We start from the raw sequence: 53,686 nt of genomic DNA on the forward strand, positions 1-53,686 counted from the left end.
CATGGATCTCGAGGACACCGGATGCCGGGCGCGGTTGCTGATCCGCGACCGGGACGGCAAGTGCCCGAAACTGGTCGACGCGATCCTCGCCGATGCGGGCATCACCGTGGTGCTCAGCGGTGTCCGGACGCCGAGAATGAACTCAATCATGGAACGGTGGGTGCAGACCTGCCGCCGTGAACTGCTGGACCGGACTCTCATCTGGAACCAGCGACATCTATTGCACGCCCTGCGCGAGTTCGAGGTGCACTACAACGGCCACCGCCCGCACCAAGGCATCGCGAACGCGCGACCGTCGCGTCCATTGCCGCCGCCGATCGCCGACCCGGACAAGATCCGCCACCTCGACATCCGAAGACACGACCGCCTCGGCGGCATCCTCCACGAGTACCAACACGCCGCATGAACTGCACGGACAAGGTTTTCGGCAAGCGCACCGCCGTCGTGCGTCAACGTTGGCTCACGCCGAAGCGGAAGGTGCCTATGCCAGTCGAATCGTCGTGGATGGCCCGACAATCGTGGGGGTTTGGTTGCGATCGGACCTTCGACACCGTTCTGGTACAAAATGTCCGACTCTAGTGTGTTCGGGTACACGCTTGAACACCCAGCCGTAGCAGCTACGACTCCCTGCGGTGTTCAAGCGAAAAAGTTCTGACACCACCGCCAGCAGCCAAAGAGTTGGCCCGGAACGCAGCGACGTTACCTATCTGCCAATCGACGGTCTGTTCAACATCAGCGCGCAGCTCACACGCGCGTTCAAGACGTCGACGATCGGCCGTCTTCTTAACGCGGTAGCCCGACGTTCGCACCTAACCAGTCCTCGCCGGAGTGACGTCGCACGCAAACGGTGGGTCCGTACGTCGATGACCTCATGCGATGGCAGCCGCTGCCGACCACCGTCGCCGGATGGATCCCGCTGACCCTGAGTACCTGCACTGTCAGCACCGCCACCCTGTACCGGCACTACCTCGAACTGTTCGCTCAACGCCACGGCGACGACGACCTCGCCAACGTCCGCGCCACCCACATCAACGACTTCGCGGCCTGGGCTCAGACCATCGCGCAACGCCGACGGTCCTCGATCGACGGTCGCAGCGCCAAAGAACACGCCATCGCCGCCGTCCGCAAACTCTTCACCGTCGCCATGCAAAACGACATCATCACCGGCAACCCCGCCACCGTCATCGCCAAACCTCGCCGCCACCCCACCCGACGTGCACCCCTGACCAACGAACAACTCAACGACATCTTCGACGTCGCCGCCGACCACGAGACCCTCCTGTTGCGGTTCCTCCTCGAAACCGCGTGCCGCCGGGAAGGCCTGCTCGACCTCACCCCAACATCGGTCCATACAGCACGCCAGACCGTCATCCTCAACGAGAAACACACCAAACACCGCGAACAACCAATCTCTGCCACCGTCACGAACGCACTCGCTGACCCCAACTGCCCGCTGTACGCCTGGACCCGCCGCCGCCTCGACACACTCTGGAACCGCCTCGGCCGCGAACTCGACTGGTTTGCCGCCCTCGCCGTCACCACACACTGGTTCCGGCACACCACCATCACCCGCGTCGAACACCGCACCGGCAGCTACGCCCTCGCCGCCGCGTTCGCCGGCCACCAACTCCCCGGCAGCACCGGAACCTACATCAACATCACCGTCGCCGACGTCTGTTGGGCCTTCCAACAAGCCGGCTACGGCAACCACCCACTCGCCCAACACTCCCACCGGCAGCAATAGCGGCAACCCGCCGGCAGGCACAACTACCGGCGGGACACCAAGCCACACCCAATCGAACGACTCAACCTTGGGTGGACAAGAGGGTCGGCGGGAGGGCGTTGCTCATCGCCGTTCGGACGGCGGAGAACCGGATCCGTTCCTGCTCCAGGCGTACCGATGGGCCGAGGGCGTCCTCTACGAGGTCGCGGTACAGGCTCGCTTCGTGGTCGTCGAGCGCCGGGAGATGCGCGGAGACCGGCGTCGGCTCGCGCACCCACTGGGTTTCGTGCGCCAGCAGGGTGGTGCGGTCCATGAGCATGGAACGGGTCGAAGGAAACAGTTGCCGGAGCCTGCTGAGGATGGCGAAGCCGTGGGTGTCGATGTCACCCCAGTAGATCAGCTGCCGTTCTGTGAGCCAGTGCAGCGGCTCCAGCGTGGAGAGGGCATAGCCGCCGCCGAAGATGACGACCGCGTCGGGCGCGGACGGGAGGGCGAGGTAGGTCACCTCGTTCTCCACGACGTAGACCGTCGAGGCTTGCAGAGGCGTCGCGGTGAGTTCGTCGACCCGGATCGCGATGTCGCTGTATGGTCCGGCAAGGTTGACAGACGGGTCCAGGCGTCGGACCCGGGCGTAGGCGGGCTTCTTGCGGAACCGATATCGCCCGGCGAAGTCGCTCGCTGGGACCTCGGCGACGATGCGGTGTTCGGGCAGTTGCCGGTCCAGCAGGCTCGCCAGGATGCTGCGGTGCTGTTCGATGAACTTGGTGTCGACGCCGGGTACGTCGACCTGGCGCAGGTACACGTCGGCGCCGGTGTTGGCCTCGATCCACAGAACCGTGTCGAGGAGCGCGGCCCAGTGCTGTTCGTGGTGCAGGACCTTCATCGGCTGCGCGGCCAGGTAGTCGACCAGCGCCGGCGCTCGCCGCCGGGTGAGTTCGATGAGTTCGTCGAAGCACTGTGCCTGCCGTGTGACACCGAGGATCTGCCACAGCTGCCGGGGTGTGTCGATCCAGGCCCGGCACGGCAGGGTGTTGGTGCCGACGTGCCGGCCGCCGACCGGCCGGTGTTCGAGGCGGAACAGTCGTGGGTCGGCGGCGCGCCATCGTTCGGCCCAGGCCTGCGCAGCGGCGAATGCGGCGGCGATCTCGCGCGCTGTCGGTGCCCGGATCGGGACGGCGACCGGTTGCCAGTCGGCGCCGGCGGCGGAGGCGGCGAGAAAGTCGCCGCGGTCCCAGCGGCGGCGGAGCACGTCGGTGACGTCGGTCGGCGTGGTCCATGGTTCGCGTGCGGGCGTCCGGCCGGGCATGTCAGTGTGCACCGATCTCGACGGCGCCGCGTTGGTGGACGTGGAGCTGCCGTCGGGCCCGATATTCGTCGATGGTCAGGGTTTGCAGTCGTGAGTAGCTGCCGCCGGGGTTGTCGACGTAGCCGACGGCGGCGACGAACGGCTCGATCACGTGGATCTTCTGGAGCGGGGTGACGATCAGCAGTTGCAGGCCGAGGCTCTGGAACAGCCGGAGCGCGAACCGGGCGGACTCCTCCGAGCCGCGGCCGAACGCCTCGTCGATGACGACGAACCGGAAGGTCCGCGACGGTCCCGGGTCGTGGTCGAGCTTGAACTGGTACGCGAGGGAGGCGGCGAGGATCGTGTAGGCGAGTTTCTCCTTCTGGCCGCCGGACTTGCCGCCGGAGTCGGAGTAGGTCTCGTGTTCGGTGTCGTCGTTGCGCCAGCGTTCAGAGGCCGCGAAGACGAACCAGTTCCGGACGTCGGTCACCCGCCTGGCCCACTGTTTGTCGGCCTCGGTGTGCCCTTCGCGGCCCTTGAACCGTTCGACCAGGCGTTGCACCTGGAGGAACTTCTGCTCGGAGTACTGGTCGGCGTCGTCGCCGGAAAGTGCGCTGTCGGTGCAGGCCCGCATGTCGGCGATGAAGTCGCGCATGTCGGTGCTGGGGTTGCGGTCGCCTTCGAGCCGGATGTATCGGCCGGTGTTGTAGTCGATGCTGACGAGCGACTGGTTGATGATCTCGATCCGCTCTTTGATCATCTCGCTCTGTTTGGTGAGCTGGGAGTGGAAGGTGGCGATGTCGCGGATCGTGTTCGTGTTGAGGTAGAGCTTGAAGTCGGCCTCGAAGCGCGGCAGGTCGTCCTCGACGAGTTGGGCGCGCAGTCGGCGGTACTCCCCCGCCGCGTGGACGGAGTCGTCCATCTCGGTGGTGAGGTGCGGGTAGCTGCGCCCGAAGTTGACCATGTGGGCGACGGCTCGGGATGCTGCCTGGTGCTGACTGCGGGTCGCCGTCTCGACGGCGCGGGTGAGGCGGCTTTGCGCCTCGGCCTGCAGTTGTTCGTACGCCTCGGGCGTCGCCGGTAGCGAGCCGATGTCGGCTGCGAGGCGTGTGAACTGGTGCTGCGCATTTTCGGCTTCGGGTTCGGCGAGCCGCGCCGCTGTCTGTTGTTCGGCGAGCTGGGCGACCTCCAGGAGTCCGCTGACGCGTCCGTGCTCCTTCTGAGCAGTGGCCTGCTGAGTTTCGCGCGTCTTGATTTCGCTTTCGGCGTCCTGCAGCGCCTTCGTAAGTCGCTGGAGCTCACCTGACGACGACTCGATCTGGCGTCGTTCGTTCTCGAGGTCTGCCACCTGCCGAGCTGCTTGTTCCCAGTCGAGATCCGCGAAATCGGTGAGCTCGCCGAGTTTGGCGAGCACGGCGTCACGGTCGGCCGCTGCTTGGAGTTTGCCTTCCAGGGCTTTGCTCCCGGTCGTCGCCGTGCCGTGCTCCGCTGTCAGGGTCGATGCTGTGGCGAGGAGCGCGGCGATCTTCTGCTCGTTGCTCCAGCCGAGGACGTAGGAACTGCGGTCGTCGATGCGGGTCCGGTCGTCCTTCTCGTGCCGTCCCCCGGAGTCCTTGATCTGGCCGGACCTGGTCAAGGCGCGGTCGGCCTGTTGGAACTCGGCCATCGTCTCGACGCACGCGTATCCGGCCCGGCGGCTCAGTTCGGCCGTCAGCCATGGCTGGAACGGACCGTCCCGGACATCGAGCTTGGCGGCGAGGATGTCGTGTCCGCGATGGTCGGGCGGGCGGGTGCCGGCGACGCGGTCCGGAACCCGGTAGTACACCAGCCGGGTCCGCAGATGGTGGTTGTCGATCCAGGCGGCGACCGCCGGATAGTGCGCCTGCGACACGAGCATGGACAGACCGAAGCTGTGCAGGACGCGTTCCGCTGCGCCTTCCCAGTCCGATTCGTCGTCGCGGACCTGGATCAGTTCGCCGGCGAACGGCAGCGTCGATTCGGGGAGGCGGAGTTCGCCGCACATCCATTCGCGGAGTTCGAGCATCCGGCGGGGAATGTTGTTGCGTCGTTGCCGCAGGCTGAGCAGTTCGGCGTTGAGCTCTTCGAGCCGGTCATGGAGTTCTTTGACGCGGTTCATCGCCTCCGCGAACTGGCGTTGGAGGTCGGCCCGGCGTTCCGCGCTGCGATCTGCCTCACGGTCGATCTCCTTGAGGCGGGGGCCGAACTGCTCCGCGGATGCGACCGGCGCGAGGCCGGCCGCGGTCAGTTGGCGGTTGAACCGGTCGGCGCGCTCTTTTCGCCGGTCCTGGGTCCGGCGGGCGTCGACCAGTTCGCGCTCGATCGCGCCGATGCGGTCACCGCCGTGACCCGCTCGTTCCAGCTCCAGTCTTTTCGCCTGTTGCCGCAGGTCTTCGAGCTGTTGGCCGATTGTCGACAGCTGCGTGCCGAGGTCGGTGAGGGTTGTCTGGTGCTGCTCGATCCGGGTTTTCAGCAGGGCGGCGGTACCGTGCGCGCAGAAGTACGGCAGTGCGGCCCGCTGCAGGTTCAGATCCGCGATGCGCACACCCATCCGGTCGTGCTCGTCGCAGAGTTCGATCATCGGTGCCAGGGCGGCGAGCTGCTCCCGCGCGACCTGCACCGCCTGATGGGCGGTGGTGAGGTCGTCGAAGTGGTCGATGAGTTGCTTGATCCAGGTGTCCGCGTCGAAGGGTTCGAGCATGTGGCTGCGGACGAAGGCGTTGAGGTTCTCGACTGCTTTCATGGAGACGGTCTGATGGAACAGGTCCATCGCCTGGTCGGAGCTGATGCCGAGCCGTCGTCGGTAGTCCTTGCCGTACTCGGGGAAGTGGTCATAGACCTTCGCGCCTGTCTGCCGTAGCCGGCGGCGCAGGTGGCTGATCTCGGTGCCGAAGTCCACGAAGTCGGTGTCGACGCCGAGGCGGCCGTCGGCGACGACGAACAGGCGCTCCGGCTGTCCCGGGTTGCCCTCATGCAGCCAGAACACCTGGGCGACGGTCACCTGCGTGTCGAGGTCGGTGTTGCCGAACACTCCGAGGATGACCGAGTAGCAGCTGCCCCGCCGCAGCGCTACCGGTCGCGAGACCCCAGTCAGCTCGTTGCGTTCGGACTTGTGGTGGCCAAGGACGTAGGAGCGGAGGCTGCGTTCGCGGGTTTCTGCGCCGGCGGCCTTGTTGTAGGAGATCTTGTTCGCCGGAAGCAGCAGTGTCGTCACCGCGTCGACCAGGGTGGACTTTCCTGAGCCGATGTCTCCGGTGAGTAGGCCGCTGGCGCCGGCCAGGGTCAGCATCCAGACCCGCTGGTCGAACGTGCCCCAGTTGCGGACCTCCAGCCGGTGCAGCCGGTACCCGGGGCCACCGTGGACCACATCGTCGAGCGTCAGATCCTCCGTCACGCGGTGCCCTTCCCGTCCCGGCCGGCGAACTCCGCCGCGTACTCCCCCAGCCGCGCGTCCAGCTCCGCCAGCCACTGCGCGTCGACGAACGCTTTCAGGATGCGGCGCACCTCGTAGCTGCCGTCGCCGTCGTTGACGCGCCGGAGGAATCCCAGGTCCACGGCCTTGGCGATATGGGCGTCGATCTGGTCGATGAGCCGGGCGTCGGTGCCGGTGTCCGGCAGGAACACCGTCAGCATGTCGATGATCTGCTGCCGGGTCAGCACCATGCGGGTCTCGCTCGAGTTCGCGTCGAACTCAGCGAGCCGCTTACGCAGCAGCGCCAGCAGCACGCTCACGTGCAGCGACAGCTGTCTGCGGGCGACCAGCCGTGGCACCGCAACCTCGTCGACGGCTTCGTCGTCGGGTCTTCCGCGCAGGCAGGCATAGCCCTCCGCCTCGTCGATGAACACGACGAGTCCCATGACCGCGACGTAGTCCCGCACCTGCGACTGCAGCTGCAGCAGATGCCGCCACGGCACCTCATGAGTGTCGCGATAGACGACACCCTTCAAGAGGTGCGTGACCGCAACGGACAGGTCCGGCTGGGACTCGGCTGCGCCGCGACCGTTCATGCGGCTGCCCTCGATGCCGTCACTCGGGCGTAAATGATTCGGGGCATGGTCACCCGTTTCCCCACACCGTCGGGATCCTGCCAGTGGACCTCGGCGGGCTGACGTTCGTCGAATACGACATCGAAGGCGGGATCCGTCAGCGACAGGTAGGTCACCAGCTCGGCGAGCCCTTGCCGGAGCGGCCGACGGGACACCACCTCCACGAGTTCAACCTGCGAACGGTCCCGCAGCATCGCGCGGACCTCCTCCCGGAGGGGCTCCGGGTCGACATGGACCTGCTCGAACAGGACCGAGAAGTCGACGACCTCCGCAGCGGCCTCGACCGACGCGGAGCTGTCCAGCGCGGCCTTCGACCGTGGCCGGTACAGCGGACGCTCCATCGGCAGGGCAACCGTCGGGGCGACGGCATCGATCTCCATCGTCAGGTGAGCGTCGGGATGCCGGCGAAGACTTAGGGCGTGGGTTTCGATGCTGCGCAGCAGGTCCATCACCCGCCGGTTCTCCAGCCACACCTGGTCGTCGAGGAACCGGCGCAGCTGCTCGGACAACAGCCGGACCGTCGCCTGGGTCCGCTCGGCCGCGTCGAGCCAGTCGTAGTGGATCCTGCGCATCCGCGGGTCCGGGCCGCCGATCCCGGGCAGCGCCTGCACCCGGTCCAGCAGGGTCGTGAACTCTGCCTGCCGTGCGTGTGACAGCAGGAAATCGTAGAACGCGTGGAAGCTGCGGCCCTGGTCGGAGTCGGCAATGGTGCTGCGGTCGCCGAGCACCTCGTCGAGGTACGCGCCCTTCGACCCGCTCCACAGCGCGACGCGCTCCCGCAGCTCGCGGTCCAGCGCCCGGAAGTTCGCCTCGACCTCACGGAAGTCCGCCAGCAGGTCGCGGGCGGTGGCGGTGAACTGCTGATACCGGTCGCGCTGTGCCGTGTCGTCCAGCAGCGGCAACTCCCCGTCCCGGATCCGGGCGATCTCACCGTCGATCTCGGCGCGACGCCGGTACAGCTCGGCCAGCCGGACGTCCGGGTCTGTCTCCGCACCGAATGCCATCTGCCGCAGCAGCTCAAAAACGATGTTGAGCCGCGACTCGGTACCCACGAACGACCGGGCCTGCAGCGACCGGACCCACGCCAGTGCCTTCTCCACCGCCGGTGTCGCATCGAAATGCGCCTCGTCGGAGCCGGTCGGGTAGTACTTGCGCAGCCAACCGGCGTCGGCACGGGCCCAGTCGTCCAGATACGCCTTGCCCGGCCGCGGAAACCGCGGCTCCTCCCCGCGCTCGTTGAGGTCGAGCAGCTCATCGTCGAGACGCGCAGCCAACTCGACCGCGGACACCGATCGGGCGTTCTCGTCGACGAAGACCTTCCCGAGAAACGCCAGAATCAGCGGCGCGTGCTCGGCGCGGAGCAGCTTCCACGCGGCGTGATTGCGCTGCAACACGTCAACGTCATCGAAGTCCACCAGCACCTCACGATCAGCTCACCTGAGTGATACACCATGCTACGAGGACCCCACGACATTTCGTACGGTGGACAACCTCTGGCGGCCGCAACCACATATCTTCCGCGCCGGGGGCGATCCCCGTTCACCTGCGTCATTTCGAGCCACGCTGATCGCAGGCAGGGACTCCGACAGCACTCGTCCATCCGGGGTGCGGCTCGGTGATATGGCGGTGTGCTCCATGACGCCATCCTCTGCGGCTGGTATCTCGCCCGATGGCGAGCGAAGCGGGCACCGTCGCCCCTGGTTGCGTGTCCTGTCCTGTCCGGCTGGCGCGTCTTGTGGTCACGGTTGGGCTGGGTGCTCCGACTGGTTGAGCACCAGACGATCGCGACGGTGTCTGGGCCGATCATTTCCCGGCTGCGCCGCGTCAACGTCCGGCGACGACGCCCGTGCTGTTGCGCGTTCGTGGGTTCCGGCTCACTGAGCGGCCCCCGGTCAGGCCTCGCAGTGTCCGCGTCAGGACGGTGGTCGTCGTGGCGAACACAAGGCCCACCGGCATCACGACGGCCCACGCAGGGTCGTGGCCGCGCAGGGCGGCGACCACTGGCGTGACCAGGATCGGTAGGCAGGTCAGCGCCAGGAACACCAGCTGTCCGGCGGCGGTGGCGTAGCCGAGCGGATGGCGGCGCAGCAGCAGCACCCCGCTGACGGCGACGGCGGGCAGGAAGAACGCCAGGTCGAGTACGTGCACCGGGTTCGTCGGTACGTTCCAGTCGGTCGCGCTGCGCGATGAGCCGCCCGCTGCCAGGTCGGGGATGATCTCGCTGAGCCAGATCGCTGCGAACAGGGTGGCAACGCCGATGAGCAGCCACGCCGTCAACGGCATTGCCCGCCCGGCGTAACGTCCCTCGACCGCCGCGACGTTCAACGTCGCCACGCCGCCGATGAGCGCGAACGTCGCCAGTCCGAGGACCGCGGTCCAGAGCAGGAACAGCGGGCCGAACTGCACCGAGAACGCGTAAATGGCGTAGTTGTAGACGGTGAAGGCCAGGCAGCCCAGCCACGTGAGGTAGGCGCGCAGCGACCCGCGGACCGCGGCGGCCCCGAGCACGACGAGCAGCGGCGCGACCAGGGCCAGGTTCACCACGTCCTGCGCCGCCGCCGCGTCGGCCAGGACGGTGGTCTCCCTGCCGTAGATCCGGTGCCCGGCGAGGAGCCCGGCGATGCTGCCCGCCGCGGCGAGACCGGCGGCGGCCGATGCCAGCCGGCTCCAGCGCCGCGCCAGCCGGACCGGCACGTCGCCGGTCCGGTGTGCGGTCCACCTCGGGCGGAACCGGGCCCGCGCGGTGGAGGCAGGTGGCATGCTCACACCGCCCGCCGGCGGGCCCAGCGGACCAGTTCGTCCACGCCCCACACGACGACCGGGAACGGGGCGATGATCGCCAGCTGGGCGGGGCTGACCGCGGCGGTGCCGAAGATGTCCTGCAGCGGCGGGGTGTAGATGACCGCGGCGGTGAAGACCAGCTCGAACGCGATCCCCCACAGCAGGAACCGGTTGGTGAACAGCCCGATCGTGAACAGCGACGCGCGGTCGGTGCGGGCGGCGAACGCGGTGCCGATCTGGCAGGCGACGATGCCGGCGAACGTGATCGTGGTGGCCTGCAGGTAGGCGTGGTGTAGTGGCGTGCCGGCGCCGGTCGGGTCGCCGGGGTGCCAGCCGGCCCGCCACAGCGTGAACAGGTAGCCGCCCATGACCAGTACCGCGGAGACCCCGCCGAGCAGGAGCCAGGCGCGGACCAGCAGGGCCCGGTCGATGACGCCCGCGGCACGGGGGCGCGGTGGGCGGTCCATCAGCCCGGGCTCGGCGGGTTCGCGGCCCAGCGCCAGGGCGGGCAGGGTCTCGGTGCCCAGGTCGATGGCGAGGATCTGCAGCACCGTCAGCGGCAACGGGATCGCCCCGCCGGACAGCGCGAAGATCAGGAATGGCACGACCTCCGGAACGGCGTGGGCGAAGATGTACAGCACGAACTTGCGGACGTTGGCGAAGACCCGGCGGCCGGCGTCGACGGCGACGACGATGGTGGCGAAGTTGTCGTCGGTGAGGACCATGGTGGCGGCTTCGCGCGCGACGTCGGTGCCGGAGCGGCCCATGGCCACGCCGATGTCGGCGTGCCGCAGTGCCGGGGCGTCGTTGACGCCGTCGCCGGTCATCGCCACGGTCTCGCCCTGGGCCCGCAGTGCCTCGCAGATGCGCAGCTTCGCCTCCGGGGACACCCGCGCGAAGACGATCTCGTCGCCGCCGGCGAGGATCGTGTCGAGTTCACTGTCGGTGAGCCGGTCGAGTTCGTCGCCGGCGACGATCCTGCGGCCCTCGTGGCCGAGGCCGACCTGTCGGGCGATCTCCGCGGCGGTGGGCCCGTAGTCGCCGGTGATGACGTGGATGCGGATGCCGGCGCGGTGCGCGGCGGCGACAGCGGCGGCGACGCCCGCGCGGGGCGGGTCGACCATCGCGACCAGTCCTAGCAGGGTGAGCCCGGACTCGGCCTGCTGCCGGTCGGTAGGGACGTGCTGACCGTGGTCCAGGGTGCGGGCGGCGACGGCGAGCACCCGCAGACCGCGGGCGGCGTACCGGTCCAGGGTGTGCTGGAGGTCCAGGCGGATGCCGTCGTCCAGCGGCTGGAGCCGCCCCTGCGGGTCCAGTACCTGGTCGCAGCAGGGCAGGACAGTCTCCAGGGCACCTTTCGTGCGGATGACCAGCGTCCCGGCGTCCTCGTCCACGGTCGACATGCGTTTGAGGTGGGCGTCGAAGTGGAAGACGGCGCGGCGGGCCGCGTCGCGACCGGCCGGCGTGACGGCGACGTGGAGTTCCTCTGCGAGGCGCAGTAATGCCAGCTCGGTCGGGTCACCGGATCCGGCTGTTTGCGCCTCGGTCGGCGGCTGCGCGGTGGTGCACGCCGCCGCAGTAGCAGCGAGCGCCTTGGCGCGGGTGTCGTCGACAGTGGTGGTGGTCGTGGTGTCGTACTCCGCCCCGGGCAGCCACAGCTGGGTGACCCGCATCCGGTTCTCGGTGAGGGTGCCGGTCTTGTCGGTGCAGATCACCGTCGTCGAGCCGAGCGTCTCCACCGCGGAGAGCCGTTTGACCACCGCGCCGCGGCGGGCGAGGTCCCGCACGCCCGCGGCGAGCGCCAGCGTGATGGTCGGCAGCAGACCCTCGGGCACGTTGGCGACGATCAGGCCGATGGAGAAGCTGATCGCCGCGGCCCAGCCCAGCCCGGCCCACACCCCGACGGGCAGGAACAGCACCCCGACGATGACCGCGACGACCGCGATGATCCAGGTCGCGCGGCGCACCTGCTGTTCCAGGGGGCTGCGTTCGGTGGACACCCGCTGGGACAGGGCGGCGATACGGCCGAGTTCGGTGTGCATGCCGGTGCGGGTGACCACGGTGCTCGCTTCACCACCGGTGCAGGTGGTGCCGCAGAACACCAGATCGGGGGCCTCCAACAGCGAGGTGCCCGCATCGGCGGGCCCTGCTGATCGGGTGGCCGGCATTGACTCGCCGGTCAGTGCGGACAGGTCCAGCACGAGCGATCCGTCGATGATCCGTGCGTCGGCGCAAACCCGGTCGCCCTCGGCGATGATCAGGATGTCGCCGGGCACCAGGTCCCGGGCGGCGATCTCGGACCGGACGCCGTCGCGGAGCACGCTGGTGGTCGACGGGAGGAACGCGGCGAGGGCTTCGACCGCGCGTTCGGCCTGCATCTCCTGGACGAACGCGAACCCGGCGTTGAGCAGGATGACGGCGACGACCGCGACGGCGAGGGCCGGGGACCCACCGAACCAGGCCAGGACCGCCGCAAGCGCGAGCAGGATCGCAAGCGGTTGGGTGAACTGGCCGAGCAGTTCCCGCGGCCAGCGCCGGCCGGTACGGCGGGACAACGTGTTCGGCCCGTAGACGACAAGTCGCCGCGCGGCCTCCCGTTCCGACAGACCGGACCGTGACGTGCGCAGGTCGCCGAACAGATCGACGAGCGGCCGGCGTTCATCGACCGACTCACCGGCGTCGGCCGCACGATCCGGGTCGGGCTGATCGACGTCGACCCGTGGTACGGCCTCAACGGCATGAGGGAATACGACCATGCGGTGCTCCTTTTTGCTGCTGCTGAACCGACGCCTGCGGCTTACTGGTGGGACCAGGCGGGGTCCTGCGGCACCACCACGACGGGGCAAGGTGCGTGCTACACGCAGTGCTGGCTGACCGACCCGAGCAGCATCCCGGCGAACGTGCCGTGTCCACGACTACCGAGGACCAGCATCTGCGCGCCGCTGGCCGCTTCCAACAGGACCTGGACCGGGTGACCTCGCGCGACCCGGGCGCGGATCTCGACGGGCGCATCCGACTTCCCGGTAACGTCGGCGACCGTTTCGGCGAGGATGCTGTCGCTCTCATGCGGCAGGGGCGACCCGCCGTATGAGTAGCCGATCAGCACGGGTTCCTGCCAGGCGCTGACCGCCTCGACTGTCGCGGCGGTCCGCCGGGCCTGGGTGATCGCCCAGCGCAGCGCCATCTTGGAATGAATCGAGCCGTCGACACCGACGACGATGCGCCGCTCGGGTGCCCCGGTCTGATCGTTCATGGTGGACCTTCTCGAGGTGTGTGTATCGGTACGCTCGATGTCGTAGCGCGCCCGAGGCGGAAGATCTGATGGATCGGTGCGCTACCCGGATGTACGGCGCGCAGTTACGGCAGCCACGTGGCCCGGCGTCGACCGACTATGACCCTGATGAGGGATGGTGCTGGCGCCCAGCAGCTGCAGGATGATCAGTCGGCTTCGGCTCGTGAACAGCGCAGCGAGGGCGGCGGTGGACAGCCACCGGGGTCCAGAGCGACAACCTCACCCTACGCGCTTTCGACGCCAGGATCCCCGTGGGCGAGCGCCGATCGGATCGGCAAGGGTAGAGCTCTGTCGCCTGAAGGGATCTCAGCCGGCTAATGCCGTGACCTGCGAGGCCTGCGGACGCGCAAGCGCAACATAGTCGCTGTCCCCTTCGCGGACGGCGACAGCCGGGTCAGCGGTCAAACGCGTCAACTCTGGGCGTAGAGAGGAACCGTCGTGGGCATCACCGGCCGTCAGGTTCGGGCAAGTCCAGCCTCTTCGCGGTCGCCCCGCCGCACTGATCGGGCCGGACAGCGGGACTGCCGTCATCGATGACATCGACGTCGCACGAATGACCCTACCCAGGCGTGCCGAGCTACGCCGGGAGGGGCTCGGCGACAGCCTGCGCCCCCGTCGTGGCCATCGGCGGGTGCACGGCGTACCTACACCCCACCTCGAGTGACCGGGAGGTTCTCGGTGCCGTCGACGACCGATTGCGCGAGCTCGGAGAGGCGGCGGTTGCGGGTGCGGGCCGCACGGCGAAGCAGGGCGAAAGCCTGGTCGAGATCCAGCTGCAGACGTTCGGCAAGGATGCCTTTCGCCTGTTCGATCAGGACCCTGCTGTTCAGCGCGTTCTGCAGCTGATCCGTCAGGGTGTCACGGCTGCGAATCGCGCGCTGCTGCAGCAGCCCGATCGTGGCGACGTCAGCGAGGGCCTTGCCCGCACGGAGCTTGTCCTCATCCAACGCCCCGGCTTCGACGCCGAAGAAGTTCAACGCCCCGATAACCTCAGTGCGCAGACGCATCGGCAGGGCATGGACGGAGATGAAGCCGACCTCCGCGGCCGCGGCCGTGAATTGGGGCCAGCGCCCAGCGGAACGCAGGTCGCTCACCGACACCGGCAGTCCCGTGGTGAAGCAGTCGACGCAGGGACCCTGGTCGGTCTGCAACTGGAACAGCTCCAGCAGCCTGGTCCGCTCCGAGGACGCCGCCACGAGCTGTAGGGTCTCCCGTTGATCGGTGAGCAGGATCCCAGCGGCCGAGACGCCCAACAGCTGGACGCACCGCTCGGTCAGCACGTGCAGGAAGTCGATCACGTCGAAGTCGTCGACCAGCGTGTCCGCCATCTCGACGAGCACATCGGCTAACGCGGCCTCAGCCATCTCAAAGCCCCCTGGTCAAACATCATGCCGCGCGCCCTGCCGGTCGCTTGCGTCGTGGGACGGACCTAACAGCGCACATCCGGCACCGCCTCAGTCACCTTCGGATTGACCGTTGCTGCTAGAGCTCTCGGGGTTGAATCGTAGACGCCGGGTGACCACGTCGCGCGAGACGTCCCGTAGACGCCGGTTGTGGACGTATGCGTAGGCCCGCAGGCGGACAAGGGCAAGCGCCGCCGACAGTCCCAGTTGCACGCTGATCATGCCCGTGGCCTGGTGTACTTCCGGGTGCTGAAGGCTGGCCGGTTCGGGGATGCGCGCCGAGGACGGTGACCCAGCATCGAGCAGGAGCGCGCATGCCGTGTCCGCCAGCATCAGCGCGTCAAGCCCCTGCTCATGATCCAGCTCACCGGGTCCGGTGCGGTAGAGATCTAGAACACCGAGCCGGATCGCGCCGACCTGCAGCGGCAGCGCGAAGATCGCCTGCGCACCCGCCGCTACGGCGGCCGGCGCGAAAGCAGGCCACCGCGCCGAGCTCTGGGCGGTACCGAGGTCGGGGACGAGGACCAGGCCGCCGGCGAGCGCGTCGACGCAAGGACCCTCGCCGAGGGTCAGGCTCAGCTCCTCGATCTCCGAGGCGGTCCGGTCGCTGCTGTAGATGGTCTCGCGTGGAGTGGCGGTCAGCGCCACGGCGATGGCAGCACCGTCCGTGACGGTGGCAGAATTTGCCGCGGCGCACACATGTCCGACCGTCACCGGTCCGCTGTCCGCATACGCCGTAGCGAGACCCCACAGACGCAACCTGCGATCGGCGCTCACGACGTTGCCTGATCCGGATATCTGCACACCGAAGATGTGATCATGAGCCGCCTCCGACACCTCAAAGGTTCGTGCGGCCGCGACAGACGTGCAGCGCAAGACAGGGATTGGATCGAACGCAACTGATCCTCGGCGGCAGGTCGAGCAAATAGTACGCCTGCGCACCGCAGTTCCGGACGTGACACCCGCACGACGCACACCGAACCCACTCCCGCGTCACGCGGCTACCAGATCACGCCGGTGCAGGAGAACGCCCCTACAACCGCACCCGCCAGTCCGAGGCCGGCGATCACCGCTGCGCCGGTCCAGTTTGGGCTGCCGGCGGGTGCGACGAGCTGAAACGTTCAGGGCGCCTGCAACCTCGTTGCCGGCGACTTGCGATGTTCATGACCCACTCGCGGAGCCCGGGCCGGTCGCTGTGCGACGCTTGAATCCAATCCAGAGGCAGTGAAACGATGGCACCACAGATCGCTCAGCAGTCCTCCGTCCAGCCGACCCGGCCGGATTCGACGCTCCTCGACCTCGCGCCGGTCGAAGCCGCCGCGATCGCGCAGGCGCAAAACACGCAGATCAGCGAGATCGTCGAACGTCTTCAGTGGCGGTACACGCGGGATCAGATCTCGATCGTGGACCTCAACCGCCGGGTCCGCGGCTTCTATCGTCAGTTCGACGCGGCCCGCGTGCGCAACTTCGTCGGGATCCTTGTCGAACGTCTCGTACGGCGATCGATCCACTCGCCCGCGCTGAATCCCCGGGTGTAGTCGCGGCCCGGGCGCGCGTACCAGATGCGGACCTCGTCCGTACCGCGGCGGTGGCACCGCCGCGGATGGTCGCAAAACCGGCTGACTGAGCCCGCCTGGACAGGCGGGCTTCGTAACCGCGCACCGAACTGCCCCAACAGCGTGGACGGCAGGCTCGACCCGCAGGCGGCGATCACCGCACCGTGGATCCACTGTCGGCGTGGAGGCGCTGCGCGACCAGCAGGTCAACGATGCGAACCGCAGCGGAGGCCGTGTGGCCGGCGGGCGCGTAGGGTGGTGTTGTCGCTCCGGACCCTGGTGGCTTGCCGTCCGCCGCCGTCGATGCTTGGATCGCCCGGGCCGGATTGCCAGCGCATCCCCGCTGCACGCTCCGCCCAGACGCAACATGGACCTTCGTCTGGAGCCGACATGATCGTCATGGTCATCCTCGCAGGTGTTGTATATGCCATCCTTTTCTTCCGCTATCTCACTCAGCACCCGCAGGGCACGGATGTCGGACCGGGCGAGGGCCGGTCGCTGGCCCCAGCTTCGACCCCGGCACTGCCCTGCTGCGCGTGCGGCGATCTTGCCGACTCCAACGCATCGGCGTGGACCGCGCTGGACGACCACCAGCTGACTCGGCTCCTCAAGGAGTCCTCGTCCTGAACCGCCCATCGGATATCGCTGCCCGGGGAGCTTCAGGGCCTAGCCGTCGCTGACATTGTCGTCCTGCTCATGTACCAGCTGCCGAACGATGCCACCACTGCCGCCGGGCCCTTCGGTGACTGGGATCGGCGGCGACTTCACGGCACGTCTGCATCGACGCCAACCGCGCACCGTTCGCGACGCCACGAACCGGCGTATGGTGCGAGAGCTGCTCCAGACCTCGGTGGCTGACCACCCTAGTGGATCGATGCGTCCCACTGTCGCGGTCATCTCTCGCCACCGAGCGTATGGATCGTCGTCGGTCCCGATGCTGTTGGCTCGTCATATCCGGCAACGATCGGAAGTTCTGTGATGGCAGTGCGATATGGGCTTCTCAGCACCCATCCGCCCACTCGCTGCGGGTTGGCCACCTTCAACGCCGCCCTGGCTGCACATCTGACGGCCGCCGGCGGTCGGTCCGGCGGCATCGTCCGGGTCACCGCCAACGACGACGACCAGCGTCCCGCCCCAGGCGTGGTGCACACCTGGCCGGCGGGGGTTGCCACCGGGTGGCTGGACGCCGCGGCAGCGCTCAACGCCTTCGACGTCGCAGTCGTGCAGCATGAGTACGGCATCTATCCCGGACCTGACGGCGGCGACGTCCTGCCGTTGCTGCGCCGCCTCACCGTGCCAAGCATCGTGGTCCTGCACACCGTTCTGAGCACTCCGACGCCAGGACAGCAGGCGCTGTTGGAGGCCATCGCCGCCACTGCGAGCGCGGTCGTCCTCATGACCGACACCGCCCGCAGCCGGCTCCTGCACGGTTACGCTGTCGACCCCGGCAAGGTCGAGGTCATCCCGCACGGTACCGCCGGGCACACCGACGTCCCCGCCCGACGCCCGTCGGGGTCGCACCTGCTCACCTGGGGGCTGCTCGGTCCCGGCAAGGGCGTTGAGTGGGCGCTGCGGGCCGTCGCGCTGCTGCAGGACCTCGACCCACCGCTGCGCTTCACCGTCGCCGGGCAGACCCACCCGAAGGTCCTCACGCGTGACGGCGACGCCTACCGGAACGGTCTGCACCGTCTCGGCGCCCAACTCGGCATCGCGCACGCCGTGGACTACCAGCCGCGCTACCACGACGAGGACGCGCTGCGCACGCTCATCCGGTCGGCGGATGTGGTGGCGCTGCCGTACGACTCGCTCGAGCAGGTCACGTCCGGTGTGCTCACCGAGGCGGTCGCCGCCGGCGTCCCGGTCGTCGCCACCGCCTTCCCCCACGCCGTTGAGCTGCTCAGCGACGGACGCGGGCTGCTCGTGCCGCACCAGAACCCCGCCGCGCTGGCGACCGCCATCCGGCGGATCATCACCGATCCCGTCCTGGCTGCCCGGCTGTCCCGCCCCCGCACGGCAGCCATGCACTGGCCCGCGGTCGCCGCACGATACGAGGCGCTGGCGGCCGGGCTCATCGCCGCGGCAGCCATCGACGACCGCCGTGCGGCGCGGCCCGCCGAGGCCCGGTCGTGAGCGACGCGCTGCTGGCGTCGCGGCATCACCTGACGCTGGCCCCGGACCCGCGGCGAGTCGTCGTCAAACTGTTCATGCCCGGTGAGGACGCCGTACTGGTACGGCAGCGTACCCACGCGCTGGTCGATCGCATCGCAGGCCTCGGTGACGATGAGGCGGACCTACTGCTGAAGCAGACGCTCATACAGTTCAACCTGCGGCACAGCGACCTGGAGGGCACCTTCCGCCAGCACTACGACATGGTCCGGCACCGCGTCTCCCGCGCCGACGACCTGTCGCCAGCGGGGCGGCTGCTCGTCGGCGCCTACTTCTCCCACGAGTACGCCGTGGAGGCCGCCGCGCTGTGCAACCCGTCAGCAATCGAACACCCGGACCAGTCAGCGCTACAGGACGGCCAGCTGCGGATAGCAGTCAGCCTCCGGCAGATCGGCGAGGGGCACCTGTCCTCCCTCGGTTTCGCCACCGCGGTGATTGGGCCCGCCGGCCACCTGGCCGTCTCCGACCGCTCCGGCCCCCTCGTGGTCGGCCAGCGCACCACCGCGGACCACCGGCGCGACCTGCTCGCCGCGGGCATGACCGACGCCGGTGGGGACAACGAGATCTCCGCCAGCGTCCTCGACACGCTGCCGGCCCTCTTCGACGAGGCCGCGCTGGAACGGGCGATCGGGCGCCTGCCGTCCGCCCTGCACTCGCGGACCGCTGCACAACGCACCCTCGAGCAGCTCCGCCGGACCAACGCAGCCAGCTACGCGACCGCCTTTCCCACCGACACCCGGCTGGAGCAGCGGGTGCTCTGGCCGGGCACGCCCACGGAGAGTAACGGCATGGAGGACGCCCGTTTCGTCAGATTCCGCGAACCGGACGCCGAACCCGTCTACCAGGCCACGTACACCGGCTACGACGGCAGGCACATCGCCGCACGCATGCTCAGCAGCATCGATCTTCGCCGCTTCACCATGACGCCCATGCGCGGCCCGGGAGCCCGGAACAAAGGCATCGCGCTCTTCCCACGCCCCGTCGACGGGCGACGTCTCGCGCTGAGCCGCTGCGACGGCGAGACCATCGGCCTCATCACCCTCGACGCGGAAAGCCGATGGACCGCGCCGGTGCCACTGCGCGGGCCGCACCGCGGCTGGGAACTCATCCAGGTCGGCAACTGCGGGTCGCCGATCGAGACCGCCGCCGGCTGGCTCGTGCTCACCCACGGCGTCGGGCCGATGCGGCAGTACGGCATCGGCGCGCTGCTGCTCGACCTGCACCACCCCGAGCACGTCATCGCCGAGCTCATCGGCCCGCTCCTCGCGCCCGACGAGACCGAACGCGACGGCTACGTGCCCAACGTCGTCTACTCCTGCGGCGGCATCGTCCACGACGGCGTCCTGTGGCTGCCCTACGGCGCCAGCGACACTCGCATCGGGTTCGCCACCGTCATCCTCGCCGCTCTCATCGCAGCGATGACACCGACCCGAACGACCGCCGCTGCCTGACTGCCCGGGACAGGCCCGTGCGACGGCGATGACGTCGGGTCGGCGAAGCCGGTCGTGTCGTGCTCCTCGAGGACGCCGTGGATCAGCGTAGAGTTGACGGAGGGACGCGGTCGCGCACCCCCCATGCCCAGCAGCCTCGTGCTGACCCGGCTCTTCCTCCGCCTGGACCTCGCGGTTTCCGTACCTGTGACGTCCGGCGCTTCAACAGAGGTGTCGCCCCTGCCGTGATCTGCGGCTGTCCCCTGAGGGGGCGTGGGACCATGACCATGCTCGCCGCGCCGGCCTCGACCACCGCGTCACCGTCCGCAACCATCGGCGCGCTCAAACGACATTTCCGGGACGCCGCCTGGAGCATGCGGGTACCACGCTCCACCCAGGAACTGCTCCTGAGCATCCCGGCCGCCAGCAGCCACCTCACCCAACTCCTTGGTCGGCCACCGACCTCCGTCGAACTCGCTGATCATCTCCGTGTCAGCGTCGACGTGCTCCTCGCCGCGGTAGCCGCAGCGCAGGTGTACCGGCTGCCGTCGCTCAACGAGCCCGTTGTCGGCCATACCACCGCCGCACGCATGGACCTGATCGGCGCGGTCGACCCGAACAACACCAGCATCGACGACCACCTGGCATTGGCCTCGCTCGTCGCGGCACTGCCGCCGCGGGAGCGGCGCATCGTCACCATGCGGTTCTGCGACGAGATGACCCAGGAGCGTATCGCCGCTGAGATCGGCATCTCGCAGGTCCACGTCTCGAGGCTGTTGCGGCAGGCCTTCGCCCAACTCCGGGTCGGTCTCCTCGCCTCGGCCGACACACCAGCTGTGGAAGGACCACCCTATGCACGTCGTTGACGGACAAACCCTGAGCGCCGACGAGACGGCCCGGATCGATGCGTACTGGCGGGCGGCGAACTACCTTTCGGTCGGACAGATCTATCTGATGGGCAATCCTCTACTGCGCGAGCCCCTCGCCCCGGAGCAGGTCAAGCCGCGGTTGCTCGGGCACTGGGGCACCACCCCGGGCCTGAACCTGCTGTACGCCCACCTGTCGCGAATCATCGCGGCCCGTGGTCAGGACCTCATCTACGTCACCGGTCCCGGGCACGGCGGACCCGGACTGGTCGCCAACGCGTGGCTGGAAGGCACCTACTCCGAGACGTATCCGCGGATCTCTGCCGACGTGATGGGCATGGGCCGGCTGTTCACCCAGTTCTCGTTCCCCGGCGGCATCCCCAGCCATGTCGCGCCGGAGACCCCCGGCTCGATCCATGAGGGCGGCGAGCTCGGCTACTCCCTGTCCCACGCATATGGCGCCGCGCTGGACAACCCTGACCTGGTTGTCGCCTGTGTGATCGGTGACGGTGAGGCCGAGACGGGGCCGCTCGCCGCGTCGTGGCATTCGAACAAGTTCCTCGACCCGGTCGGTGACGGCGCGGTCCTGCCGATCCTGCACCTCAACGGGTACAAGATCGCCAACCCGACGGTGTTGGCCCGAATCGGCGACGACGAACTGACCGCGCTGTTGACCGGCTATGGGCACAAGCCGTACTTCGTGCAGGGCGACGATCCCGCGACTGTGCACCAGTTGCTCGCCGCGACGATGGACGTGGTGTTTGACGAGATCGCCGCGATCCAGTACGCCGCCCGGTTCGACGGGGTCACCGGCCGGCCGCGGTGGCCGATGATCGTGCTGCGGACGCCGAAGGGCTGGACCGGCCCGAAGGAGGTCGACGGCCTGCCGGTGGAGGGCACGTGGCGGGCCCACCAGGTGCCGCTGTCCGCCGCCCGCGACGACGCCGGGCACCTCGCCCTGCTGGAGGAGTGGATGCGGTCGTACCGGCCGGAGGAGCTCTTCGACCGCAACGGCGCTCCCGCCGCGGCCGTCGTGGACTGGCTGCCACGGGGCGACCTGCGGATGTCGGCGAACCCGCACACCAACGGCGGCCGGTCCCCGCACGAGCTGGAACTGCCCGACTTCCGCGGCTACGGCGTCAAGGCCGGTGAAACGGCCGAGGCGACCCGGGTGCTGGGCGGCTGGCTCCGCGACGTGATGACCGCCAACGACGCGCACAGCAACTTCCGTGTCGTCGGACCGGACGAGACGGAGTCCAATCGGCTCGGCGCCGTCCTGGAGGTCACCGACAAGGCGTGGCAGGCGGGCATCGACCCGGTGGACCAGCACCTGGGCCCGCACGGCCGGGTGATGGAGATCCTGTCCGAGCACACCTGCCAGGGCTGGCTGGAGGGCTACCTGCTGACCGGCCGGCACGGCCTGTTCTCCTGTTACGAGGCGTTCGTGCACATCGTCGACTCGATGGTCAACCAGCACGCGAAATGGCTCCGGACGATCCGGCACCTGGACTGGCGCAAACCGGTCCCGTCGCTGAACTACCTGCTGACCTCGCACGTGTGGCGGCAGGACCACAACGGCGCCTCGCACCAGGACCCCGGGTTCATCGACCACGTCATGAACAAGAAGGCCGAGGTCGTGCGGGTGTACCTGCCGCCGGATGCCAACACCCTGCTCTCGGTGGCCGACCACTGCCTGCGCAGCCGCAACTACGTCAACGTCATCGTCGCCGGGAAGCAACCCGCACCGACGTGGCTGGACATGGACGACGCCGCCCTGCACTGCGCCCGCGGCCTCGGCATCTGGGACTGGGCCGGAAACGACGCCGGCGACCCCGACGTCGTCCTCGCCGCCGCCGGCGACGTGCCGACGCTGGAGGTCCTCGCCGCCACCGATCTGCTGCGCCGGCACCTGCCCGACCTGAAGGTCCGGGTCGTCAACGTCGTGGACCTGATGCGGCTGCAGCCCGTCGTCGAGCACCCGCACGGGCTGCCCGACGCCGAGTTCGACGCCATCTTCACCACCGACCGGCCGGTCATCTTCGCCTACCACGGCTACCCCTGGCTGATCCACCGCCTCACGTACCGCCGGGCCGGGCACCCGAACCTGCACGTGCGCGGGTTCAAGGAGGAGGGCACCACCACGACCCCGTTCGACATGCTGGTGCTCAACGACATGGACCGCTTCCACCTGGTGATGGACGTCATCGACCGGGTTCCGGGCCTCGCCCGCCGCGCCGCCGTCCTGCGCCAGCGGATGGTCGACAAACGCGCCGAGCACCGCACCTACGTCCGCAGCACCGGCGAAGACCTGCCCGAGGTCCGCGAATGGATCTGGCCGACCGTATGAGGAGCACCGTCATGTCGAACGACGCCCTGACCCATCCGACCGACGGCCTGGCCATCGGCCACGCCCTCACCGAGGCGGCCACCATCGCCGGCTACGCACCGTCGATCCATAACACCCAGCCATGGCGGTGGCGCATCACCGGCCATCTTCTGGATCTGTTCACCGACCGCAGCCGCGTCCTCGCCGTGACCGACCCTGACGCCCGGCTCGCCACGCTGAGCTGCGGCGTCGCCCTGCACCACGCCCGCATGGCACTGGCCGCGCAGGGCTGGCAGGTCACCATCACGCGGCTGCCGAAACCCACCGACCCCGACCACCTCGCCCGGCTGCACGTCGACGGCCGCGCCCCGGTCGACCTGCCGGCCGCGTTGCACCTGCGGACGATCCCGCTGCGACACACCGACCGCCGTCCCATCACCGGTGCACCGGTCGGACCGCAGGAGCTGCAGGCCATCGCCGCCGCCGTCGAAGCCGAGGACACCTGGCTGCACACGTTGACCCCTGGTCAGGTCCTCGAACTGGCCAGCGCCGCCGACCACGCCCAACGCACCGAAACCGACGACACCAGTTGGCTGGACGAACTCGCCTACTGGACCGGCGGCACCCGACCAGGGGGCACCGGCATCCCCGACGCCGCCATCCCCGACCGGGCCGCCCGCACCACCGTGCCCGGCCGCGACTTCGGCCACCACGGCGACCTGCCGATCAGCGCCGAACATGACAAGGCAGCGGTGTACGTCATGCTCCACGGCCGCACCGACGAACCCAGCGACTGGCTCCGCGCCGGAGAGGCCCTGTCCGCCGGGTGGCTCACCGCCACCGAACACGGCGTGTCCGTGCTGCCGCACAGCGCCCCGATCGAGGTCGTCAGCACCCGCCAGGCCATGCGGGTCGTCCTCTCCAGCACCGGCTATCCGTACCTGCTGCTGCGGCTCGGCACGATCGACCCGGCCGACGCCGGCCCGCCGTACGCCCCGCGCCTGCCCGCCGACCAGATCATCGAACAGCCGGAGCCGACGCAGACACCATGACCAGCGACCTCGCACCGCCGAAGGAACTGCACCGGGGACTGTCGTCGCAGGAGGCTGCGACCCGGCTGGCCCGCGACGGCGGCAACATCCTGCCGCAGCGGCCCACCACCCCGCTGTGGCGGCGGGTTCTCACCCAACTGCGGGACCCGCTGGTCCTGGTCCTGCTCGCCGCGGCGGTGTTCACGCTCGCCACGAGCGACTTCACCGACGCCGGCGTCATCCTCTTCGTCATCGTCGTCAACACCACCGTCGGCGTCATCCAGGAGGTCAAAGCCGAACGGGCGATCACCGCCCTGTCCGAGCTGACCGCACCCGACGCCCGGGTCGTCCGCGACGGCACCCAACGTGAGGTCCCGGCCGCCGACCTCGTCGTCGGTGACCTGCTCGTCCTCGCCGAAGGCGACATCGTGCCCGCCGACGCCAGCATCGTGGAAGCGGCCGCCCTCCTCGTCGACGAGGCCGCCCTGACCGGCGAGTCCGCACCGGCCGACAAGCGCCAACCTACGGGCCCGGGACGCCCGGACGCTGCGGACGTCGTGGTGTCCGCGGGTACTGTCGTCGTCCGCGGCCGTGGACGGGCGGTCGTGACCGCCACCGGTCCGGCCAGCGCGATGGGCCGCATCGCCGCCATGCTCATCACCGAAACCGGGCTCACCCCGCTGCAGCAGCGCCTCGCCGGCGTGGGACGGATCCTCGCCGGCGTAGCACTGGTGCTGTGCACTGTGGTCCTCGCTCTCGGGCTGGTCCGCGGGCAACCCCTCGAACTCATGATCGTCACCGCGATCAGCCTGGTCGTCGCCGCCGTCCCCGAGTCCCTCCCCGCCGTCGTCACTCTCAGCCTGGCCCTCGGCGCCCGCCGGATGACCGCCCGCAACGCCCTCATCCGCCGGCTTCCCGCCGTGGAGACCCTCGGTTCAGTCACCGTCCTGGCCACCGACAAGACCGGCACCCTCACCGAAGGCACCATGGTCGTCCGGCGCCTCTGGACCCCACACGGCGACGCCCTCGTCAGCGGGACCGGCTACGCACCGGACGGCGACATCCGCCGCGACGAACACCCGGTCACCGCCACCGACGCACCCGATCTGGTGCGGCTGCTCGAGGCAACGGTCCTGTGCAACGACGCCTCGCTGCGGCCACCCGACGACGAGGCCCCGGACTGGCTGCCCGTCGGCGACCCCACCGAAGTCGCACTCATCACGGCGGCGGCCAAACTGGGCATCGATCGGACCGCACTACGCGAGCAGCTGCCGCGCCACGCCGAGGTCCCGTTCGACAGCGACCGCAAACGCATGACCACCGCCCACCGCCTGCCGTCCGGTGCCATCCGTGTCATCTGCAAGGGCGCACCCGAAGCACTGCTGCACCCGCCGCTGCTGACCGACGATGCCGACCTGCTGCGCCGGGCCGCGGCACGGGCCGACGAACTGGCCGGCGCCGGACTCCGGGTCCTCGCCGTCGCCCAGGTCGACCGGACCGCCCTGCCCGACGACCCCGAACGCGGGTTGCACCTACTCGGCCTGGTCGCGATCCTCGACCCGCCCCGCGCCACCGCGGCCGCCACCATCGCCGCCTGCCAACGGGCCGGCATCACCCCGGTCCTCATCACCGGCGACCACCCGGCCACCGCCGCCGCGATCGCCACCGACCTCGGCATCATCGCTACCGGCGACCCGGTCCACGACTGCCGCACCGACGACCCCGCACCACCCGCCGAACGCGGGGTACGGGTCTTTGCCCGCGCCACCCCGCAACAGAAGGTCACCATCGTCAACGCTCTGCGTGGAACGGGCGCGGTCGTCGCGATGACCGGCGACGGCGTCAACGACGGCCCCGCCCTGCACACCGCCGACATCGGCGTCGCCATGGGCAAACGCGGCACCGAGGTCGCCCGGCAGGCCGCCGACCTCGTCCTCGCCGACGACGAACTCGGCACCGTCGTCGCCGCCGCCGAAGAAGGCCGCCGCGTCTACGCCAACATCCGCCGCTTCCTGCTCTACGCCCTTGCCGGCGGCACCGCCGAGATCGCCGTCATGCTCGTCGGGCCGTTCCTCGGGCTGGCCCTGCCGCTTCTGCCCGCGCAGATCCTGTGGATCAACCTGCTCACCCATGGCCTGCCCGGCCTCGCCCTCGGCAGCGAACCCGGCGACCCCGACGCCATGCGACAGCCACCACGACCTCCGACCGAGACCGTCCTCGGCGCCGGCCTGTGGCAACGCATCGCCCGCGTCGGCACGGTCATCGCCGCCGTCACCCTCGGCGTCGGCGTCTGGGCCCACACCACCGACCGGCCCTGGCAGACCCTGGTCTTCCTCGCCCTCGGCGCCACCCAACTCGCCGTCGCCGTCGGCTCCCGCGCCCGGCCCGGCACCTGGAGCAACCCGATGCTCCTCGCCGCCGTCGGCAGCGCGTTGCTGCTGCAACTCGCCGCCGTGTTCCTGCCACCGCTGCGCGACCTGCTCGGCACCCAACCGGTCCAGATCACCGACCTGCTCATCGTCGGAGCGGCCGCCACCCTCGGCTATGCCGCCATCCGCCTCGACCGCTTCACGTTCCAGCGCGACCACCGACAACTGACCGCACCACGGTCGGGCCTGTGAGCCCCATAGCGATCACCACCGTCACCGGCCGTGGCACATCGAAGGTACGGCGGGTGACGGTTGCCGGCGAAATCGACGACTCCACCGCACCCGCCCTCCAAGAGGCACTCGCAAGGGCTATCGGCGACGATTCGAGTCGCCTCGAACTCGACCTGACCGACGTCACCTTCTTCTCCTGCGCCGGCCTGACAGCGCTGGTCGGCGCGCGACATGCCGCCGGCAGCCGCCTGGACCTGATCGGCGCGGGGCGACAGGTCCGCCGGGTCCTGCAGATCCTGAACCTGGACGCAGCGTTCGGACCCGACACAGCCGCCGAAGCCTTGCGGTTGCCCGTGACGCACCTCCCCGGCCGGACCATCCCGGCCGAGGTACACCGACTGCTGGACCATGGCACAGCCGAAAGCGCCGACACGCATCGATCACATCCGACAGTGCCGGTGGCGCCTGAAGACGTCGACGAAGCCGATCGGGATCACGTCCCGATCGACGACGGCAAGCAGAGATTCCCCTCTGGTGGCGGCTTGGTCGAAGTGATGCGCTGACCAAACCGATCGAGTAAGGTGAAATTCACACACGGCAACCACTCCAGACCCTGGTGACGAGGCATCCGCGCCTCGAAACGAAGGAGTGGTCATGGTGGTGTCCCGAGCATCTCGCCTGAAGCTGCGACATGCGAACCACTCCAGCAGGGGCGAGCTGGCATCCCTCCTGGACCGGATCGCGCAGGCCGACCGGATCGCATTCGCCAGCCTGCATGCACGACTGCGCCCGCGCTTGGCGGCACAACTGGCCATGGTGCCGCTCGTCCCAACCGATGTCACCGCCGTCGCGGACGCCACATTTGTCGAGGTCTGGCGGCTGGCGGGGCGCCTCAATGCGCAGGAGACCGACGCCCTCGCCTGGATCCGCGCCATCGCCGCCCGGCGGGCTGGGGACCGTTGGGTCGCCCGAATGGCCCTACCCATGACGGAAGGCCAGCAGCTGAACCTGCTCGCGACGTTCGATCGGCAGATCGAGACGGAGTTGTGCGCGTTGCTGGCGCATTCCCCGAGCACCGGCGATGAGCGCTGAGGAACCCGGCGACCGGATTGACCGGCTGGTCTTGCCGCCGGCAGCATCGCGGTTCGGGACCGGGTCCGTTCACGTGCGGGGGCGTAGCATCGACATTGCCGCTCGAGACCCCGGTGGCCGATCCGCGCCGGCCAACGGACCGGCCGGTGAGCGCTCCACCCGGATCGGCCGAACAACCGCATCCTCATACTCGTGCGAGCCGGCCCGCGGCCGGACCTCATCTCGTTGCGCCGCGAAACCGGGTACGGTCTCCGGCTACGCCTCACCGGCGTCGGCGACCACGGCAGCCGCACGCCCTGCCGACGGAACTGCTCATCGGACCGAGTCGCTGGCCCGGCTGCCCGGCCGACGGCCCGCCGACCGCAGCCTCACTGCCGCCAGCACCTGCCCGACGCGCCGTCGAAGCGGGCGGCGCAGCCCGGCCCGACCCGGCCAGCAAGCGCCGCACCAGATCGGACTGCCTGGCCGAGGTGTCGCCTGAGCCTCTAGTTCGTTGCGAATACGGTCGGCCTCCCGTTGGTTTCTGGCAGCTTCGCGGACGGGTCACGGTCGCTGACCATTGACGGCGCCGCCGCGGCTGTGGCCTCGCGGGCGAGGAAGGAACCGAGTTCGCCGATCGTGCTCATCAGCGGAGCGGGGAACACGACGGTGGTGTTCTTGTCGACGCCGAGCTCGACCAGAGTCTGCAGATTGCGCAGTTGCAGGGCGAGCGGGTGGGCCATCATGATGTCGGCCGCGGTGCCGAGGGCGTCGGCGGCGAGGGCTTCGCCTTCGGCGGCGATGATCTTTGCGCGCTTCTCCCGCTCGGCCTCGGCCTGGCGGGCCATCGCCCGCTTCATGCTGTCGGGCAGCTGGATGTCCTTGAGCTCGACCAGCGTGACGACGACGCCCCACTCCTCGGTCGCCCGGTCCAGGATCTCCTTGATGTTGACGTTGATCCGGTCGGTCTCGGACAGGGTCTCGTCCAGGGTGTGCTGGCCGACGACCTTCCGCAGGGTGGTCTGCGCGATCTGGTTGATGGCGGCGCCGACGTTCTCGATGGCCACGACCGACTTGACCGCGTCGACGACCCGGAAATAGGCGACGGCGGAAACGTCGACGCTGACGTTGTCCCTGGTGATGATGCCCTGTGACTGGATGGGCATGGTGACGATGCGCAGGCTCACCCGGTGCAGCACGTCGACGAACGGGATGATGACGGTCAGGCCCGCCTGCTTGACGCCGATGACCTTGCCGAGCCGGAAGAGCACACCCTGCTCGTACTGCTTGACCACGCGCACGGCGAGCGTGAAGACCATGAGCGCGAGGATGACGACGGCGATGACGATCCATACATATGGCATGGGGTTCCTTTGTTGAAGGCTGCGGTCAGCCGGTTCGGCTGAGGACGACCTTGAGTGCGCCGGTGTCGCCGGCGTTGGCGAAGACGTCGTAGGCGTGCAGGAAGTCGTCGAACCCGAAGCGGTGGGTCACGAACCGTTGTGCGTCGATCTGTTTGCTGGTGAGCAGTCGCAGCAGTGTCGGCGTCGAGAAGGTGTCGACCAGCCCGGTCGTGATCGTCACGTCGCGCGCCCACAGGCGTTCCAAGTGAAGCGTGACGGGCTTGCCGTGCACGCCGATGTTGGCGATGTGCCCGACCGGTCGTACCAGGTCGGCGGCGAGTTCGAAGGTGGCCGGCACGCCGACGGCTTCGATGGCGACGTCTGCGCCGAGTCCGCCGGTCAGTTCCCGCACGGCGGCGATCGGGTCCTGTTCACCGTTGTTGATGACGACGTCGGCACCGAAGTGCTTGGCCGCCTCCAGGCGTGAGGTCGCCAGGTCGATCGCGATGACGAGGCTCGGGCTGAACAGCCGGGCGCCGGTGATCGCGGACAGGCCGATCGGGCCGGCGCCGACCACGGCGACGACGTCGCCGGGTCGGACCTGTCCGTTGAGGACGCCGACCTCGTAGCCGGTGGGCAGGATGTCGGCGAGCATGAGGAGTTCTTCGTCGCTGACGCCGGCCGGTACGGGGTAGGTGGAGGTGTCCGCGAACGGGACGCGGACGTACTCGGCCTGGGTGCCGTCGATCTCGTTGCCGAGGATCCAGCCCCCGCCGCCGACGCACTGCCCGAAGCGGCTTTCGCGGCAGAACCGGCAGGTGCCGCACGCGCTGATGCAGGACACCAGGACCCGGTCGCCGAGGTGGACGTTCTTGACCGCGGTGCCAGTCTCCACGACGGTGCCGACCGCTTCGTGACCGATGACGCGTCCGTCCACCATCGCGGGCACGTCGCCTTTGAGGATGTGCAGGTCGGTGCCGCAGATCGTGGTCGTGTCGACCTGGACGACGGCGTCGGTGTCGGCGACCAGCGTTGGCCGGTCGACGTCCTCCCAGGCCTTCACGCCCGGGCCGTGGTATACCAGCGCTTTCATGGCTGCGGTACGACGACGACCGGGCACGGCGCGTGCTGCACGCAGTGCTGGCTGACGGAACCGAGCATGATCCCGGCGAAGGTGCCGTGTCCGCGGCTGCCGACCACGAGCAGCTGTGCGCCGGTCGCGGTCGCCGGCAGCACCTGCGCCGCGTGGCCCTCGACGACCCGCGGCAGGACCGTGGCGGGCTGTTCCATCGTCGCGGACACCTCGGCGATCGTGGCGTCGAGGACCTTCGCCGTGATCGTGGCGATGCTGTCGCCCTCGTACGTGGCGGGTGCCCAGCCGTAGCTGTAGCCATAGAGCGCCGGTTCCTGCCAGGTGGCGACGGCTTCGACGGTCGCGCCGGTCAGGTTCGCTTGGACCATCGCCCATTGCAGTGCCACTTTGGAGCCGTGGGAGCCGTCGACGCCGACGACGATCCGGCGGGTGGTGTCATCAGTCTGATGAATCATGGCAATCTCCTGCACGTCGGACTTCTTGGATGTACCTCGAGCGTGCGCTGTCCAGCGGCGGGGAGGCAGGGGCAAAGGACCCCGTTGCGTCGTGCCGGCACGTCTGCCGGTCCCGGGCCGGAGGGGCCGTTGGACCCTGCTCAGCAGGGCCGTTCAGGAGTACAACTGGACACATGATCCGTGTCTTCCTGCTCGACGATCATGAGGTTGTCCGGCGGGGCATTCGTGAGCTGCTCTGCCAGGACGGTGACATCGAGATCGTCGGTGAGTCCGGGTCAGCGGTCGAGGCCGTGCACCGCATCCCCGCGTTGCGGCCGGATGTGGCGGTCCTCGACGCCCGGCTGCCCGACGGCAACGGCATCGACGTCTGCCGGGACGTGCGGGCCGTCGACCCGTCGATCTGTGGCCTCATTCTGACCTCGTACGACGACGACGCGGCACTCTTCGCGGCGATCATGGCCGGCGCGTCGGGGTACATCCTCAAGCAGATCCGCGGCACCGACCTCATCGATGCGGTGCGGCGGGTCGCGGCCGGGCAGTCGCTGCTCGACCCGGCCGTCACCGCGCGGGTCCTGGCCCGGATCCGCGACGGCGCCGATGCGCCCGACGAGCTCAAATCGTTGACGGATCAGGAGCGCCGGATTCTGCAGTTCGTGGCGCAGGGCTTGACGAACCGCGAGATCGCGCAGGAGATGCACCTCGCCGACAAGACGGTCAAGAATTACGTGTCCAGCGTCTTGACCAAGCTGGGGCTGGAGCGGCGGACGCAGGCTGCGGTCCTGGCCACCAACCTGCTCCGCGACACCGGCCGCTGACCGGTCACTGCATGGCGGCGTCGCGGCGGATGACCGCGACGGTGCGCCGCGAATACCGCACCAGGCCGTCGCTGACCGAGCCGAGGAGCAGACCGTCAAAGCCGCCGTTGCCGCGGCGCCCGACGACGATCAGGTCGGCCCCGTCCGCCGCGTCGTTGAGCGCGCGGACGGGATTGTCACCACGGACAGTGTCATGGACGACCGCAACATCCGGATACTTGTCCTGCCAGGGTGCGGTCGCCTCGTGGAGCATACGGTCGGCAGCGGCCTGGAGCGGACCGGGTCTGGTGCCGTTGCCGGGCGCCGGCAATTCCCAGACGTAGACCGCCTCCAGGCGTGCGCCTCGCGCGCGGGCCTCGTCGAACGCGAACGCCACCGCGTCCGCCGACCCGGATGAGCCGTCGACACCGACGACGACAACCCGAGCCATGATCGCTGGAGGCCCGCGGGGGGTGGGCGGCGACACGACGAGCACGGATGTCCGGGCGTGTGTGACGACCTGGATGCTGACCAGGCCGGCCAGCAGCCCGCCGTAGCGGACCCTGGAGTCGGCCGTCACGATGGCGAGACCTGAGCCTGCCGACGCGGCCGTGATCGCGCTCGCCAGGCCGCCGTCGTTCACGGCGCCGGTGATCACGATGTCGGGGTGGGCGATGGTGGCGCGATCGATGATCCGGCCGAGCATGGCGCGGGTGCGTTCCGGTGTGTCGTCATCCGTCGTCGTGCGGGCCTGGAGCCATCGCGGGGCGGCCTGGTGGCCGTGGACGAGGTGGAGGCCGACGTGGTGGCGGGCTGCCTCCCACGCACCCAGCTCGACGGCAGCGGCATCGCCGGCCCCGGACCTGGCGGTGCCTTCGACGCCGACCACGATCGTTGCCTCGGTGCTGGTCATCACGCACCTCCTGTCACCGATCAGCATCACCGGTGGCGGGCGTGTCGGAACAGGGCCGGTCCGCCCTGAGCGGGCGGGACCTTCTGCCTTCCGGTGCGGGACGGCCACGCATCCTCAGTTGGCGAGCGGCACGGACCAGGTCACCACTGTGCCGTGGGGTGTGGCAGGTGTGACGGTGCAGCTGCCGCCGTGGCACTCGGCCCGGCGGTGCAGGTTCGCCAGGCCGTTGCCGACGCGCCCGGCCGGGCGAGATCCGGTCACCCCGACACCGTCGTCCGCGACCCGCAACGTGAGCCGACCGGATTCGATCACGACGGCCACCGCGACCGTGTGCGCGCCGGCATGTCTGGCCACGTTGGACAGGGCCTCGCCGAGGACGGCGAGCAGATCGGCGCGCAGGCTGTCGGCGACCGCCAGGTCAATCGGGCCGACGACCGCCAGGTGCGGGCGGAAGCCCAGCATCTGCGCCGCGTCGTCGACGGCCGCCGTCAACGCCACGCGAAGCGAGTCGGTGGGCGGGGTGTGCAACGCGAAGATCGCCGTCCGGATGTCGTGGATGGTCGTATCGAGCTCGTCGATCGCCTGGTCAAGGCGTTCCCGGACATCGTCGCGCTGCGTCCGGCGAGTCAGCGCCTGCAGACCGAGACCGGTCGCGAACAGGCGTTGGATCACCACGTCGTGCAGGTCGCGGGCAATGCGTTCCCGGTCCGCCACAACCATCAGCTGCTCGCGTTCCTCCTGGGCCCGGGCGCGTTCCAGCGCGAGCGCGGCCTGCGCCGCGAACGTGAGGATCATGTTCACGTCGGTGTCGCCGTCGAAGCCGACGTTGCCGGCTGCAAGGGCGACGACGAGCATGCCCTGCACCGTGCCGGTCATCGCCAGTGGCGCCAGCAGCGCCGGGCCCTTCGGCACGGCGACGGGCCATGGTGCGGCGGCGTCGAGGTCGTCGACGAGGACGTGGCCGCCGTCGGCGATCATCGCCTGGAACGGGGTGCCGGTGAGGGGGATCAATGCATCGTCGAGCGCCGGCGAGGCCGGGGCTGTGACGTTGACGTGCAGTTCGTCGGTCGTCTCCTCGTACAGCAGGATCGCGACCAGTGCGGCGTCGGCGACGTGGCGGGCGTGTTCGGCGACGAGTCGCAGCACGTCGGTCCGGTCGACGTGCCCGACGAGCGTGTTGGTGATCTCGGCGGTCGCCTCCATCCACCGTTGCCGGCGCCCGGCCGCCGCGTACAGGCGCGCGTTGTCGATCGCGATCCCGGCAGCGGCCGCGAGCGCCACCACGATCTCCTCGTCGGCGTCGCTGAACCGGTCCGCGCCGCGTTTCTCGGCGAGGTACAGGTTGCCGTACACCTGGTCACGGATGCGCACGGGTACGCCGAGGAAGCTGCGCATGACCGGATGGCCGGGCGGGAACCCGAACGACCGGGGATGGTGACTGATGTCGTCCAACCGGACCGGCTCCGGCTCGTCGGTGAGCAGGCCGAGCACGCCGCGGCCGGTCGGCAGGTCACCGATGTCGTGATGTTCGGCGACGGTCAGCCCGTCGGTGATGAACTCGACCAGGGTCCGGTCCGGTCCGATGACACCGAGCGCGCCGTAGCGGGCGTCCGCCACCTGGCACGCCGAGACCACGATCCGGGACAACGTGCTGCGCAGATCGAGATCCTCGCTGATCCCGACGACAGCCTGCAGCAGCGGTGACAACCGCTTGCGTGCCGCCATCACCGCACCGGCCGCTCACGAAACGCTGTCTGCAGACCCACGTTGCGACTCCGACCCGTCGATGTCCACGGCGAAGGCTCGCTGCGGCGCCACCGGGGTCCCGGGCGACACGTTCAGCGTACGCCTGCCGGCGCACGACGAGCCCACCTGATCGCAGCCCGTCGACCGCCTCGTGGGCGGCCCAGCGACCCGGGCCGAAAGCCTCTGTCGGTGACCCGACCGCCACGGCGACGCTGCAGGTGGTACATCATCGCTCACCGGGAGGCATCATAATCATCAGCCAGCTGCCGACTGTGGTCGGCATCGACGGATCGGCAGCGAGTCTCGGCGCCGCCCGCTGGGCCGCCCACGAGGCGAAACTCCGAGGAACACCGTTGGAGATCGTCCACGTGGCAGGCACGCCGCAGCCATACGACGTCCCGGACGACCCGCGGCGGGACGTGGCCGTCGAGGCCGCGGTCGAGGTCAGGATGTGGCAGCCCGGCATCAAGGTCACCACCGCCACGTGGCAGTGCAACCCCACGGCGGCACTCATCGAACGATCCCGGCACGCGGCACTCATCGTGGTCGGCAGCCGCGGGCAGGGCGGATTCAGCGCGCTGCGCATCGGATCCGTCGGCGCTCAGCTCAGCGGCCACGCCCGATGCCCGGTACTGGTCGTGCACCACGCCGACCGGTGGGCGGCACCCGCGGCGGCGCTGCCCCAGCACGGCAGGATCGTGGTCGGCGCCGACGGTTCCGTACCCGCGGCGCACGCCCTGGAACACGCATTCCTCGAGGCCACACTCCGGCGGACGCCCCTCACCGTCATGCGCGCCTGGCAGGCGCCGCACCACCGGCACGGCCGCACCCCGGACCTCGCCCAGATCCAGGCCGCCGAGGAGCAGCACCTCGCCGCCGACGTCGAACCCTGGGCGGCGAAGTTCCCCGACGTCGCGGTCGACCTCCGGACCGAACGCGGCAACGCCGCCGCGGTGCTGCTGGCCGCCGGGCAGGACGCGATCATGGTGGTCCTCGGCGCACGGGGGCGGGACGGGTTCGACGCGTTGCGGCTCGGCTCCGTCACGCAACAGGTGCTGCACCACGCCACCGGCGCGGTGCTGATCGTCCACGCCGGATGACCCTGGCGGGAGCAGGACCAACGGCTCCCCCGACGGAGGGCTTGCGCCTCTGACCCGCGCCCCGGAAACCGGCGAAACTGAACACGTCAACACATCGACACACTTAGAAGTTCCTGAAGGGAACGTGCGTCACCATGGCCACCCTCGCACCCCGCACCCGCATCGCCGCCACCCGCGGCGGCAGTGTCACGGCCGACGCCACCGCGACCACCTCCGCGACCGCTGCCCGGTATGTCTTCGGCGGCGTCCGGATCGCCCTCGGTTGGGTCTTCCTCTGGGCGTTCCTGGACAAGCTGTTCGGCCTGGGCCACGAGACCCTCGCCAAGAACGCCTGGATCGACGGCGGCAGCCCGACCACCGGATTCCTCGGCAAGGCCGCCGCCGGACCCTTCAAGGCCTTCTACAACGGCATGGCCGGCGCCGCAGCGGCCGACTGGCTGTTCATGGCCGCGCTGCTCGGCATCGGCGTCGCCCTGATCCTCGGCATCGGCATGCGCGCCGCCGCCATCGCCGGCACGCTGCTCCTGGTGCTGATGTGGACCGCCGTCCTGCCGCCGGCCAACAACCCGGTCATGGACGATCACCTCATCTTCGCCGGCACCCTGATCGGCCTCGCCCTGATCGGCGCCGGCAACACGCTCGGCCTCGGCACCTGGTGGAGCGGGACCGCGCTGGTCCGCAAGGCTCCCTGGCTGCGATGACACCACAGGCACCACGAGGCGGCGGGAACATCCGCCGCCTCGTTCCCTGTCGCACCCGCCGCCCCGCCGTAGAAGGAGCATCGCCATGACGACGACCAGCGTGCCTGTCACCACCGACCTGCCGGCGTGGCGTGATCTGCGGGGCGAGGGCTGGCGGGACCGGATCGACGTCGCCGACTTCATCCGCGGCAATGTCCGTCCACACCGGTGACGGCACCTTCCTCGACGGTCCGACCCCGCGCACGACGGCGTTGTGGACCCGGCTGTCGACGATGTTCGTCGAGGAGCGGGCCCGGGGTGTGTACGACGTCGACGCGCACACGCCGGCGTCGATCACCGCACCTCGTTCCGGTACCTGCAGACGCTGTACAACCTGGGACCGGCGCCGGAGCCCAACCGCGACGGGGACCAGGTGGCGGTGTACGTCGGCCGCTCCGCCGGCAAGCCCTGGTGGCGTAACTTCACTGACCCGCATCCGGTCCAGGTCAGCACCGGTGCACGCACCCTGGCGGGCACCGGCCGACTCGTGCTCCCCGGAGACCCTGACCGGACGGCGGCAGAACGGATCTACCGGCAGCGCTACCCGAAGGTGGAACCGTCCACGCATGACCCGAGGGTGCTCATCGACCTGGCCGTCCGGGGCGGGTGACGCCACGCACGGCGTTGCACGGCATCCCGTGCTGTGACGCGGTCAGGTGGGCCGCCGCGGGGGCGAACCGTACCTCCACCGCGCTGCACCTGGTGTACGTGTACGAGTTCGCCTGGCCGGGTGCGATGTACGAAGGGGTGGCCCCGCCGCTGGCAGACGAAGCGGAGCAGCACGCCGATCGGCTCGTGGCCGACATGGTGCGGGACCTACGCACGATGACGCCAGGCTTGGACGCCGTCGGCACGGCGATCCGCGGCGCGCCGGCCCAGACGCTGCTGTACCTGAGCGATCAGGCCAGACTGCTCGTCGTCGGCAACCAGGGCGGCGGCGGGTTCACCGACCTGCTGCTGGGCTCGGTCAGCCAGCAGGTCAGCACCCACGCCCACGGGCCGGTCGCGGTCGTGCGGGGCAGGACCGACGCCACCGACGGACCGGTCGTGGTCGGCGTCGACGGCTCCGACTCGACCAATCAGGCACTCGGGCTGGCGTTCGAAGCCGCCGTCGCCCGTGGCACCGAGCTCGTCGTCATCCGCACCTACGCCCCATCCACCCCGCCCGGCCGCATCGACCACAGCCCGGTCGTGATCCCCCCGGACGTGATCGAGGCAGAAGAGCGCCGCCCTGCACGCCGCGTTGGCCGGCTGGTCCGGCAAGTACCCGTCGGTCAAGGTCGAGGCGCTGCTGGTGCGGGGACACGCGGCCGAGGTGCTCATCGGAGTGTCGAAGACCGCGCAACTGATGGTCGTCGGCAACCGTGGCCACGGCGGCTCCGTCGGACAACACCTGATGCACCACGCAGCATGCCCGGTCGTCCGCCAGCCGCGCACCCGCCCGTTTCCTGCGGGTGCGCATCGGGCGGGATACGTCTGTCTTCAGGCCGGCACGGTGGTGGCACCCGGGCCGGTGGTCTCGCGCAGGTGCTGCTCACGCGCTGCGACGATCAGTCCGGCGTGCCATCCGGGGGCGCGGCCGCTGGCGGGTGGGCCGAGGTCGTCCGTGTGGTGATCGCTGCGGGCCAGCAGCCAGGCGGTCAGCGAGTTGGAGTTCCACATGTCGCCGGTACGCAGTTCGTCGCGGCCCCACGTCACGGCTGGCACTGCCGGCACGAGTTCCAGCAGCCGCCGGGCCCGTACTGGGTTGCGACTGACCTGCCGGGGGCCGCCGACGGCGTCGGCGATGTCGGGGATGACGCCCATGTGCCAGCGGCGGATCTCGTACCGGAACGCTGCGAAGCGGCCGAGCCACCTGGTGCCGACGGGGCCTTCCAGCACGACACCGCGATCGGCGGCCGGGGTGCTCCAGGCGGGGGTCATCTCCACCACGAACCGGTCGTCGCCGAGGTGTACCTCCAGCGCCGAGTGGTACAGGTCCCGGACCGCCCGATGTTCGTTGCGCGCCACAACTGCCTCGAACATCCGGCCGTTGAAGCGGACCGAACGGCCGCCGGCGCCGAGCGGCAGCCAGTACAGCAGCACGCTCGCCGCCGGTCCTCGGTCGGCCATGGGTTTCATGACCTACGCCCGGTCGATGATCTGGTCGGTCGGCAGCCGCGGGGCGTGCGGTGGTCCGGCCTCGGTCGCGTTGAAGTGGCCGAGCCGCACGACGAGGTACGGGTATCCGGTGCTGGCGATGATGACCCGCATGGCCTGGCGGGTGCTGATCACCTCGATCGGGGCACTGAACGGCAGCAGCGAGACGCCGAGCTCGGTGGCGGTCAGCCACCCCGCGGACAGGGCCTCGCCGGCGCGCAGCCAACTGACCAGTTCGTCGGTACGGCCGTACAACATGGCGAAGATCGCGGCCCGGTCCTGTCCCGAGCTGATCGGCAGAGCACCAGGGTGCCCGAAGTTCCGGCCAGGGACGGTGGTCCGGATGGTCCGGTCGGGAATGGCGGCGTCGGGGATGCCTGTGCCGGCCGGTCGGGTGCCGCCGGTCCAGTACGCGAGCTCCGTCTGCCAGGCGGTCTCACCGACCTCGGTGCGTTGAGCGTGGTCGGCGGCGCCGGCGAGGTCCAGGACCTGGTCGGAGGTCAGGACGTGCAGCCAGGTGTCCTCAGCCTCGACGTCCGCCGCGACGGCCTGCAGGTCCGCCGTGGCGACGGGCTCGCCGGTCACCGGACGGCGGTCAGTGCGCCGCAGCCGGACCGTCTGCAGACGGCGGAGCGACGGCAGCTCGACCGGCACGCGCCCGGCCGGGCTGAGGCGTGCGAGGTGGTCGGGATCCTCCGGGTCGGGCATGCGGGCCACCTCGACGTGCCAGCCCTGCGCGGCCAGGCTGACCCGGGCATGGTGCAGCGCGGCGCCGCAGCTCAGCGTCGCGAGCCGGGTGTCCGGATCGGTGACGTCCAGGACGCGGCTGCGCTCGAGGTACAGGTCCAGGGTGTTGCCGGCGAGCCGCCAACGCCATGGTTGGGTGTTGTGGATCGACGGGGCGTGCCCCGCCGCGGCGGCCGCTTCGACCAGCGCGTGCGTCACCGCGGCGGCGTCAGTGGGATGCGTCAGTGCGTCGGTAGGAATCATCGGGCTTTCCTTCCCTGCGGTACCCGCTGGGCGGGCCGCCGCTCAGTCGCGTGCCGCAGCGAACAGCTGGGCGAGGTCGACGAGGCGGTTGGTGTAGCCCCACTCGTTGTCGTACCAGCCGAGGACCTTCACGAGGGTGCCGTCGGCCTCAGTCAGACCGGCGTCGAACACACACGACGCCGGGTCGCCGATCACGTCACGGGACACCAGCGGCGCCTCGCTGTACCGCAGCACGCCCTTGAGCGGTCCATCAGCTGCGGCGGCGAACGCGGCGTTCACCTGCTCGACGGTCACCGACGTGGACAGCCGGCAGGTCAGGTCGGTGAGGGAGCCGTTCTCCACAGGTACCCGCAGCGCCACGCCACCCAGTCGGCCGGCCAGCTCCGGCAGGACCAGACCGACAGCCTTGGCCGCGCCGGTGCTGGTCGGGATGATGTTCACCGCCGCCGAGCGGCCACGCCGCAGGTCCTTGTGCGGCGTGTCCAGCAGCACCTGATCGTTCGTGTACGCGTGCACGGTGGTCAGGAAGCCCTGCTCCAGTCCGAACGACTCGTGCAGTATCTGCACCATCGGCGCGACGCAGTTCGTCGTGCACGACGCCGCCGACACCACGTCATGGCGGAGCGGGTCGTAGACCGCGGTGTTGACACCCATCACGACGGTGGCGTCGACGTCCTTGCCCGGCGAGGAGATGAGCACCTTGCCCGCGCCGGCCTTGAGATGCATCGCCGCGTCGTCGCGGGTGCGGAACCGGCCGGTCGACTCGATGACCAGGTCCACCCCGAGCTCAGCCCAGGGCAGCAGCGCCGGGTCCCGCTGCCGCAACAGCTCGATCCGATGACCGTCGACGATCATCGCGGTGCCGGCCTGGTCGACCTCGACCGTCGCACGCAGCCGCCCGTAGGTCGAGTCGTACTCCAGCAGATGCGCCAACGTCGGCGCGTCCCAAAGGTCGTTGACCGCGACCACGGTCAGGTCCTTGCCCAGCATGTCCCGGTCCACGAGACAGCGGACGAAGTCCCGGCCGATCCGGCCGAATCCGTTGATGGCGACCCGACAGGTCATGGCGTCCTCCTTGAGTTTGCCGTCCATGGCTTCACGATGGCACCGGACCTGACAAGGGCACCCGGGCCGAACGGCACCCACCGGCCGGGCATTCGCCCAGCCTCGAACGCGCCCACGACCCGCCCGGCGACAGAGGTCCAACGGCCCTGGTGCGCGGAGACGGCACGCAGTCGAATGAGGTCGGAGGTACCAGCCATGTGTTCCGCAATGTTGATCGATGAGCAGCTCCCCGCGTACGACGTCGTCGTCGCCGAACACGTCATCGTCGACGCCGACCCTGCGACGGTGTTCGCGGTGACCCGGGCCATGGACTTCATGACCGTCCGCGCGCCCCTGATGACCGCCGCGATGTGGGTGCGGGCCGTGCCGGACCGGGTGCGTCACCGCCCCACACCACCGTTGCCCCAACTCCACCTGGCCCAGGGCGTCGGCCTGCCGGGCTGGCTGTCACTGGGTGAACGTGCCGGCAGCGAGCTCGCGTTCGGAGCGGTCGGCAAGTTCTGGCAGCTCAACATCGAGTGGCGGGATGTGCCGGAGGCCGACTTCGCCGCGTTCGCCGAGCCGGGCTGGGGCAAGATCGCCTGCAACTTCACGTTCCTGCACCGCGGCGCGGGCACACTGCTCACCTACGAATGCCGCACCGCCACCACCGATCCCGCATCGCGGCGCAGGTTCGCCCGCTACTGGTGGCTGGTACGTCCGTTCGCCGCCTACATCATGCGGGCCGCGCTGGCCACGATAGCCGCCGAGGCGACCCGATCGCCGGCACAACTGCCGGTCACCGCCTGATGCCTGGCGGCCCGAACATGGAAGTGGAGAGCGTCGTGAGAGTTCTGGTCAGTGCCGCGAGCAAGCATGGGTCCACCGGGAGATCGCCGGCCGCATCGCCGCGGTGCTACGCACAGCGCTGCCGGATGGTGCTGTCGTCGACGTCCGCCCAGCGGCTGAGACCGCAGACGCGACCTCCTACGACACCGTCGTCCTGGGCAGCGCGGTCTACATGGGACATTGGATGCAGGAGGCGCGCATGGCTGCGGTACGGATCGCCGCCCGACCACCGCGGTCAGTGTGGTTGTTCTCCAGCGGTCCGATCGGTGACCCGCCCAAGCCGGATGAGGATCCGGTCGACGTGCGCGGCATCGTCGCGGCCACGAACGCCCGTGGACATCGCGTGTTCGCCGGCCGTCTGGACCGGCGCCGGCTCGGCTTCGCGGAGAAGGCGATGGTGCTGGCGCTGCGCGTGCCGGACGGCGACTTCCGGGACTGGGACGCGATCGACGACTGGACTCGACAGATCGCAGCGGAGCTGCGCTCGCTGTCACCCGTCGCCGCACACCACCCAATCGCCACCAGGGGACCGTGACAAGATGTCGCAAGGATCGGCACAGCTTTCAGCCGCAGGCCAGAAGATCGAGGCCCGGCATCTCACCAAGCGTTACGGGGCCACGACCGCGGTGCACGACCTGAGCTTCGATGTCCGGCCGGGTCTGGTCACCGGATTCATCGGCCCCAACGGGGCCGGCAAGACGACCACCATGCGGATGATCCTCGGCCTCGACCGCCCCAGCGGCGGCGACGTCACCGTCGGCGGACGACGCTACCGCGACCTGCCCGCCCCGATGCGCGAGGTCGGCGCGTTGATCGACGCCAAGGCCATCCACCCCGGCCGTTCCGCCTACCACCACCTGCTCAGCCTGGCGCAGAGCAACGGCATCCCTGCCGCCCGCGCGACAGAGGTGCTCGGCCTCGTCGGCCTGGACGCGGTCGGCGGGCGGCGGGTCGGCGGCTTCTCCCTCGGCATGTGCCAGCGGCTCGGGATCGCCGCGGCGCTGCTCGGCGACCCTCCGGTCCTCATGTTCGACGAACCCGTCAACGGCCTGGACCCTGAAGGCATCGTGTGGATCCGGCAGCTGATGCGTGAACTCGCCGCCGAGGGCCGCACCGTGTTCGTGTCCAGCCACCTGATGAGCGAGATGGCCCTCACCGCCGACCACCTGATCGTCATCGGCCAGGGCAGGCTCCTGCGCGACGAGGGGGTCACCGAGTTCGTCGAGTCGAGCACCCGGCACACCGTCCTGGTCCGCAGCGCCCGCCTCGAGGACCTGACCACCGTCCTGACCAAGGTCGGCGCGACGGTCCGGCCCAGCATCGACGACAGCATCGAGGTCACCGGCCTGGACAGCCGCGCGATCGGCGAACTCGCCGCCGCATATGGCTTCACCCTGCACGAACTGGCCACCCAGCACGCCTCCCTGGAGGACGCATTCATGGAAATGACCCACGACAGCGTCGACTACCGATCGAGCGTGCCGGCATGACCACCACCGCCGCGCCTCGGCACCGGACCGCCCGATACACCGATGTCCTGCGATCGGAGTGGACCAAGGCCCGGACCGTCCCGAGCACAGGATGGACGCTGCTCGCCGGGGTCGCCATCGGGCTCAGTCTCGGCGCGCTGATCAGTGGGTTCGCCGGCCGCCAGTACGCCGACGGCACGCCGGCCGTCCGCGCAATGTGGGACCCGACCTCGGTCAGCGGCGCCAGCCTGGTCATCGCGCAACTCGCGATCGGCGTCCTCGGTGTCCTCATCATCACGTCGGAGTACGCGACCGGCGCGATCCGCGGCGCCCTGACCGTGGTCCCCCGCCGCGGGAGGTTCCTCGCCGCCAAAGCCGTCGTCGTCGCCGGCCTGGCCTTCGGCGCCGCCGAGACCACCGCGATGGTCTCATTCTTCATCGGACAGGCACTGATGTCCGGCCACGCACCGACCGCCGCCCTCGACCAGCCGGACGTGCTGCGCGCCGTCGTCGGCTGCGGCCTCTACGGGATGGTCATCGGCCTGCTGGGGCTCGCCCTCGGCGTCCTGCTCCGCCATGCCGCGGCCGCCATCACGGTCTTGGTCGCCCTGCTCTACGTCCTGCCCGGCCTCGCAGCAGCGCTGCCCACGTCGATCGAACGGCCGGTCCTCAAGTTCTGGCCCACCCAGGCTGGCCAACAGATCGCCAACGTGGTCCCGGGCCTGCACGCACTGTCGCCGTGGGCCGGGTTCGGCATCATGTTCGCATTCGTCGCGACCCTCCTGGCAGCCGCACACTTCAGCATCCAACGCCGCGACGCCTGACCGGGAGGGCCAACCGCCCGAGACGGGTACGGGTCGTATCGACGATGAGTGGCCCGCTGTGAATCCGCGCGGCTCGAACCATGGGCGTAGGGTCAACAGCGCCGCCCGGTATCCGCTGGTGTGACAGTCCGTTATCGGCGGACGTGCTCATAGCGTGAGGTCTTCGTTACCCGGCAAGCGTGCGTCAGCAACACGACCGGGAGTGCGCGGCAACACGGCCGCGTCCGCCTCCTGCGCCTCCTGCGCCTCCGATCATTCCTGATCACCGATGTCACCCGCAGCCTCGCAAGACCGTTGGTCAGGTCGTCGAGCACTACACGACCATCATCGGCAAACTGGACAAGAAACCGATCGTGATCGGGCATTCCTTCGGCGGCCTGCTCGCCCAGATCATCGCCGGCCAGGGCCTCGCTGCAGCCACCGTCGCGATCGACTCCGCCCCGTTCCGGGCTGTGCTGCCACTGCCGATCTCTGCGCTGCGCGCCGCGAGCCCAGCCCTGGGAACCCCGCAAACCGGCATCGCGCCGTCCCGCTCACCTTCGAGCAGTTCCACTACGCGTTCACCAACGCGGTCGACGAGGTGGAGGCAAAGGAGCTGTATGAGACGTTCGTCGTGCCCGCCTCCGGCGCACCGATCTTCCAGGCGGCAGCCGCGAACCTCAACCCGTGGACCGAGGCGAAGGTGAACAGCACCAACCCCGCCCGCGGCCCGATGCTGATCATCTCCGGCGAGAAGGACCACACGGTGCCAAGAGCGATCTCCGACGCCATCTTCAACAAGCAGCGGCGCCACACCGCCGTCACCGAGTTCGTGGAACTGCCCGACCGCGGCCAGCACCTGGGCCCGCACGGCCGGGTGATGGAGATCCTGTCCGAGCACACCTGCCAGGGCTGGCTGGAGGGGTACCTGCTGACCGGCCGGCACGGCCTGTTCTCCTGCTATGAGGCGTTCGTGCACATCGTCGACTCGATGGTCAACCAGCACGCGAAATGGCTGCGCACCATCCGGCACCTGGACTGGCGCAAACCGGTCCCGTCGCTGAACTATCTGTTGACCTCGCACGTGTGGCGGCAGGACCACAACGGCGCCTCGCATCAGGACCCCGGGTTCATCGATCACGTCATGAACAAGAAGGCCGAAGTGGTGCGGGTGTACCTCCCGCCAGACGCCAACACCCTGCTGTCCGTCGCCGACCACTGCCTGCGCAGCCGCAACTACGTCAACGTCATCGTCGCCGGGAAGCAACCCGCGCCCACCTGGCTCGACATGGACGACGCCGCCCTGCACTGCGCCCGCGGCCTCGGCATCTGGGACTGGGCCGGAAACGACGCCGGCGACCCCCACGTCGTCCTCGCCGCCGCCGGCGACGTCCCCACCCTCGAGGTCCTCGCCGCCACCGACCTGCTGCGCCGGCACCTGCCCGACCTGAAGGTCCGCGTCGTCAACGTGGTCGATCTGATGTGACTGCAGCCCGTCGTGGAGCATCCGCACGGGCTGCCCGACGCCGAGTTCGACGCCATCTTCACCACCGACCGGCCGGTCATCTTCGCCTACCACGGCTACCCCTGGCTGATCCACCGCCTCACCTAACGCCGCGCCGGGCACCCGAACCTGCACGTGCGCGGGTTCAAGGAGGAGGGCACCACCACGACCCCGTTCGACATGCTGGTGCTCAACGACATGGACCGCTTCCACCTCGTCATCGACGTCATCGACCGGGTCCCCGGCCTCGCCCGCCGCGCCGCCGTCCTGCGCCAGCAGATGGTCGACAAACGCGCCGAGCACCGCACCTACGTCCGCAGCACCGGCGAAGACCTGCCCGAGGTCCGCGAATGGACCTGGCCCAGCGTATGAGGAGCACCATCATGTCGAACGACGCCCTGACGCACCCGACCGATGCCCTCGCCATCGGCCACGCCCTCACCGAGGCCGCCACCACCGCCGGCTACGCACCGTCGATCCACAACACCCAACCATGGCGATGGCGCATCACCGGCCATCTTCTGGATCTGTTCACCGACCGCAGCCGCGTCCTCGCCGTGACCGACCCCGAGGCCCGGCTCGCCACGCTGAGCTGCGGCGTCGCCCTGCACCACGCCCGCATGGCACTGGCCGCGCAGGGCTGGCAGGTCACGACGGCCGTCGAGGCCGAGGACACCTGGCTGCACACCCTGACCCCCGGACAGGTCCTCGAACTGGCCAGCGCAGCCGACCACGCCCAACGCAGCGAAGCCGACGACAAGAGCTGGCTGGAGGAACTCGCCTACTGGACCGGCGGCACCCGACCCGCGGGCACCGGCATCCCCGACGCCGCCATCCCCGACCGCGCGACCCGGACCACCGTGCCCAGCCGCGACTTCGGCCACGACGGCGACCTGGGGCTCAACGCAGGGCACGACAAGGCCGCGGTGTACGTCATGCTCCACGGCCGCACCGACGAACCATCCGACTGGCTCCGCGCCGGAGAAGCCCTGTCCGCCGGATGGCTCACCGCCACCGAACACGGCGTCTCCGTGCTGCCGCACAGCGCCCCGATCGAGGTCGTCAGCACCCGCCAGGCCATGCGGGTCATCCTCGCCAGCACCGGCTACCCCTACCTGGTGCTGCGACTCGGCACGATCGACCCGGCCGACGCCGGCCCGCCGTACGCCCCGCGCCTGCCCGCCGACCAGATCATCGAACAGTCGTAGCCGACGTCCCGCCGGATCACCACCTTCGAGGAGGCGACATGACCAGCGACCTCGCACCACCGAAGGAACTGCACCGGGGGCTGTCGTCTCCGGAGGCTGCGGCGCGGCTGGCCCGCGACGGCGGCAACATCCTGCCCCAGCGGCCCACCACCCCACTGTGGCGGCGCGTCCTCACCCAGCTACGGGACCCGCTGGTGCTGGTCCTGCTCGCCGCGGCGGTGTTCACGCTCGCCACCCGCGACTTCACCGACGCCGGTGTCATCCTCTTCGTCATCGTCGTCAACACCACCGTCGGCGTCATCCAGGAGGTCAAAGCCGAACGGGCGATCACCGCCCTGTCCGAGCTGACCGCACCCGACGCCCGGGTCGTCCGCGACGGCACCCAGCGGGAGGTCCCGGCCGCGGACCTCGTTGTCGGTGACCTGCTCGTCCTCGCCGAGGGCGACATCGTGCCCGCCGACGCCCGGATCGTGCAGGCGGCGACGCTGCTCGTCGACGAAGCCGCACTGACCGGCGAGTCCGCACCGGTCGACAAACGCACACCGGCGCACCCGGACGCCGCCGACGGGGTGGTGTCCGCGGGCACCGTCGTCGTCCGCGGCCGCGGACGGGCGGTCGTGACCGCCACCGGCCCGGCCAGTGCGATGGGTCGCATCGCCGCGATGCTGGTCACCGAGTCCGGGCTCACTCCGCTGCAACGGCGGCTGGCCGGCGTGGGACGGATCCTGGCCGGGGTCGCGCTGGTGCTGTGCACCGTCGTCCTCTCCCTCGGCCTGTTCCGGGGACAGCCCGTCGAACTCATGATCGTCACCGCGATCAGCCTCTTCGTCGCCGCCGTCCCCGAGTCTCTCCCGGCCGTCGTCACCCTGAGCCTGGCCCTCGGCGCCCGGCGGATGACCGCCCGCAACGCCCTGATCCGCCGTCTTCCCGCCGTGGAGACCCTCGGGTCGGTGACCGTCCTGGCCACCGACAAGACCGGCACCCTCACCGAAGGCACCATGGTCGTCCGGCAGCTCTGGACCCCGCACGGCGACGCCCTCGTCACCGGGGCCGGCTACAGCCCCGACGGCGACGTCAACCGCGACGGCCGCACCGTCGGCCCGGCTGAGGTGCCCGACCTGGTGGACCTGCTCACCGCGGTCGCGCTGTGCAACGACGCCGCCCTCCGCCCACCGGACGGTGACACCGCCAGCTGGCTGCCCGTCGGCGACCCCACCGAGGTCGCGCTGCTCACCGCGGCCACCAAGCTCGGCATCGACCGGGCCGCGCTCCAGGACGAGCTCCCCCGGCAAGCCGAGGTCCCGTTCGACAGCGACCGCAAACGCATGACCACCGCCCACCGCCTCCCGTCCGGTGCCGTCCGGATCGTCTGCAAAGGCGCGCCCGAGGCGCTGCTGCACCCGCCCTACCTGACTGACGACGCCGACCTGCTGCACCGGGCCGCGGTACGCGCCGATGAACTGGCCGGCGCGGGATACCGGGTCCTCGCCGTCGCCCAGGTCGACCGGCGCACCCTGCCCGAGGACACCGGCGCCCGCGAACACGGACTGCGCCTACTCGGCCTGGTCGCGATCCTCGACCCGCCCCGCGCCACCGCCGCCGCCACCATCGCCGCCTGCCAGCAGGCCGGCATCACCCCGGTCCTCAACCCTGCACACCGACTGATCGGAGAGCCACACCGCCGCACCCTCAGGGCACACGCACATTCTTCGGCCACCGCCGCCGCCATCGTGCGGCACCAACCTGAACGGACGCCAACATGCAGCAAACGTCCTTGACGACCCTGGTACGTCAGCAGCTCGAACGGGCACATGCCGCCTCCAGCGGCCGCAGCAGCTCCACCGTCTACGGCGGCCACGAGCACCAACTCCGCCAGACCGTCATCGCGCTGATCGCCGGCCAGACCCTCAGTGAACACGAAAATCCCGGGGAGGCCACCATCCACGTCCTGCACGGACGGGTCCGTCTCGCCGCCGGTGACACGTCGTGGGACGGCACCACCGGAGATCTGCTGACCGTCCCGGACGCCCGCCACACCCTCCAAGCCCTCGGGGACGCCGCGGTGCTGCTCACCGTGGCAAACGACAGTAGCCGCCGTCGCCACACCTACATCGCTGATCACCCGACCCGTCCGTCGCGCGGCAGGACCACGCGGGAGCAGCCGACTGCGGAATCACCGCGCCTGTCGGAATCGTCCGACGGGCCAAGGCGGATCAGTGCGTCCGACTCGAGGCGCATGTGCTCGTCATAGCCAGCGCCGAGCGTGGCAGGCCATGCTTGTGACCGGAGGTGCTCGCCAATGCGCCGATCTGCGATCCTCAGCAGCCAGCTGCGCGCGTCGTACAGTTGTCTCCGTGCGGGTGCGAGTCTCCACATCTCGACGAAGGCCGCCCGGGTGATCGTCGCAGCGGCGTCGATGTCGTCGATCCTGGCGCGGACGTGCCCAAAGATCGGGCGGACCTGAAGCCGGTACAGCTCGGCGAGAGCGGCCGGTTCCCGGTCCGCGATCCTGTACACGATGCCTGGCCAAGGTGCCACTCGTCGGCTGAGCCTTTAGTCGGTCGCGAATACCGTCGGCCGCCCGTTCGGTGCGGGCGGCGTCAGGGACGGGTCCGGGTCGTTTGCCGCTGGCGGCGATGCTGCCGCGGCGGTGGCATCGCGGGCCAGAAATGACCCGAGTTCGCCGATCGTGCTCATCAGCGGAGCGGGGAACACGACGGTGGTGTTCTTGTCGACGCCGAGCTCGACCAGGGTCTGCAGGTGAATATCGCCCGATTGGAGAACGCGCCCCGCGCGAAGCCGGGAACAGCGACGGTGGAGCAACTCGACCGGGTCGGAGAGTTGCTGCTGCAGGTTCTTACCTGTGGCCGGGGGGAGATCGCCGGAGTGCAGAGCTATGCCAGCGCGAATGTGTCCCAGCAGCCCGGCGTGGTGGTCACGTTCGTCGACGGATCGAAGCTAACGCGACGCCGGAGGTCTGAGCACACCCTGGATCGGCGACCGGGCGGCGGGTTGCCGCCCTTCGCGGGCGTCTGGGCGGTGCGCAGTCCCACGCGGCCCGGCGTCGCGAATGCCCGTGTCCGCGGATCGGCCCCAGGGCAACGACGACAGTTTGCCATGACGGTCAGCAGTCAGTGGGGCCGGAGTGACACGATCACGCTGTCGCTGAGCGCTCGTTCGGGTTCGCCTGCCCGGCAGAACGCGACAGCCAACGCCACGAGCGCGCTCACAGTCACTATGCGAAACGCCGCGTTTAGTAGTGTTTAGACGTTTGATCCAGACGGAGTTTCTTCATCTCTGCATCGCCGTGAAACGGGCGTAGGGTTAGGGCGCCGCTCCGGACCCGGGTGGCTCATCGCCTGCCGTCGATTGGCGCGTTCCTGTTGAGGTCGCCGCTCCCACAAGCCGCATGCATGCATCGTCGGCCCGATTCTGTTTCCGTTGACACCGGCGATGATCGGACGTACGGCTATGGCTGCCACGTATGGGCTGCTCAGCACACATCCGCCGACCCGCTGCGGGCTGGCCTTCTTTCATGGCGTCATCGCCGCGCACCGAACCACTGCCGGCAGGAAGGGCAGGCTCGTCCGGGTCACCGCCGTCGGCGACGACCCGCGTCCCGGCGTCGGCGTGGCACACACCTGGTCGGCCGGCAGCATCACCGGCGTCGCCGCGCAGTACGAGACGCTCGCGGCCGCACTCATCACCGCCGCAGCCGCGGGTCACGGCCACGCGGCGCGGGCCACTGGGTCCCGATCGTGAGCGAGGCGGCACTGGCGACGCGGAGCGATCTGGCGCTGACCCCTGACCCGCGGCGGGTGATCGTCAAACTGTTCATGCCCGGCGAGGACGCCGTACTGGTCGACCGACGCACCCACGCGCTGGCTACCGCAGCCAGTACATGCACCTGTCGGCGTTCCTGCTGGGCAACGGCGCCTCGGTCGGCCGGGGCGGCATCGTCGGCCGCTCCGGCGGCGCGGTCGGGGCGCCGGGCTCGGGATCGTCCACCGGCCCGCACTGCCACTGGCACATGATCGATCCCAGCGGAGTACGGATCAACCCGCTCGAATACATCGCCCAGCACCAGCCGCCCGCCCCCGGCGGACTGCCCAAGACCAGCACCGAGTCCGACGGCATCCCCGGCACGGTCTTCTACCAGCGGATGCAGAACTGGCTGCGCCTGACCAACGGCTACACCGGTCCGATCGACGGCGTCCCCGGCACCAACACCTACGCCGCCCTGCAACGCGCGATGCGCGGCTACGGCTACACCGGACCCATCGACGGCGCGCCCGGCATCAACACCTGGCGCGCCGTACAGCGGCTCGCTTCGGGATACGGCTACACCGGCCCGATCGACGGCGTGATGGGCCCGAACTCGTGGCGCGGCTTCGCCCGCTTCATCAACCTCGACGCCTGGGATTGACCCTCGCCGCCCACTTGTCCGGGGACCGGGCGGCGGCGATCTCGACCGGCCGCCCGGCGACGTCGACCGCGAGGGGTCCGAGTGCACACTGTCGAGTGACAGTTCTCAGTGACCCCTCGTCACACGCGCCGGATTTGCCTGTCAGAAACTGGCGTAATACAGCGGCATCCAGCACAGATGCTGTGATCGCGCGGGCGGGAACCGCATTGTTCGCTGCCGGTTGTGCTGGAGCGCCAGGGCGAGGTCGAGTTATGGTCAGGTGTCACCCCGGACCCCGGTGGCGAATCTGTGCCTGGATTCGATTCCCCCGGAGGTCCCTGGTGATCGGCTACGTTTCTCCGCGAGCGGTCGGCGCCGGCGGCCCGTCGATCGCAACAGCAGGGACGACACCACGCCACCTGCGGAGGTCCCGGCTGCACGACACGTTGGCCGTGCCTGATGCCTCGCGAATATCGACGATCTACGCACCGGCCGGCACGGGCAAGACCGCGCTCGTCGTGGACTGGATCGAGATGTTCGACGAGCAGCGCAGCGCGGTGTACGTGGATCTCGATGCCGGTGTGACGCGGTGGTGGCGCACGCCGCGGCGCGCGCCTTCGTGGTGGCCATCGGGGGAGGACCGTGTCACCGGGCTTGCCCAGGCGCTCCACGATCGCATCCCGTCCCGGGGTGCGGGGTCGGTGGTCGTGGTGCTGGACGGCACAGAGGCGGTGATCGGCGCCGGATTCCTGTCCCAGGTGCGGCGGCTCGCCGCCGGTGACGACCGCCTGCACATCGTCCTGCTGGGCAGACTCGCCCCGCCGGACGACAACCTGCAGCAACCTGGATCGTCGCAACACAGCGCGGTGGGCTGGCATGAGCTGGCGTTCACCGCGGCGGAGACGGCCGCGCTCTGCGCCAATCGGGGACTCGACCTGCCCACGGCTGTCAGCAGGCACCTGTTCGCGGTCACCGGCGGGTGGGCGGCCGGGCTGGTGGTCGGGGCGGCGGCGCTGAGCGGGGCACCGCACGAGCCGGAACGTGTGCTGAAACAGGTGCTACACACCGGCGCGGGCCTGTCGGAGTACATCCTGCAGGACGTGCTGGGCCGGCAACCGGCCGAACTGCGGCAGGCGGTACGCGACTCCTGCGTCGTCGAGTCGGTCCGCGCGGGCCTGTTCGACGCGCTGACCGGCAGGGCCGACGGTGCGGCGGTCCTGGCCGGCCTCGCCCGCAACAACATGTTCGCCACCCGTCTCGACCCGACGTCGCCCTGGTTCCGGTACCACCGGCTCTGGCGCAGCGCCCTGTACACCGCGCTGGTCGAGGACGACCCGGCCCACGCACGCCGGCTGCACGGCGCCGCTTCTGAGTGGTACGCCGAGCACGGACAGCCTGCCGAAGCTCTGCGGCACGCGTTGGCCGGCGCCGACCGATTATCGGCCGTGGCCGTGGCGACCCGGCACGGCGAGGAAATCCGCGAGGCGTCGCCGCAGGTCGCGGTCATCGCCGCGGCGCCGCGCCCATGGGCGTCGCTGTCCGCCGATGCACCACTCGCCCATGCCTTCGCCGTGCACCGCGGCGGCGATGCCACCGCCCCGTCGCGATCGTCCGCGCCCCGGCACCGGCGGGCGATGACCGGTGCAGCGGGCTCCGGATCGCTGCAATCCGCCGCGGCGTCGCCCGCGATCCACCCGGACGGCATACCGCTGGTCGACCCGATCCAGACCGCCGCGGTGCCCATCTGGCAGGCCTTGCGGCACGGTGACTTCGTGCAGGCGCAGGCGGCGCTGACGTCGTTCACGCCGGCTACCGGGGGACAGCCGCTGCACCGGACGACGGCGCTGCGGTTGCGGGCGGTCATCGCCCGGATGGCCGGTCGGCTGGACAGCGCCGTGCGCCATGCCCAGGACCTCGGCCGGACCGTCTGCGCGCACGGCCGCGTCGGCGCCCATGACGACGGCTGGGCGCGTCTCGTCCTGGCCGAGGTGGCCGTGCAACGTGGCGGCCACGATGCAGCGGTCCAGCATCTCGACACGCTCGCGGTCCAGCTGTGGCAGTCGGTGCCCGCGCTGGTCGCTGCGCAACGCCTGCAGGCGGCGCTGCTACTGCAGCAACAGCACCGGTACGCCGACGCGCTGGAGCAGGTCGAGCAGCTGATCCTGGACCGCGACGAGGCGCTGCTGGTGCCACGGTGGGCCGCTCGGGTGCTGCGGGTCGAGCTGCTCATCGCCACCGGCCGGGTCCTGGACGCCGAACGGCGCTGGCGACTCGACGCCGGCTATGTCAGCACCCCGGCGGCGGCGATCACCGAAGCGAAACTCGCCATCGCCCTGCGGCCGCAGGATCGCATCGACGGTTTGCTGCGGCCGGTCCTGCACGAACCGCGGACGTCGTTGTTCCACCAGATCGAACTGCGTCTGCTGCTGGCACACCAGTCGCACACAACCGGCGCGACCAGGCAGGCGGTGGATCTCCTGCAACAGGCGGTCGCCCTTGCCGACCGGCAGCAGATCCAGCATCCGTTCCACGCCAATCGCCGTCTGCTCGCCTCGACCTTCCACCAGCTCGGCACGGCAGTCTTCGCCGAGCCGGTCGGCGCGGTGCCGGGCCGCACCGCGCCAGCCGGCGCCGCCGCCCGTCGGTCCCAAGATCTGTTGAGCCGCGGCGAGGTCTCGGTCCTGCGGCAGCTGGCCAGCTATCGCACCATCGGTGAGATCGCGGTCGAGCTGCACTTGTCCCGCAACACCGTGAAGACGCATGTCGCGTCGATCTACCGCAAGCTGGCGGTGCACTCCCGGCGCGACGCCGTCCGGGCCGCGCGCACCATCGGCATCCTCGCCGCCGACGACCTTCCACCGGATGCGCGCCACTACCACTGATGCCTGACGTCTCGCCGGGCGTGCCTGACGAGCTGCCGAGTCCACCGAGGCGTTCGACGGGAACCTACGACACCCGTACGACCGCGGCCGGCGTCGCCACACTCACGATCGGCGGGTTCGACCCGCTGGCGAAGCATCGCGAGGCGGCCGCGGGCGGGTCGCCGTCGTTGTCGTACTGATCGCGTGCGGGTAGCGTTACTGGGAGTGATATTGCTGGATGACCAGGGACGAGCCACCGGCATGGATGAGTCGGAGGAATCGGACGAGCGTTCGAGTCCTGCGGCCTGGATGAGCTGGACAAGGCGTTCGAGCACCGCACTCAGGTTCTGGGCCCAGGGCATGGTGATGGTCCAGTTGGGCGGTCCCCTCGCCGAGGCGCTGGTGCGGATCCGGGCCTACGCCAGAGCCACTGACGGCCGTTGAGCGAGGTGGCCGCGGACATCGTGGCCCGAGCCTCACCAGGAAGGCCGGGAAGTTGTCATGACGACCGTATCCGAACAACGCCTGGCGACGATCTTTGTCGAGGTGGCCGACACCCTCGTGGGCGGGTTCGACCTGATCGAGTTCATGCAGATGCTCGCTGACCGCGTCGCCAGCCTGGTCGAGCACGCCAC

The 53,686-nt window shown here is 69.8% G+C and carries 47 protein-coding genes and 2 pseudogenes; 30 read left to right on the plus strand and 19 right to left on the minus strand.

Annotated features, from left to right (window positions below; all coding sequences use genetic code 11):
• Position 1 precedes the first annotated feature (1 nt).
• Positions 2-406: an integrase core domain-containing protein gene (locus tag ACFPIJ_RS04485; protein WP_380113313.1), complete on the plus strand. Its 405-nt coding sequence runs from the start codon at positions 2-4 to the stop codon at positions 404-406.
• 465 nt (positions 407-871) lie between these two features.
• The gene (locus ACFPIJ_RS04490) at positions 872-1,744 is read left to right on the plus strand and encodes a tyrosine-type recombinase/integrase (protein WP_380113314.1); all 873 of its coding nucleotides are present in this window, start codon (positions 872-874) and stop codon (positions 1,742-1,744) included.
• 61 nt (positions 1,745-1,805) lie between these two features.
• On the opposite strand, the gene ACFPIJ_RS04495 is transcribed toward ACFPIJ_RS04490, so the two are convergent.
• The 9 genes from ACFPIJ_RS04495 to ACFPIJ_RS04535 form a co-directional block, all read right to left on the minus strand.
• Entirely contained in the window at positions 1,806-3,029 is a 1,224-nt protein-coding gene (locus ACFPIJ_RS04495) for a Wadjet anti-phage system protein JetD domain-containing protein (RefSeq protein WP_380113315.1), read from the minus strand.
• 1 nt (position 3,030) lies between these two features.
• Positions 3,031-6,420, minus strand: a complete 3,390-nt coding sequence (locus ACFPIJ_RS04500; protein ID WP_380113316.1) for an ATP-binding protein — start codon at positions 6,418-6,420, stop codon at positions 3,031-3,033.
• Positions 6,417-7,034 (minus strand): DUF4194 domain-containing protein, encoded by a 618-nt coding sequence (locus ACFPIJ_RS04505; protein ID WP_380113317.1) that lies wholly within the window; start codon positions 7,032-7,034, stop codon positions 6,417-6,419. The genes ACFPIJ_RS04500 and ACFPIJ_RS04505 overlap by 4 nt, the downstream gene beginning before the upstream one ends.
• On the minus strand, positions 7,031-8,488 hold the full coding sequence (locus ACFPIJ_RS04510; protein ID WP_380113318.1) for a DUF3375 domain-containing protein: 1,458 nt from the start codon (positions 8,486-8,488) through the stop codon (positions 7,031-7,033). The genes ACFPIJ_RS04505 and ACFPIJ_RS04510 overlap by 4 nt, the downstream gene beginning before the upstream one ends.
• Before the next feature lie 409 nt (positions 8,489-8,897).
• Complete coding sequence (locus tag ACFPIJ_RS04515) at positions 8,898-9,833, minus strand: hypothetical protein (RefSeq protein ID WP_380113319.1); 936 nt, start codon at positions 9,831-9,833, stop codon at positions 8,898-8,900.
• Positions 9,834-9,835: 2 nt separating this feature from the next.
• Complete coding sequence (locus ACFPIJ_RS04520; RefSeq protein WP_380113320.1) at positions 9,836-12,610, minus strand: cation-translocating P-type ATPase; 2,775 nt, start codon at positions 12,608-12,610, stop codon at positions 9,836-9,838.
• A 98-nt stretch (positions 12,611-12,708) separates the two neighbouring features.
• Positions 12,709-13,107, minus strand: a complete 399-nt coding sequence (locus ACFPIJ_RS04525) for a universal stress protein (protein WP_380113321.1) — start codon at positions 13,105-13,107, stop codon at positions 12,709-12,711.
• A 683-nt stretch (positions 13,108-13,790) separates the two neighbouring features.
• Positions 13,791-14,510, minus strand: coding sequence for a GAF and ANTAR domain-containing protein (locus ACFPIJ_RS04530; RefSeq protein WP_380113322.1), 720 nt, complete (start codon positions 14,508-14,510; stop codon positions 13,791-13,793).
• A gap of 90 nt (positions 14,511-14,600) precedes the next feature.
• A complete protein-coding gene (locus tag ACFPIJ_RS04535; RefSeq protein ID WP_380113323.1) occupies positions 14,601-15,425 on the minus strand; it encodes an ANTAR domain-containing protein in 825 nt (274 codons plus the stop codon).
• 356 nt (positions 15,426-15,781) lie between these two features.
• Between ACFPIJ_RS04535 and ACFPIJ_RS04540 the strand changes: the two genes are divergently transcribed.
• The 10 genes from ACFPIJ_RS04540 (at position 15,782) to ACFPIJ_RS04585 (ending at position 27,616) form a co-directional block, all read left to right on the plus strand.
• Positions 15,782-16,087, plus strand: a complete 306-nt coding sequence (locus tag ACFPIJ_RS04540) for a three-helix bundle dimerization domain-containing protein (RefSeq protein WP_380113325.1) — start codon at positions 15,782-15,784, stop codon at positions 16,085-16,087.
• A 408-nt stretch (positions 16,088-16,495) separates the two neighbouring features.
• Positions 16,496-16,732 carry a hypothetical protein gene (locus ACFPIJ_RS04545; protein WP_380113326.1) on the plus strand — a complete coding sequence of 79 codons (237 nt, stop codon included), beginning with the start codon at positions 16,496-16,498 and terminating at the stop codon, positions 16,730-16,732.
• Positions 16,733-17,083: 351 nt separating this feature from the next.
• Entirely contained in the window at positions 17,084-18,235 is a 1,152-nt protein-coding gene (locus ACFPIJ_RS04550) for a glycosyltransferase (RefSeq protein ID WP_380113327.1), read from the plus strand.
• Positions 18,232-19,722, plus strand: coding sequence for a glycoside hydrolase family 130 protein (locus ACFPIJ_RS04555; RefSeq protein ID WP_380113328.1), 1,491 nt, complete (start codon positions 18,232-18,234; stop codon positions 19,720-19,722). The genes ACFPIJ_RS04550 and ACFPIJ_RS04555 overlap by 4 nt, the downstream gene beginning before the upstream one ends.
• Positions 19,723-19,982: 260 nt before the next feature.
• Positions 19,983-20,567, plus strand: a complete 585-nt coding sequence (locus ACFPIJ_RS04560) for a sigma-70 family RNA polymerase sigma factor (RefSeq protein WP_380113329.1) — start codon at positions 19,983-19,985, stop codon at positions 20,565-20,567.
• A complete protein-coding gene (locus tag ACFPIJ_RS04565; RefSeq protein ID WP_380113330.1) occupies positions 20,554-22,914 on the plus strand; it encodes a phosphoketolase family protein in 2,361 nt (786 codons plus the stop codon). The genes ACFPIJ_RS04560 and ACFPIJ_RS04565 overlap by 14 nt, the downstream gene beginning before the upstream one ends.
• Positions 22,915-22,925: 11 nt before the next feature.
• Positions 22,926-23,945, plus strand: a complete 1,020-nt coding sequence (locus tag ACFPIJ_RS04570) for an Acg family FMN-binding oxidoreductase (RefSeq protein WP_380113331.1) — start codon at positions 22,926-22,928, stop codon at positions 23,943-23,945.
• A complete protein-coding gene (locus tag ACFPIJ_RS04575; protein ID WP_380113332.1) occupies positions 23,942-26,545 on the plus strand; it encodes a cation-translocating P-type ATPase in 2,604 nt (867 codons plus the stop codon). Before ACFPIJ_RS04570 ends, ACFPIJ_RS04575 begins: the two co-directional genes overlap by 4 nt.
• Positions 26,542-27,087 carry an STAS domain-containing protein gene (locus ACFPIJ_RS04580; protein WP_380113333.1) on the plus strand — a complete coding sequence of 182 codons (546 nt, stop codon included), beginning with the start codon at positions 26,542-26,544 and terminating at the stop codon, positions 27,085-27,087. The genes ACFPIJ_RS04575 and ACFPIJ_RS04580 overlap by 4 nt, the downstream gene beginning before the upstream one ends.
• 91 nt (positions 27,088-27,178) lie before the next feature.
• A complete protein-coding gene (locus ACFPIJ_RS04585) occupies positions 27,179-27,616 on the plus strand; it encodes a sigma-70 family RNA polymerase sigma factor (RefSeq protein ID WP_380113334.1) in 438 nt (145 codons plus the stop codon).
• A 485-nt stretch (positions 27,617-28,101) separates the two neighbouring features.
• On the opposite strand, the gene ACFPIJ_RS04590 is transcribed toward ACFPIJ_RS04585, so the two are convergent.
• From ACFPIJ_RS04590 to ACFPIJ_RS04600, 3 genes are read right to left on the minus strand one after another with little or no spacing between them, the layout of a single operon-like run.
• On the minus strand, positions 28,102-28,959 hold the full coding sequence (locus tag ACFPIJ_RS04590; protein ID WP_380113335.1) for a slipin family protein: 858 nt from the start codon (positions 28,957-28,959) through the stop codon (positions 28,102-28,104).
• A gap of 25 nt (positions 28,960-28,984) precedes the next feature.
• The gene (locus tag ACFPIJ_RS04595) at positions 28,985-30,031 is read right to left on the minus strand and encodes a zinc-dependent alcohol dehydrogenase family protein (RefSeq protein ID WP_380113336.1); all 1,047 of its coding nucleotides are present in this window, start codon (positions 30,029-30,031) and stop codon (positions 28,985-28,987) included.
• A complete protein-coding gene (locus tag ACFPIJ_RS04600; protein WP_380113337.1) occupies positions 30,028-30,486 on the minus strand; it encodes a universal stress protein in 459 nt (152 codons plus the stop codon). Before ACFPIJ_RS04600 ends, ACFPIJ_RS04595 begins: the two co-directional genes overlap by 4 nt.
• Positions 30,487-30,659: 173 nt before the next feature.
• Here ACFPIJ_RS04600 and ACFPIJ_RS04605 point away from each other — a divergent pair, with 173 nt between their 5' ends.
• The gene (locus tag ACFPIJ_RS04605) at positions 30,660-31,301 is read left to right on the plus strand and encodes a response regulator (protein WP_380113338.1); all 642 of its coding nucleotides are present in this window, start codon (positions 30,660-30,662) and stop codon (positions 31,299-31,301) included.
• 4 nt (positions 31,302-31,305) lie between these two features.
• On the opposite strand, the gene ACFPIJ_RS04610 is transcribed toward ACFPIJ_RS04605, so the two are convergent.
• Both ACFPIJ_RS04610 and ACFPIJ_RS04615 read right to left on the minus strand, forming a co-directional pair.
• Positions 31,306-32,193 (minus strand): universal stress protein, encoded by an 888-nt coding sequence (locus ACFPIJ_RS04610; protein ID WP_380113339.1) that lies wholly within the window; start codon positions 32,191-32,193, stop codon positions 31,306-31,308.
• A 114-nt stretch (positions 32,194-32,307) separates the two neighbouring features.
• Positions 32,308-33,918 (minus strand): GAF domain-containing sensor histidine kinase, encoded by a 1,611-nt coding sequence (locus ACFPIJ_RS04615; protein WP_380113340.1) that lies wholly within the window; start codon positions 33,916-33,918, stop codon positions 32,308-32,310.
• A 293-nt stretch (positions 33,919-34,211) separates the two neighbouring features.
• Between ACFPIJ_RS04615 and ACFPIJ_RS04620 the strand changes: the two genes are divergently transcribed.
• The 5 genes and pseudogenes from ACFPIJ_RS04620 to ACFPIJ_RS04640 all read left to right on the plus strand — a co-directional run.
• Positions 34,212-35,039, plus strand: coding sequence for a universal stress protein (locus tag ACFPIJ_RS04620; protein ID WP_380113341.1), 828 nt, complete (start codon positions 34,212-34,214; stop codon positions 35,037-35,039).
• Between the two features lie 134 nt (positions 35,040-35,173).
• Positions 35,174-35,740, plus strand: a complete 567-nt coding sequence (locus ACFPIJ_RS04625; RefSeq protein WP_380113342.1) for a hypothetical protein — start codon at positions 35,174-35,176, stop codon at positions 35,738-35,740.
• An 85-nt stretch (positions 35,741-35,825) separates the two neighbouring features.
• Positions 35,826-35,951, plus strand: coding sequence for a hypothetical protein (locus ACFPIJ_RS04630; protein ID WP_380113343.1), 126 nt, complete (start codon positions 35,826-35,828; stop codon positions 35,949-35,951).
• Positions 35,952-35,993: 42 nt separating this feature from the next.
• On the plus strand, positions 35,994-36,389 hold the full coding sequence (locus ACFPIJ_RS04635; protein ID WP_380113344.1) for a hypothetical protein: 396 nt from the start codon (positions 35,994-35,996) through the stop codon (positions 36,387-36,389).
• Positions 36,390-36,481: 92 nt separating this feature from the next.
• Positions 36,482-36,736, plus strand: a pseudogene (locus ACFPIJ_RS04640) (adenine nucleotide alpha hydrolase family protein); the annotation flags it as partial.
• A 525-nt stretch (positions 36,737-37,261) separates the two neighbouring features.
• Here the strand turns inward: ACFPIJ_RS04640 and ACFPIJ_RS04645 are convergent.
• Genes ACFPIJ_RS04645 through gap form a run of 3 tightly spaced genes read right to left on the minus strand, consistent with a single transcriptional unit; the run spans position 37,262 to position 39,973 of the window.
• Positions 37,262-37,891 (minus strand): hypothetical protein, encoded by a 630-nt coding sequence (locus ACFPIJ_RS04645; protein WP_380113345.1) that lies wholly within the window; start codon positions 37,889-37,891, stop codon positions 37,262-37,264.
• A gap of 12 nt (positions 37,892-37,903) precedes the next feature.
• Entirely contained in the window at positions 37,904-38,908 is a 1,005-nt protein-coding gene (locus ACFPIJ_RS04650; RefSeq protein ID WP_380113346.1) for an Acg family FMN-binding oxidoreductase, read from the minus strand.
• 42 nt (positions 38,909-38,950) lie between these two features.
• A complete protein-coding gene (gap, locus tag ACFPIJ_RS04655; RefSeq protein ID WP_380113358.1) occupies positions 38,951-39,973 on the minus strand; it encodes a type I glyceraldehyde-3-phosphate dehydrogenase in 1,023 nt (340 codons plus the stop codon).
• 207 nt (positions 39,974-40,180) lie between these two features.
• Here gap and ACFPIJ_RS04660 point away from each other — a divergent pair, with 207 nt between their 5' ends.
• From ACFPIJ_RS04660 to ACFPIJ_RS04695, 8 genes and pseudogenes are all read left to right on the plus strand, one after another.
• A complete protein-coding gene (locus tag ACFPIJ_RS04660) occupies positions 40,181-40,762 on the plus strand; it encodes a hypothetical protein (protein ID WP_380113361.1) in 582 nt (193 codons plus the stop codon).
• Positions 40,763-40,844: 82 nt separating this feature from the next.
• A complete protein-coding gene (locus tag ACFPIJ_RS04665; protein WP_380113360.1) occupies positions 40,845-41,336 on the plus strand; it encodes a flavodoxin domain-containing protein in 492 nt (163 codons plus the stop codon).
• Positions 41,337-41,340: 4 nt separating this feature from the next.
• Positions 41,341-42,291, plus strand: a complete 951-nt coding sequence (locus ACFPIJ_RS04670; RefSeq protein WP_380113347.1) for an ATP-binding cassette domain-containing protein — start codon at positions 41,341-41,343, stop codon at positions 42,289-42,291.
• Positions 42,288-43,094: an ABC transporter permease gene (locus ACFPIJ_RS04675; RefSeq protein ID WP_380113348.1), complete on the plus strand. Its 807-nt coding sequence runs from the start codon at positions 42,288-42,290 to the stop codon at positions 43,092-43,094. Before ACFPIJ_RS04670 ends, ACFPIJ_RS04675 begins: the two co-directional genes overlap by 4 nt.
• Positions 43,095-43,273: 179 nt before the next feature.
• Complete coding sequence (locus ACFPIJ_RS04680; RefSeq protein WP_380113349.1) at positions 43,274-43,780, plus strand: alpha/beta hydrolase; 507 nt, start codon at positions 43,274-43,276, stop codon at positions 43,778-43,780.
• Positions 43,781-43,917: 137 nt separating this feature from the next.
• Positions 43,918-44,949 (plus strand): annotated as a pseudogene (locus ACFPIJ_RS04685) (phosphoketolase family protein); the annotation flags it as partial.
• A gap of 11 nt (positions 44,950-44,960) precedes the next feature.
• A complete protein-coding gene (locus ACFPIJ_RS04690) occupies positions 44,961-45,785 on the plus strand; it encodes a nitroreductase family protein (RefSeq protein ID WP_380113350.1) in 825 nt (274 codons plus the stop codon).
• 38 nt (positions 45,786-45,823) lie between these two features.
• Complete coding sequence (locus ACFPIJ_RS04695) at positions 45,824-47,563, plus strand: cation-translocating P-type ATPase (RefSeq protein WP_380113351.1); 1,740 nt, start codon at positions 45,824-45,826, stop codon at positions 47,561-47,563.
• Positions 47,564-47,903: 340 nt separating this feature from the next.
• Here the strand turns inward: ACFPIJ_RS04695 and ACFPIJ_RS04700 are convergent, their stop codons facing one another.
• Positions 47,904-48,302, minus strand: a complete 399-nt coding sequence (locus ACFPIJ_RS04700) for an RNA polymerase sigma factor (RefSeq protein WP_380113352.1) — start codon at positions 48,300-48,302, stop codon at positions 47,904-47,906.
• Between the two features lie 36 nt (positions 48,303-48,338).
• Positions 48,339-48,608 (minus strand): hypothetical protein, encoded by a 270-nt coding sequence (locus tag ACFPIJ_RS04705; protein WP_380113353.1) that lies wholly within the window; start codon positions 48,606-48,608, stop codon positions 48,339-48,341.
• Between the two features lie 648 nt (positions 48,609-49,256).
• Here ACFPIJ_RS04705 and ACFPIJ_RS04710 point away from each other — a divergent pair.
• The 4 genes from ACFPIJ_RS04710 (at position 49,257) to ACFPIJ_RS04725 (ending at position 53,251) form a co-directional block, all read left to right on the plus strand.
• Complete coding sequence (locus ACFPIJ_RS04710) at positions 49,257-49,547, plus strand: hypothetical protein (protein WP_380113354.1); 291 nt, start codon at positions 49,257-49,259, stop codon at positions 49,545-49,547.
• 139 nt (positions 49,548-49,686) lie between these two features.
• Positions 49,687-50,211, plus strand: coding sequence for a hypothetical protein (locus ACFPIJ_RS04715; protein WP_380113355.1), 525 nt, complete (start codon positions 49,687-49,689; stop codon positions 50,209-50,211).
• A gap of 182 nt (positions 50,212-50,393) precedes the next feature.
• A complete protein-coding gene (locus tag ACFPIJ_RS04720) occupies positions 50,394-53,072 on the plus strand; it encodes a winged helix-turn-helix domain-containing protein (protein ID WP_380113356.1) in 2,679 nt (892 codons plus the stop codon).
• Positions 53,072-53,251, plus strand: coding sequence for a hypothetical protein (locus ACFPIJ_RS04725; protein ID WP_380113357.1), 180 nt, complete (start codon positions 53,072-53,074; stop codon positions 53,249-53,251). The genes ACFPIJ_RS04720 and ACFPIJ_RS04725 overlap by 1 nt, the downstream gene beginning before the upstream one ends.
• Positions 53,252-53,686 lie beyond the last annotated feature (435 nt).

It is taken from the genome of Dactylosporangium cerinum (genome assembly GCF_042653625.1).
Lineage (GTDB): Bacteria > Actinomycetota > Actinomycetes > Mycobacteriales > Micromonosporaceae > Dactylosporangium > Dactylosporangium cerinum.

Coding starts and splice junctions, on each gene's coding strand:
- gap (WP_380113358.1), bottom strand. CDS start 39,973: ATGACCTGTCGGGTCGCCATCAACGGATTCGGCCGGATCGGCCGGGAC.
- ACFPIJ_RS04495 (WP_380113315.1), bottom strand. CDS start 3,029: ATGCCCGGCCGGACGCCCGCACGCGAACCATGGACCACGCCGACCGAC.
- ACFPIJ_RS04715 (WP_380113355.1), top strand. CDS start 49,687: ATGCACCTGTCGGCGTTCCTGCTGGGCAACGGCGCCTCGGTCGGCCGG.
- ACFPIJ_RS04595 (WP_380113336.1), bottom strand. CDS start 30,031: ATGAAAGCGCTGGTATACCACGGCCCGGGCGTGAAGGCCTGGGAGGAC.
- ACFPIJ_RS04570 (WP_380113331.1), top strand. CDS start 22,926: ATGTCGAACGACGCCCTGACCCATCCGACCGACGGCCTGGCCATCGGC.
- ACFPIJ_RS04690 (WP_380113350.1), top strand. CDS start 44,961: ATGTCGAACGACGCCCTGACGCACCCGACCGATGCCCTCGCCATCGGC.
- ACFPIJ_RS04505 (WP_380113317.1), bottom strand. CDS start 7,034: ATGAACGGTCGCGGCGCAGCCGAGTCCCAGCCGGACCTGTCCGTTGCG.
- ACFPIJ_RS04600 (WP_380113337.1), bottom strand. CDS start 30,486: ATGATTCATCAGACTGATGACACCACCCGCCGGATCGTCGTCGGCGTC.
- ACFPIJ_RS04575 (WP_380113332.1), top strand. CDS start 23,942: ATGACCAGCGACCTCGCACCGCCGAAGGAACTGCACCGGGGACTGTCG.
- ACFPIJ_RS04490 (WP_380113314.1), top strand. CDS start 872: ATGCGATGGCAGCCGCTGCCGACCACCGTCGCCGGATGGATCCCGCTG.
- ACFPIJ_RS04615 (WP_380113340.1), bottom strand. CDS start 33,918: ATGGCGGCACGCAAGCGGTTGTCACCGCTGCTGCAGGCTGTCGTCGGG.
- ACFPIJ_RS04520 (WP_380113320.1), bottom strand. CDS start 12,610: ATGGTCGTATTCCCTCATGCCGTTGAGGCCGTACCACGGGTCGACGTC.
- ACFPIJ_RS04585 (WP_380113334.1), top strand. CDS start 27,179: ATGGTGGTGTCCCGAGCATCTCGCCTGAAGCTGCGACATGCGAACCAC.
- ACFPIJ_RS04525 (WP_380113321.1), bottom strand. CDS start 13,107: ATGAACGATCAGACCGGGGCACCCGAGCGGCGCATCGTCGTCGGTGTC.
- ACFPIJ_RS04710 (WP_380113354.1), top strand. CDS start 49,257: ATGGCTGCCACGTATGGGCTGCTCAGCACACATCCGCCGACCCGCTGC.
- ACFPIJ_RS04540 (WP_380113325.1), top strand. CDS start 15,782: ATGGCACCACAGATCGCTCAGCAGTCCTCCGTCCAGCCGACCCGGCCG.
- ACFPIJ_RS04545 (WP_380113326.1), top strand. CDS start 16,496: ATGATCGTCATGGTCATCCTCGCAGGTGTTGTATATGCCATCCTTTTC.
- ACFPIJ_RS04725 (WP_380113357.1), top strand. CDS start 53,072: ATGCCTGACGTCTCGCCGGGCGTGCCTGACGAGCTGCCGAGTCCACCG.
- ACFPIJ_RS04670 (WP_380113347.1), top strand. CDS start 41,341: ATGTCGCAAGGATCGGCACAGCTTTCAGCCGCAGGCCAGAAGATCGAG.
- ACFPIJ_RS04675 (WP_380113348.1), top strand. CDS start 42,288: ATGACCACCACCGCCGCGCCTCGGCACCGGACCGCCCGATACACCGAT.
- ACFPIJ_RS04660 (WP_380113361.1), top strand. CDS start 40,181: ATGTTGATCGATGAGCAGCTCCCCGCGTACGACGTCGTCGTCGCCGAA.
- ACFPIJ_RS04530 (WP_380113322.1), bottom strand. CDS start 14,510: ATGGCTGAGGCCGCGTTAGCCGATGTGCTCGTCGAGATGGCGGACACG.
- ACFPIJ_RS04630 (WP_380113343.1), top strand. CDS start 35,826: ATGACGACGACCAGCGTGCCTGTCACCACCGACCTGCCGGCGTGGCGT.
- ACFPIJ_RS04610 (WP_380113339.1), bottom strand. CDS start 32,193: ATGACCAGCACCGAGGCAACGATCGTGGTCGGCGTCGAAGGCACCGCC.
- ACFPIJ_RS04695 (WP_380113351.1), top strand. CDS start 45,824: ATGACCAGCGACCTCGCACCACCGAAGGAACTGCACCGGGGGCTGTCG.
- ACFPIJ_RS04485 (WP_380113313.1), top strand. CDS start 2: ATGGATCTCGAGGACACCGGATGCCGGGCGCGGTTGCTGATCCGCGAC.
- ACFPIJ_RS04605 (WP_380113338.1), top strand. CDS start 30,660: ATGATCCGTGTCTTCCTGCTCGACGATCATGAGGTTGTCCGGCGGGGC.
- ACFPIJ_RS04590 (WP_380113335.1), bottom strand. CDS start 28,959: ATGCCATATGTATGGATCGTCATCGCCGTCGTCATCCTCGCGCTCATG.
- ACFPIJ_RS04565 (WP_380113330.1), top strand. CDS start 20,554: ATGCACGTCGTTGACGGACAAACCCTGAGCGCCGACGAGACGGCCCGG.
- ACFPIJ_RS04650 (WP_380113346.1), bottom strand. CDS start 38,908: ATGATTCCTACCGACGCACTGACGCATCCCACTGACGCCGCCGCGGTG.
- ACFPIJ_RS04550 (WP_380113327.1), top strand. CDS start 17,084: ATGGCAGTGCGATATGGGCTTCTCAGCACCCATCCGCCCACTCGCTGC.
- ACFPIJ_RS04625 (WP_380113342.1), top strand. CDS start 35,174: ATGGCCACCCTCGCACCCCGCACCCGCATCGCCGCCACCCGCGGCGGC.
- ACFPIJ_RS04645 (WP_380113345.1), bottom strand. CDS start 37,891: ATGGCCGACCGAGGACCGGCGGCGAGCGTGCTGCTGTACTGGCTGCCG.
- ACFPIJ_RS04560 (WP_380113329.1), top strand. CDS start 19,983: ATGACCATGCTCGCCGCGCCGGCCTCGACCACCGCGTCACCGTCCGCA.
- ACFPIJ_RS04515 (WP_380113319.1), bottom strand. CDS start 9,833: ATGCCACCTGCCTCCACCGCGCGGGCCCGGTTCCGCCCGAGGTGGACC.